At 49.4% G+C, this 57671-nt stretch carries 44 protein-coding genes (2 of these 44 running past the window's edge); 21 read left to right on the top strand and 23 right to left on the bottom strand.

The genetic code is table 11. The annotated features are described in order from the left end of the window. Both METBU_RS0115455 and METBU_RS0115460 read left to right on the top strand, forming a co-directional pair. Positions 1-1245: the 3' portion of a vWA domain-containing protein gene (locus METBU_RS0115455; RefSeq protein ID WP_017841489.1), read on the top strand. It extends 540 nt beyond the left edge of the window; the window shows 1245 of its 1785 coding nt (coding positions 541-1785); its start codon lies off the left edge, out of view; its stop codon occupies positions 1243-1245. Between the two features lie 53 nt (positions 1246-1298). Then, a complete protein-coding gene (locus METBU_RS0115460; RefSeq protein WP_017841490.1) occupies positions 1299-2966 on the top strand; it encodes a BatD family protein in 1668 nt (555 codons plus the stop codon). Between the two features lie 412 nt (positions 2967-3378). Here the strand turns inward: METBU_RS0115460 and METBU_RS0115465 are convergent, their stop codons facing one another. From METBU_RS0115465 to METBU_RS0115475, 3 genes are all read right to left on the bottom strand, one after another. Further along, the gene (locus METBU_RS0115465; protein WP_017841491.1) at positions 3379-3705 is read right to left on the bottom strand and encodes a hypothetical protein; all 327 of its coding nucleotides are present in this window, start codon (positions 3703-3705) and stop codon (positions 3379-3381) included. A 41-nt stretch (positions 3706-3746) separates the two neighbouring features. Continuing rightward, on the bottom strand, positions 3747-4118 hold the full coding sequence (locus METBU_RS0115470) for an ArsR/SmtB family transcription factor (protein WP_017841492.1): 372 nt from the start codon (positions 4116-4118) through the stop codon (positions 3747-3749). 595 nt (positions 4119-4713) lie between these two features. Next, positions 4714-5694, bottom strand: a complete 981-nt coding sequence (locus METBU_RS0115475) for a helix-turn-helix domain-containing protein (RefSeq protein ID WP_235726419.1) — start codon at positions 5692-5694, stop codon at positions 4714-4716. 539 nt (positions 5695-6233) lie between these two features. Here METBU_RS0115475 and METBU_RS0115480 point away from each other — a divergent pair. The 3 genes from METBU_RS0115480 (at position 6234) to pcp (ending at position 9139) form a co-directional block, all read left to right on the top strand. Then, positions 6234-6794, top strand: coding sequence for a thioredoxin family protein (locus tag METBU_RS0115480; RefSeq protein WP_017841494.1), 561 nt, complete (start codon positions 6234-6236; stop codon positions 6792-6794). Positions 6795-6883: 89 nt separating this feature from the next. Then, positions 6884-8353 (top strand): glucose-6-phosphate dehydrogenase, encoded by a 1470-nt coding sequence (gene zwf / locus METBU_RS0115485; RefSeq protein ID WP_017841495.1) that lies wholly within the window; start codon positions 6884-6886, stop codon positions 8351-8353. Between the two features lie 156 nt (positions 8354-8509). Then, positions 8510-9139: a pyroglutamyl-peptidase I gene (gene pcp, locus METBU_RS0115490; RefSeq protein ID WP_017841496.1), complete on the top strand. Its 630-nt coding sequence runs from the start codon at positions 8510-8512 to the stop codon at positions 9137-9139. 20 nt (positions 9140-9159) lie between these two features. Here pcp and METBU_RS28450 read toward each other — a convergent pair whose 3' ends face one another. The 5 genes from METBU_RS28450 to METBU_RS0115525 form a co-directional block, all read right to left on the bottom strand. Continuing rightward, on the bottom strand, positions 9160-11172 hold the full coding sequence (locus METBU_RS28450) for a dipeptide ABC transporter ATP-binding protein (protein ID WP_017841497.1): 2013 nt from the start codon (positions 11170-11172) through the stop codon (positions 9160-9162). After that, positions 11172-12500 (bottom strand): ABC transporter permease, encoded by a 1329-nt coding sequence (locus METBU_RS0115505; RefSeq protein ID WP_017841498.1) that lies wholly within the window; start codon positions 12498-12500, stop codon positions 11172-11174. The genes METBU_RS28450 and METBU_RS0115505 overlap by 1 nt, the downstream gene beginning before the upstream one ends. Then, a complete protein-coding gene (locus METBU_RS0115510; protein WP_017841499.1) occupies positions 12497-13615 on the bottom strand; it encodes an ABC transporter permease in 1119 nt (372 codons plus the stop codon). Before METBU_RS0115510 ends, METBU_RS0115505 begins: the two co-directional genes overlap by 4 nt. Beyond that, entirely contained in the window at positions 13612-16188 is a 2577-nt protein-coding gene (locus METBU_RS0115515) for an ABC transporter substrate-binding protein (protein WP_017841500.1), read from the bottom strand. Before METBU_RS0115515 ends, METBU_RS0115510 begins: the two co-directional genes overlap by 4 nt. A gap of 418 nt (positions 16189-16606) precedes the next feature. Then, complete coding sequence (locus METBU_RS0115525; RefSeq protein ID WP_017841502.1) at positions 16607-17497, bottom strand: carbohydrate kinase family protein; 891 nt, start codon at positions 17495-17497, stop codon at positions 16607-16609. A gap of 436 nt (positions 17498-17933) precedes the next feature. Here METBU_RS0115525 and METBU_RS0115535 point away from each other — a divergent pair, with 436 nt between their 5' ends. From METBU_RS0115535 to metG, 4 genes are all read left to right on the top strand, one after another. After that, entirely contained in the window at positions 17934-18656 is a 723-nt protein-coding gene (locus tag METBU_RS0115535; protein WP_017841504.1) for an ABC transporter ATP-binding protein, read from the top strand. After that, positions 18656-21022, top strand: coding sequence for an ABC transporter permease (locus tag METBU_RS0115540; RefSeq protein ID WP_017841505.1), 2367 nt, complete (start codon positions 18656-18658; stop codon positions 21020-21022). The genes METBU_RS0115535 and METBU_RS0115540 overlap by 1 nt, the downstream gene beginning before the upstream one ends. A 40-nt stretch (positions 21023-21062) precedes the next feature. Then, complete coding sequence (locus METBU_RS0115545; protein ID WP_017841506.1) at positions 21063-22226, top strand: efflux RND transporter periplasmic adaptor subunit; 1164 nt, start codon at positions 21063-21065, stop codon at positions 22224-22226. Positions 22227-22819: 593 nt separating this feature from the next. Then, positions 22820-24838, top strand: coding sequence for a methionine--tRNA ligase (metG, locus tag METBU_RS0115550; RefSeq protein WP_026130260.1), 2019 nt, complete (start codon positions 22820-22822; stop codon positions 24836-24838). 714 nt (positions 24839-25552) lie between these two features. On the opposite strand, the gene METBU_RS0115555 is transcribed toward metG, so the two are convergent. The 6 genes from METBU_RS0115555 to METBU_RS0115580 all read right to left on the bottom strand — a co-directional run bounded on the left by METBU_RS0115555 (position 25553) and on the right by METBU_RS0115580 (position 32506). Then, a complete protein-coding gene (locus tag METBU_RS0115555) occupies positions 25553-26464 on the bottom strand; it encodes a TIGR01777 family oxidoreductase (protein WP_017841508.1) in 912 nt (303 codons plus the stop codon). Positions 26465-26516: 52 nt separating this feature from the next. Then, positions 26517-26957 (bottom strand): hypothetical protein, encoded by a 441-nt coding sequence (locus tag METBU_RS0115560; protein ID WP_017841509.1) that lies wholly within the window; start codon positions 26955-26957, stop codon positions 26517-26519. Between the two features lie 76 nt (positions 26958-27033). Further along, positions 27034-28932 (bottom strand): ATP-dependent zinc metalloprotease FtsH, encoded by a 1899-nt coding sequence (ftsH, locus tag METBU_RS0115565; RefSeq protein WP_017841510.1) that lies wholly within the window; start codon positions 28930-28932, stop codon positions 27034-27036. Positions 28933-28967: 35 nt separating this feature from the next. Beyond that, entirely contained in the window at positions 28968-29834 is an 867-nt protein-coding gene (hflC, locus tag METBU_RS0115570) for a protease modulator HflC (RefSeq protein WP_017841511.1), read from the bottom strand. Next, positions 29831-30991, bottom strand: a complete 1161-nt coding sequence (gene hflK / locus METBU_RS0115575) for an FtsH protease activity modulator HflK (RefSeq protein WP_017841512.1) — start codon at positions 30989-30991, stop codon at positions 29831-29833. The genes hflC and hflK overlap by 4 nt, the downstream gene beginning before the upstream one ends. Positions 30992-31081: 90 nt before the next feature. Next, positions 31082-32506: a sigma-70 family RNA polymerase sigma factor gene (locus tag METBU_RS0115580; protein ID WP_175421718.1), complete on the bottom strand. Its 1425-nt coding sequence runs from the start codon at positions 32504-32506 to the stop codon at positions 31082-31084. Between the two features lie 158 nt (positions 32507-32664). On the opposite strand from METBU_RS0115580, the gene METBU_RS0115585 reads away from it, so the two are divergent. From METBU_RS0115585 to glgP, 3 genes are all read left to right on the top strand, one after another. Then, positions 32665-33579 carry a MerR family transcriptional regulator gene (locus METBU_RS0115585; protein WP_017841514.1) on the top strand — a complete coding sequence of 305 codons (915 nt, stop codon included), beginning with the start codon at positions 32665-32667 and terminating at the stop codon, positions 33577-33579. Positions 33580-34048: 469 nt separating this feature from the next. Next, the gene (gene mgtE, locus METBU_RS0115590) at positions 34049-35389 is read left to right on the top strand and encodes a magnesium transporter (protein ID WP_017841515.1); all 1341 of its coding nucleotides are present in this window, start codon (positions 34049-34051) and stop codon (positions 35387-35389) included. 693 nt (positions 35390-36082) lie between these two features. Continuing rightward, positions 36083-38614: an alpha-glucan family phosphorylase gene (glgP, locus tag METBU_RS0115600; protein ID WP_017841517.1), complete on the top strand. Its 2532-nt coding sequence runs from the start codon at positions 36083-36085 to the stop codon at positions 38612-38614. A gap of 47 nt (positions 38615-38661) precedes the next feature. Here glgP and rpe read toward each other — a convergent pair whose 3' ends face one another. Then, entirely contained in the window at positions 38662-39333 is a 672-nt protein-coding gene (gene rpe / locus METBU_RS0115605) for a ribulose-phosphate 3-epimerase (RefSeq protein WP_014150400.1), read from the bottom strand. Positions 39334-39713: 380 nt separating this feature from the next. On the opposite strand from rpe, the gene METBU_RS0115610 reads away from it, so the two are divergent. The 9 genes from METBU_RS0115610 (at position 39714) to METBU_RS0115650 (ending at position 47928) form a co-directional block, all read left to right on the top strand. Beyond that, positions 39714-40226, top strand: coding sequence for a PepSY domain-containing protein (locus METBU_RS0115610; protein ID WP_017841518.1), 513 nt, complete (start codon positions 39714-39716; stop codon positions 40224-40226). Between the two features lie 261 nt (positions 40227-40487). Next, positions 40488-41069: a DUF3450 domain-containing protein gene (locus METBU_RS24360; protein ID WP_083877856.1), complete on the top strand. Its 582-nt coding sequence runs from the start codon at positions 40488-40490 to the stop codon at positions 41067-41069. A 2-nt stretch (positions 41070-41071) separates the two neighbouring features. After that, positions 41072-42235: a MotA/TolQ/ExbB proton channel family protein gene (locus tag METBU_RS0115620; RefSeq protein ID WP_235726420.1), complete on the top strand. Its 1164-nt coding sequence runs from the start codon at positions 41072-41074 to the stop codon at positions 42233-42235. Between the two features lie 19 nt (positions 42236-42254). Beyond that, positions 42255-42782: a MotA/TolQ/ExbB proton channel family protein gene (locus METBU_RS0115625; RefSeq protein WP_017841521.1), complete on the top strand. Its 528-nt coding sequence runs from the start codon at positions 42255-42257 to the stop codon at positions 42780-42782. 167 nt (positions 42783-42949) lie between these two features. Further along, complete coding sequence (locus tag METBU_RS0115630; protein WP_040575763.1) at positions 42950-43384, top strand: ExbD/TolR family protein; 435 nt, start codon at positions 42950-42952, stop codon at positions 43382-43384. Continuing rightward, positions 43381-44157 (top strand): energy transducer TonB, encoded by a 777-nt coding sequence (locus METBU_RS0115635; RefSeq protein WP_017841523.1) that lies wholly within the window; start codon positions 43381-43383, stop codon positions 44155-44157. Before METBU_RS0115630 ends, METBU_RS0115635 begins: the two co-directional genes overlap by 4 nt. A gap of 364 nt (positions 44158-44521) precedes the next feature. Then, positions 44522-44716: a hypothetical protein gene (locus tag METBU_RS24365; RefSeq protein ID WP_017841524.1), complete on the top strand. Its 195-nt coding sequence runs from the start codon at positions 44522-44524 to the stop codon at positions 44714-44716. A 178-nt stretch (positions 44717-44894) separates the two neighbouring features. Beyond that, a complete protein-coding gene (locus tag METBU_RS0115645; protein WP_017841525.1) occupies positions 44895-47177 on the top strand; it encodes a 2OG-Fe(II) oxygenase in 2283 nt (760 codons plus the stop codon). A 130-nt stretch (positions 47178-47307) separates the two neighbouring features. Further along, positions 47308-47928, top strand: coding sequence for a hypothetical protein (locus tag METBU_RS0115650; protein WP_017841526.1), 621 nt, complete (start codon positions 47308-47310; stop codon positions 47926-47928). A gap of 405 nt (positions 47929-48333) precedes the next feature. On the opposite strand, the gene METBU_RS0115655 is transcribed toward METBU_RS0115650, so the two are convergent. From METBU_RS0115655 to METBU_RS0115690, 8 genes are all read right to left on the bottom strand, one after another. Beyond that, positions 48334-51543 (bottom strand): type I restriction endonuclease subunit R, encoded by a 3210-nt coding sequence (locus tag METBU_RS0115655; RefSeq protein WP_017841527.1) that lies wholly within the window; start codon positions 51541-51543, stop codon positions 48334-48336. 773 nt (positions 51544-52316) lie between these two features. Then, positions 52317-52625: a hypothetical protein gene (locus METBU_RS0115660; protein ID WP_017841528.1), complete on the bottom strand. Its 309-nt coding sequence runs from the start codon at positions 52623-52625 to the stop codon at positions 52317-52319. Continuing rightward, positions 52612-53079 (bottom strand): type II toxin-antitoxin system HicB family antitoxin, encoded by a 468-nt coding sequence (locus METBU_RS0115665; protein WP_017841529.1) that lies wholly within the window; start codon positions 53077-53079, stop codon positions 52612-52614. Before METBU_RS0115665 ends, METBU_RS0115660 begins: the two co-directional genes overlap by 14 nt. Next, positions 53076-53339, bottom strand: a complete 264-nt coding sequence (locus METBU_RS0115670) for a type II toxin-antitoxin system HicA family toxin (RefSeq protein WP_017841530.1) — start codon at positions 53337-53339, stop codon at positions 53076-53078. Before METBU_RS0115670 ends, METBU_RS0115665 begins: the two co-directional genes overlap by 4 nt. 647 nt (positions 53340-53986) lie before the next feature. Next, positions 53987-54202, bottom strand: a complete 216-nt coding sequence (locus METBU_RS26585; RefSeq protein ID WP_175421716.1) for a type II toxin-antitoxin system VapC family toxin — start codon at positions 54200-54202, stop codon at positions 53987-53989. A gap of 357 nt (positions 54203-54559) precedes the next feature. Beyond that, complete coding sequence (locus tag METBU_RS0115680) at positions 54560-54760, bottom strand: hypothetical protein (protein WP_017841532.1); 201 nt, start codon at positions 54758-54760, stop codon at positions 54560-54562. Between the two features lie 35 nt (positions 54761-54795). Beyond that, entirely contained in the window at positions 54796-56103 is a 1308-nt protein-coding gene (locus METBU_RS24375; protein ID WP_017841533.1) for a restriction endonuclease subunit S, read from the bottom strand. Beyond that, a protein-coding gene (locus METBU_RS0115690) for an N-6 DNA methylase (protein WP_017841534.1) crosses the window boundary here: on the bottom strand, positions 56100-57671 show its 3' portion. Its footprint extends 420 nt past the window's final position; the window shows 1572 of its 1992 coding nt (coding positions 421-1992); its start codon lies off the right edge, out of view — the gene reads right to left on this strand; it ends in the stop codon at positions 56100-56102. Before METBU_RS0115690 ends, METBU_RS24375 begins: the two co-directional genes overlap by 4 nt.

The raw sequence follows: 57671 nt of genomic DNA on the forward strand, positions 1-57671 counted from the left end.
AATCATGCGATCGATTTGCTGAAACAAGCCGGCATGCAAAAAGGCCATATTCTCTTGGTAACCGATGGCGCCGATATCGATAAAACTGAGGCCACGGTAAAAAATCTGGGCGCTTATTCCTTATCGATACTCGGAGTCGGCACGGCCGAAGGCGCTCCAATCGGTGCGCCGGGCGGCGGTTTCGTCAAGGACGGACAAGGCAACATTGTCGTTCCGAAATTGAATGCCGGCGAATTGAAAAAATTAGCTGCGCTCGGTAATGGTATTTACCGGACGATCAGCCCGAACGACAGCGATATAGAACCTTTGTTGAGCGTCTTCGAAAACCGGCAAGTTCAAAGCGATGCCGGGAATGATGACTTATTACTGGAATTATGGGCGGAACGCGGTCCTTGGCTCCTGTTACTGATTTTGCCGTTGGCGGCATTGAGTTTCCGAAAAGGCGTATTATCGATTGCGATGCTGTTGATTTTGCCTTTTCCGAACCGGGCCGAGGCGCAGGACTGGCAAAGTTTGTGGAAAACGCCGAATCAACAAGCGCAACAGGCTTTCGAGGCCGGAGACTACGAACGAGCGGCCGGTTTGTTTAATGATCCGGAATGGAAGGCCGCCGCCGAATACAAGGCCGGGTTGTACGAACAAGTTCTTGAATCACTCAAAGATAGCCATAGCGCGCGCGCTCATTACAACCGTGGCAATGCAATGGCGCAATCGGGACGTTTGGCCGAGGCCGTCATGGCTTACGAGGAAGCGTTGAAGATCGATCCTGATCACGAAGACGCGGCATTCAACAAATCCGTTGTCGAAAAAGAATTGGAAAAACAACAGCAAGAACAGCAACAAGGCCAAGACCAAAACGATAAGAATCATCAGCAAGATTCCGAACAAAACGATCAAGGCGAGCCTTCGGAAGAGTCCGGCGACGACGAAGCGCAAGATCAAAACGAACAAACGGACGATCAAGATCGGCAACGCTCATCGCCCGAACCTCAAGACATTGAAGAAGGACAAGACGATCCGGAACAAGATGAAGGTCAAGTTCAAGAGCAAAACGACGAAACGCCTGATGATCAAGAAAAAGAAGAAGCGGCAACCCAAGAAACCGAACCGGCCGATGAAGCCAAACAAGCCAGCGAACAATGGCTGAAACGCATCCCGGACGATCCTGCCGGTTTGTTGAAACGTAAATTCCAATATCAATACGGCCGCCGCGGCCGGCAGCAACAACAAGACGAAGCTTGGTGACGACGACGATGAGGATAACGACAAAAAAAAGACTCTCGATAGAGAGCTTCTTGATGCTGATAGTGTTTAGTCTATTCGCGGCTTTCAAGGCACAGGCCGCAAACATCGATGTAACGGTCGATCGTAGCCCGGTCGGCTTGAACGAATCGTTCCAGATTACTTTTATTGCCGATGAAACGCCGGACGATCAGCCCGACTTCGCACCGCTCGAAAAAGATTTCGAGATACTCGGCCGGAGTCAAAGCAGTAGTACATCGATCATAAACGGTCAATACAGTAAGACGCAGCAATGGAAATTGTCGGTTATGGCCAAACACGCGGGCGAATTGACGATACCGGCTATTGCTTTCGGCAAAGATCGTAGCAATGAGGTTTCCTTGATGGTGACCGAAGCCGGTAGCCGTGAGATTCAGGCCGTCGATGACGAGTTGTTTTTGGAAGTCGAAGCCACGCCGGAAAATCCTTATGTCCAATCCCAAGTTCTCTATACCTTGCGTTTCTATCGCCGAGTGTCGATCACGCAAGCCCGGTTATCCGAACCGGAACTAGACAATGCCGTCATCGAAAAGCTTGGTGAGGACAGCAATTATACAACTCAAATCGGCGGTATCGGTTATCAAGTCACTGAGCGTAAATACGCGATTTTTCCGCAGCAAAGCGGAACGCTAACAATAGCGCCGTTGCAGCTCGATGCCGAAGTGATTACGGTAGGTCAACCCCGGTTCAACGGCTTTTTTAATCGGCAAAATAGCCAGTTGAAGCGGATTACTTCGAAAGCCGTTACGCTCAACGTGAAACCGATTCCGGAAACGTTTGCCGGCGGTCATTGGTTGGCGGCTGAAGGCTTGAGCCTCAGCCAGGAATGGTCGGGCGATATCGCTCGAATGAGAGTTGGCGAGCCGTTAACCCGAACTTTGCGTATTGCTGCCATAGGCACGACAGTCGGCCAACTACCCGAGATACATCGCACCCTACCGGTTGATGAAGTGAAAACTTATCCGGATCAGCCGGTTTTGAACGAAAATAAGGGAGCCGAAGGTGTCAAGGCGTTACGCGAGGAAAAAATCGCTTTCATACCCTCTAAAGCCGGTCGTTACACTCTTCCGGCAATCGAGATACCGTGGTTCAACACACGCTCAGGACAAGTCGAGATCGCCAAAATTCCGGAAGTAAACCTGATTACCGAAGGAGCAGCCACACCAACAGAAATAGAAATGCCGCATGCGGCAACCGGCGACGAGGTAAAAAACCAAGTTCAAACTGCAACTAAGCGAGAGGAAGTCGTAGCACCGCAAGAGGATTATTGGAGGTGGGCGGCGCTTTTTTTTGCGGTAGGTTGGTTGACCACCGGGCTTTATTTCGGTCTACGTCGTTCGGCAAAGCCGGAAGAAAAAACGCAAGACCCGATCAAAGAGTCCCTGTCCGGCTATGTCAAATCCTTGAAAAAAGCCTGTGCCGAAAACGATCCGCAAGCAGCCAAAAATGCCTTGGTCGCTTGGGGGCGGGAAAAATACAAGGTCGCCAGTCTAGGCGCGTTGGCCGATCATTGCGAGGCCAGACTGAGAGACGAGATCATGTATCTGAATGCGTGCCTTTACAGTGCCGATCGGGAAGACTGGCAAGGTAAAAAGTTATTTCAGGCATTTTCCGAGCATAAAGCTAGGGAGCAATTCGGCGATAAGTCGGTAGACAACGAATTGGAACCTTTGTATCGCTTGTAAAAATCGAACCTTAACTACTCGGCACCTAAACTTGAAGTTATTCAATTATACCTTTCGCACTTCAAATTTAGGCGATGCTTAAGGAGGCGCCGGGGTGCTAGGTCGATTTTTGCTCCTCGGCAATTGCTGAGTTACATGGATGTAATGAATGCAGAAAATGCAGGAGCATTTTTCTGCCCTGCATTGACCTAATACACGCCATCCGTGGCGTAATGCAAAATCGACATTCACGCCATCCATGGCGCTCGCAAAGGCTCTATGCCAGCATGGATGCTGGCATAGAGCCTACATGTACGTATTCACGGCGTTTTTTTACGATCACCCCGGTGCCGAATTTAGATACACGATGGGTATATCTAAGTGCCGGGTTTGATTGGCGTGAACTTAAAAACTCGACAAAATTTCCGTATCGTCAATTAATTATCGTCACGGGTCCGTGATCGTCGCAGTGATCCCCGTGAGGGTGATGTAAGCGTCCATTGACGATGTAATCGATGTGGTCGCCATGCGGAACGGCCGCATGTCCGCATCCTTCATGACCGCAAGCGCAGTCTAACGGCGCACAAACTGCCGGATTGGTTTCTGTTACAGCAATGACGTGTTCGTCGTAATGGTCTTTATGTGCATGATGCAAATGGCCGTCATGTAAATAATCCACATGACCGTCATGCTCAATACGCAAATGGCCGCAATGTTCGTTGTGAACGTGCTTGTGTTCGGTGTGAATGTGATGTTTCATGGAGGAATCTCCTAAATTTAAAGGGCGATAACGCCTTGATTTTAACAATCCAAATGTTCTCGACTGCGTTGAAACAAGTCTCGAACATGGTCGTCAACCAGTCGATAGAAAGCATGTTTTCCGGATCGACGGAACTGTACCAGATGCAGATTACGCAGCAATCGCAGCTGGTGTGAAATAGCCGATTGGCTCATATCCAATAAATTGGCCAAATCGTCCACACATAACTCGGTGTGCAGTAGTGCGGCAATGATCCTTACCCGCGTAGGGTCGGCTAAAGCTTTAAACAAGTCGGCCAAGCGACCGGCTTCGTACTCGTCAGGTAAGTCCGGTATGGCCTTGGCCAATAAATCGGGATGCGTTTCTTGCTCATCGCAGCAGTCCTTGGCGGCTAGTTCAGGTGAAATAATCATATCAATATCTACTCATATGTTCATCTATTAATCTTTAAGATAAGCATTTTAGTTAAATGTTCAAAATATTCTTGTTTATCCTCTTTACGAGTTTATACCTTTTGCACTTGAAATTTCGGCGATGCTTAAGGAGGCTACGGGGTGTTAGGTCGATTTGCTCCTCGGCAATTGCTGCTTTTATTCTTAGACGGTTTTTCAATCAAATGGGAGTAGAAAGGGATATTGCTGAGGAGCAAATGTCGACCGACAAAATGGTTAATAATTGATCCATATCAATAAGCGATTATGTAATAATGCAATAATGAGTTTACCCATAAGGGTTGTTAAATTTTATTGTTCGATCAATTCGATTGAGCAATGGAACAATACGTTTTAACTCACAATTGAGAAAAGTTTATTATGAAAATTATTAGCCATTTGTTTTTAGCCATTATTGCAGTTTCAGCCTTAGCCGCTTGCAGCGAATCCGGTCAAGGTCCTAGCAGGCCAGCCGACTCAGCAAATTCAGCGCAAATGATGTTGAAATAAGCACTCTCCGTTGCGAGTTGAGCCGGGGTTGCTGTTGCGCTTTAGCGTGTTACGAGGTAGCTTCGGTTCAATAACAATCTTCGACGAGAACTTTTAAAGCGTTCATGTTGTTAATTTTGATGTTGCGTCGATTGATTGCAATTATTCCTTGTTGATGTAGTTCAGTAAGTAAGCGGCTAACGGTTTCGTTAGTGATTCCTAAAAAATTGGCGATATCCTGCCGTTTCATTGTCAAATTAAATTCGGTTTTCGAAAATCCTAAGGCATTGTATCGATGCGATAGCTTTAATAAAAAGATCGCCATTTTTTCCTTGGCGGAACGATGACCTAATAACAAAATCTGATTATGATCGGATTCGATTTCCTTGCCTAAAACGCGTAGCATTTGAGTTTGCAAACTAGGAATCAACCGGCATAATTCATTAAGTTGAGATAATGGCAGTTCGCATACTTTGCTCGTTTCAAGCGCTATGCTTGAGCTTGTGAAGCGCCCATGTTGAAAAGCGTCAAACCCCATTAATTCCCCGGGTAAATAAAATCCAATTGTTTGTTCGGCGCCATCCGTGCTGGATATAAAACCTCTGAAAGACCCCGTTTTAACAACGTATAAGCTACGGCCTTCGTCGTCCTGTCGATAGAGATATTGATCGGATAATATTGGCGGTTTACTTTTTACCATCGTCGCGAACTGTTTCAACTCATTTTTCGCTAATCCGTAAGGAAGACATGACTCGACTAGCCTGCAGTCATGGCATAATGTTTCGTATGGGTCATAGTCTATAGTCGATGTCATTTTTTCTGATAGGGATAAAATTGTCGTCTGCCAAGATAACTCAAAAAAACAGTTATCCATTGACAAGCATACTTCGCAGCTAGCAAAGTTAAACGATCCTTCATTACAGCAATTCCCAATTTGGAGATCAAAAAGGGTGTGGGGTATGCTTGGCGAGGATGTCGGCAGCAGGGCAGATTTTTGCTCCTCGGCAATTGCTGAGTTACATGGATGTAATGAATGCAGAAAATGCAGGAGCATTTTTCTGCCCTGCATCGCCTAAAGCGCCTACTGGTGATGCCCTAATACACGCCATCCATGGCGTAGTGCGAAATCTGCATTCATGCCATCCATGGCAATCAGTCGCCGCCGTCAAGCCTACACGGACGTATTTACGGCGACCTGCCTAGCGAGTGACCGAACCCTCAACAGAGCTCATAGTTCCAGGACATTATTTATCACGAAATCCTGAGAAGGTGTTAAAAAATCAATTGGACCGGATATTTTATAGACAATTCAACTATACCGACTAACAGGTATTTAAAGTATACCCATCGCACTTCAAATTTCGGCATTGACGCATGGAGGCGCTGGGGTGTTCGGCAAAGGCTTTGACAGCCGGGATGCTGTCACAGAGCCTACATGGACGTTTCACGGCGTTCTTTGACGGACCCCCGGCGCCGAAATTTGACCAGCAAAGGGTATAAAACCCTTCATTTGCAAAGAGGCCTAACTATCCATGCTTGAACTAAGGCTTTATAATTCGGCTTTCGATATGGTTTAAGATTATCCAAGCAAGACATAGGAGAGTATAGATGGCAGCGACCGAGTCTAATATGATGCCTTTAGGAACCCGTGCGCCGGATTTCGAATTACCCGATACCGTGACCGGAACGACCAAAACGCTTCAAGAGTTAAAAGGAGAAAAAGGTACGGTGATTCTCTTTATGTGTAATCACTGCCCCTATGTGCTGCATGTCAAAGGGCAATTGATATCGATTGCCGAGCAATATGCTCAACAAGGTATTAGTACGATTGCAATCAGTGCTAATGACATTATCAATTATCCGCAGGACGCGCCGGATAAAATGCAAGCGATGATGCGAGAATGGGGCAATCCTTTCGCCGCTTATCTTTACGATGAAAGCCAGTCTGTTGCAAAAGCTTATCAAGCCGCTTGTACGCCGGATATATACGTATTCGATGCAGCCCTATCTTGTGTTTACCGCGGACGCTTGGACGGATCGACCCCAAAAAACGATGTTCCGCCGACCGGTAGCGATTTACGCACGGCTTTGGATAACTTACTGGCCGGAAAGTCCATCGATCCGCGGCAAATTCCAAGCATCGGTTGCAATATAAAATGGAAAGATTAATTTAACGATACGGAAGCACCCCGTTTTTCTTTCATTTTTTCAAATCTAACTTAAGTAGCCGAAAATCGGTTTATTGTTCTTCAAATTCAATGAAATCAAATCAAAAATTTAAACCTTGCGACCTGGTCATATATGGCGCGTTAGGCGATTTATCGACGCGCAAATTATTAATTTCGTTATATCGGCTCGAAAAATCAGAATTGATCGAGCCCGAGACTCGTATCATCGGTATTGACCGGCATGCTCTCGAAGAGGGCGGCTTCGTTAAAGTCGCTAGGAAAAGTCTACAGTCTTATCTTAATGAGACGATCGACGATGAAGTCTGGCAGCGTTACTCGGCTCGAATGCAATATCTCATGATCGACCTAACTCAACTCGATCAATATAAACAATTGAATTCGGTCATCGATTCCAAATCCAGAGTGTTGGTCAATTATTTAGCCGTCGCGCCGTTTTTGTTCAAAAATATTTGCCAGGGTCTCGATAAAGCAAAAATTTTGACTCGAGAATCGCGTGTGGTGATGGAAAAACCGATCGGCAACGATCTGAAATCCAATCGGGAAATCAACGATGCCGTTGCTGAAGTGTTTAACGAGGATCAGGTATTCCGTATCGATCATTATTTAGGCAAGGAAACGGTTCTGAATCTGTTGGCCTTACGATTTGCCAATTCGATTTTTACGACCAATTGGAATCACAATACCATCGATCACATTCAAATTACCGTTGGCGAGGAAGTCGGAATCGAGGGCCGTTGGGAGTATTTCGATAAAACCGGGCAACTACGGGATATGCTGCAAAATCATTTATTGCAGATCCTGACCTTTATCACAATGGAGCCTCCCGCGTCGCTGGAAGCCGAAAGCATTCATAGCGAAAAAATCAAGGTGTTGAAAGCCTTGCGTCCGATTACCGCCGACAATGTCGAAGAAGTGACCGTGCGAGGGCAATACACCGCCGGTTACATGAAAGGACAAGCCGTGCCGGGCTATACCGAGGAGGAAGGCGCCAATAAGGAGAGTACCACCGAAAGCTTCGTCGCGGTGCGCGTCGATATCGATAATTGGCGCTGGGCCGGCGTACCGATATATTTGCGTACCGGAAAGCGCATGCAAAATAAGCGCACCGAAATCGTCGTTTATTTCAAGCGCTTGCCGCACAATATCTTTAAGGACAGTTACCGCGAATTGCCGCCGAATAAGTTGATCATTCATTTACAGCCGAAGGAAGGCGTCGAAATTGAAATGCTCAATAAGGTACCCGGAATCGGCGGTAGTATCACGTTACAGCAGAATAAACTGGATTTGAGCTTTTCTGAAACGTTCAAAAACAGCCCGTTTTTCGGCGGTTACGAGCGGCTGATTTTGGAAGCAATGCGGGGCGATCCGACCTTGTTCCTGAGTCGGCAGGAAATCGAACAGGCTTGGGCATGGGTCGATTCGATACAAGATGCTTGGGCGCGTAGAAAAATTGCGCCAAAACCCTATTCCGCAGGAAGCTGGGGGCCGGTCGCGTCGGTGGCATTGTTGGCGCGTGACGGACGGGCTTGGGAAGAGTAAGCTCAATCTTGTAGGGTGCGCATCGCGCACCATTTGTCTCCATTGGCCGGGATGATCGGCTTAGGCTATGACAGCATGGATGCTGTCATAGAGCCTACAGGGACGTATTTACGGCGTCCTTTGACGCGGGCCCCCGGCGCTGAATTTTGATCTGTGATGGCTAAGTTATTAATAACAGGCTTCGATCCTTTTGCAGGAGAGATCGTTAATCCTTCATGGAAAGCCGTTCGCCATTTAAATAATACGATCATCGGTGGCTTTGAAGTGATTGCCCACGAAATTCCGACCGTGTTCGGTAAAGCGTCGGCGATCGTGCAAAGTCAAATTGAGCACCATCAACCCGCTGTCGTGATCGGTGTTGGTCAAGCGGGCGGTAGCAATGCCATTCGTATGGAATGTTTGGCCAAAAATCGGATTAACGCCAGAAAACAGGATAATGAAGGTAATCAACCTAAGAATACATTGATTGCCATTGAAGGTTCTGCCTCCTACCCGGCTTCGATTCCTGTTGAAAACATGGTCGAGCAGATCAAAACAGAGGGTATTTCAGCGTATCTTTCCAATTCAGCGGGAGCTTTTGTCTGTAACGAGCTTTTTTATTCGACACTCCATTATGTCGAATGCCAAAACCTGCCGATACGAGTTGGTTTTATTCATGTCCCTTATTTGCCGGAACAAGTCGCCAATACAAAACGAGCCGGACTGCTGCCAAGCATGACCGAAGAAACGGTCGTTCGAGCGCTGACTGTTGCAATCGAGGCTATTGGTGACCGTTTGAGCAATTAAACTCAAACAGCATTTCACCATTATGTATCCTTATGCAACCAACACGCCGAATAGTGAACGGCGCGCGGTTCGAACTCCGGTGGTTCTTCTACATCGCACAGCCCTTTGATGGCATACGGACAGCGCGGATGAAAGTGGCAACCAGGCGGCGGGTGCAACAGACTGGGCGGTTCGCCGTCCGGTAGTTCGCGTTCTTGAGCGGCATTCTTGGCATCGGGGTCGGCGGTGGCCGCTAGCAAGGCTTGCGTATAGGGATGCTGAGGAAAGTCGAGCAGGTCGTCAACAGTGGCTGCTTCGACGATGCGGCCTCCGTACATCACGAAAATGCGGTCGGCAAAATGCCGCACGGTCGATAAATCGTGCGTGATGAAGGCCAGCGTCAGCTCGCGCTTGCTTTGTATCGTACGGAGCAGGCGCAGGATCTCGACTCGTACCGAGGCGTCCAGCATCGAGACCGGTTCGTCCGCGATGATCATCGCCGGTTGTAAAATCAACGACCGGGCAATGACGACCCGCTGTTGCTGACCGCCGCTGAGCATATGCGGAAACTTAGGCAAATAATCGTCGGCTGGCGACAGGCGCACCTCTTCCAGTGCAGCCCGTATCCGCGTTTCACGTTCCTTGCGGTCTTTGACGCCGTGAATGATCAGCGGCTCGCTCAAGGCGCGGCGGATCGTCATGAAGGGCGGCAGCGCGCCGAAAGGGTCTTGCTGCACATAGCCGACACGCGCCCGGTATTGCTTGAGTTCATGCTTATTCAAGGCATGCATGTGTCGGCCTTCGAAGACGACTTCGCCTCGAGTCGGCGCATGCAGACCGAGTAATGTGCGCGCCAAGGAGCTTTTTCCGCAACCGCTTTCGCCGACGAAGGCAACCGCCTCGCCACGATAGAGGTGGAAATTGACGCCATTTACCGCACGCACATAGCCCGCCCGGATAAATCCCCATTGCTTTAATTCGAACCAGGTATGCAGGTCTTGTGCAGTAACCAAAACCTCTTTACTTAACGGCCGTGTTTCCAAAACGGGAATCGGAGTGTTATGCAATCCTTGCGGTTTGCCGGTTTCGATGCGGTCCGTATAAAGCCAGCAACGGACTTCGTTTCGTTTCGACAAGGCTATCGGCATAGGGTCTTCATCGCAGCGGTCGAATCGGGCGGGGCAACGATCGGCGAAACGGCAGCCCGAAGGCAGCAGCATCAGATTCGGCGGTTGACCTGGAATGTGATCGGGTTGCCGGGTCTGGTGCAGGCGCGGTACGCTGTCCATCAACAGCTTTCCGTAAGGATGGGCCGGTTTTGCAAAAAACTGCGCGGCACTGCTAAGTTCCACGAATTGCCCCGCATACATCAGCGCGACACGATCGGCGATTTCGCTGGATGTGGCGACGTCGTGGGTAATCAGCATGAAGCTGGTGCCCAGTTCCCGCTTGATGCGTTTCAATCGATTCATGATGCCGGCCTGCGTCAGCACGTCCAGCGCCGAAGTCGGCTCGTCCATGATCACCAGTTCCGGTTCCGCGACCAAGGCCATCGCCAGCACTACCCGTTGGCGCATGCCGCCGGAAAGTTCGAAAGGATAACGCCTTAAAAAATCGCCGGACACACCAACCAGTTCGAACACTTCCCCGGCGCGGGCCATGGCTTTGTGCGGGGACCAGCCGCGATGCACACACAAGGGTTCGGCCACTTGCTCGCCGACTCGCATGACCGGATTCAAAGCGTTCATCGAAGCCTGCATCACCAGCGAAATACGCAGCCATTGGATTTCACGGCGAAAGCGCTCGGGACTCAGGGGCATGATGTCGACGCCGTCGAGCAGTACCCGGCCCGAATGGTGTTTGACATTGCGCGGCAGTACCCGCAACAGGGCCTTGGCCAACGAGCTTTTGCCGCAACCCGACTCGCCCAGCACCACCAGTGCTTCGTTGCGCTGGATTTCGAAGTTCAGGCCGTCTACGGCTGTGACGATGCCGCGTTCGGTTTGATAAGCAAGCCGCAGATCTTCGACTTTGAGCAGGGGTTCTGTCATCATTAGATCCGCCGTAGCCTGGGGTTGAACACGCGATCCAGCGCAAAACCGAGCAAGGCAAAACCGAGACCTGTCAGCATCAGCAGCAAAGCCGGAGCCAGCACCCAATAATAATAGTGATTGTACAGAGCACTTTCGTTTTGCGCGTCATTGAGCACCTTGCCCCAAGTCGGCAGCACCGGATCGCCGAGCCCCAGCACCGCCAACGAGGCCTCCAGAAAAACGAATGCCGGGATCAGCGTCACGAAGGTCGGAATCAGCACCGGCAGGATGCGCGGGACCAAGTAATGCAAGATGATGCGGCTATCGCTGGCGCCGTAGGCTTGCGCGGCCTGAATGTAGGGTGACTCGCGTATCGGCAGCAGCATCCCCCGGTACATTTTGGCGCTGGCGCTGAATATGCCGAGTAGCACCACGACGCCCAGCATCAGCCAAATGCTGGTCGAATAGAGTGTTCCGACCATGACCAGTATCGGCAGCAGCGGTAAAATCATGTTGATTTCGGTGAGCCGTTGAATGGCGGCATCGAGCCGCCCGCCGAACCAAACCCCGGTTGCTGCGATTACTAAGGTCGTTAGCGTCGTGCCGACTGCCGCCAACAGGCCGAAAGCCAGCGCGATCGGCGTACCCCACAGCAGCGCGAGCAGCAAATCGCGGCGCTGATGATCGGTACCGGCGAGGCCGTGAACACGTCCATAAACAACCAATTCGGCGGTGATTTCGGCCGTTTCATCGAATAACACCGCATCCAAGACCAGCGTGTAGCGTCCGGGTAAAACTTCAGGCGAATCGGTGCCGGGCCGCGCCAGCAAACCCACATGGGGGAGTAGGCCAAGGCGGCGTTCCAATGCCCAATCCTGGGATATCGAAAAACGGTCGCTGGACGTGATACGGCGTCCTCCTAAGGGTATCTCGCGTCCGTCGGGGGTATGCCAAGTCAGTCGGGCAAAGGGTTCCCGGGTGTGCTTTCCCGACTTCAGAAACAAGTTGATTTCACTCGGAAACTCCGAAAAATTATAATCGAAGTGCAAGGGTATCTTTAGGCGCTTACCACCTGTGAAAGCTACCGATTCCGTTTCGGCAGCAAGGCTTGAAATTATCAATGTTTTAGGCTTGTTGCCGCCTTGCAAGCGATCAAGCCATGCCGGTTCGGCATTTCGGGGATGCATGCGCCAATAGTCGCCTCCGCGCCAACGATCGATGGCCTCGTCATAGGGTATTGCGCTAACCGTAACAATCGATAAACCGACTAAACAGAAAATGATAGCCATGCCGAGTAACGCGGAAGGATAACGGCGCAATTCCCACAGTCGTTCGCTCCAATATTTCATCGTTTTGCTCCGATGCGTACGCGCGGATCGACGATGCCGTACACGATGTCCAGCACCAGGATAGAGAAGGCCAGCAAATAAGCGAAAATCACCACCGAACCGATGATGACCGGCGTATCATGATGGCCGATGGCTTGAAAAATCAGCGTACCGAGGCCGGGCCAGCTGAAGGTTCGTTCTAAAATGATTGCGCCGCTCCACATACTGATCAGCATCAGCATGAAACTGGTAATGACCGGCGCTAGTGTCGGCCGTAAAATATAGCGCCGTTCGATCATGCGGGAAGGCAAACCCTTGGCTCTGGCCATTTCTACGTAATCCTCGCTGGAGTGAATCAAAAAGAAGGTTCTCCAGGAATAGATCGAAATGAAAATTTGCGACAGCAGCATGGCTAGCACCGGCAAGGCCATGTGCTTCAGGACGCTGAGTGCGTAATCTCGGCGGCCGAGCGGTGGCGGCGCCTCCACCATGCCGCCGGCAGGCAGTATCGGCAAAAGGAAAGCGAAGAATAGAATCAAAAAAATACCATAGAACCAAGCCGGTGCCGCTGAAGTCGGTGCCAAAACGATGACGATACGATCTATGAGACTGCCGTAGTGTCTAGACAGCCATAAGGCGATATAGACGGACAAGAAAAAAATCAGCAGATTGGCCGTGCCGAATAGCAACAAGGTGGCCGGCAAGCGCTCGAGGATGATTGCATGGACTTCCCGCGAACCCTGGTCGCTATGCATTTGCTCGGCGCGCCCCAAATCCAGCAGCATTGCACGGTAAAGATAATTAAAACTACGCAGCAGGAAAGGCCGGTCCAGATTCAGCCTTTGAACTTCCAAGTCGACGCGGCGTTGTATCAGTCGATTGCGCTCGTCGCTGTTGAGTTCGCGGAAAGACAAGTCGCCGCGCACGGCTTCGGAAATTTCGCTACGGATTTGCACCAGCCGCAATTCGTCTACGCGCCCCCCCATGTTGGCAATCAATATGGTGAGATAGACACCGATCAAAACCATCAGCGCCAGCGCAATGATGCGTTTGCCGGTAAATAACAGCATCAGTTTGAGATCGCGGACCAATCCTTCCGCATTTTTCGGAATACTTGGGTTTTGGCTAGGGTTCATGGTTCGATACCTTCGGGAATCGATTCGTCGGCGGGTAAGGTTGCGAAGCCGTGAGAGGCGAACGAAGGCAGCGCGACGCGGTTGGATTTGACCGCCAGTTCCAGACTATTGGCTCCGGAGCCGAGCCGATTAATTTGCCGCGCGGCCAAAATCACTCGCCAAATACCGTTCTCGAATGGTTCAGCCTTGCCTTTAAACGAAAGTTTGCCATCGCCGTCAAACAATAAAAACATGACCTCGTCGATGGCGTCCAGCGGATAAGGCTTTCCTTGAAATGTGATCTGCAATTCGAATGTTGCAGTTTGACCGGCTTTGACGAGGATCGGACCGTCCATGACCAACTCGGGAATTTCCGGTTGAACAAAGCGCAGCCATTTGTCGGCAGGGTCCGGGAAATCCTCGTTGCGGCGCAGTACAATGCTGCCTTCGAGCGGATGCACCGAATGCAGATAAAAAGGCCCGTTGCCAACCCAAAAATGACCGCGTTCGGCATACCAGTCTGTCAATGCTTGATAACGTTCTTCCGCTTCGCCGGAGCTTAAATAGTGTTTCAGCAGCGAGGCAAAAGGAATAAAGCCTTCGCGACCGGCCGATTCGAGCAATTGTTGCAAGATCGGCAAGCTGGGACCGGACACCAGGCTCAACCAGTCGACTTGCAACCGGTCGGCCTTGTGCGAGGAAAAGGTTAGACGCTCGTTTTGTTCGGCCAAGATGCCTAACGCCAAGCTATGCCAGGGCAAGACGCTCGGGCTCTTGTCGGCAACCGTGACCTCGGCGTCGGGATGAATTTGATCGCTATAGATGTCGATGATCAGCGGTTGTTTGGAGACGATACGCCAACCTCGGAAATGGCGCTGAAAGGATTCGAAATTGGGCACATGCGCGATGTCGTACAACGGACTGTTTGGATCGGCCCGCTCGAAGCTAAGAATCCACGGCAACAACAGGTCGGCTAGGGATAACGTGCTTCCGTCGTGCCAGCGCCGTTGCCAATAATCGTCCTTGTAACGAATACGAATGCGGCCGCGTGCTTCAAGGCCTTCGGGGTGTTTTTCGGCGACCGTGATAAAGCGCTTGTCATCGCTATTCCAGTCAATCCAGGCATTGCCGGGAACATTTATGGTTTCGGCCCGGTGTATAGTCAGCCAATCATGACTGATAATCAAAGGCACGCCATATTGGACTTTGACGTCGGCCGACTGGATTTGCTGCGGCCAATACAGGCCGGTGAATGGGTCCGCAAGCAGCGGCGGATCTTGCAGGGCGCGGATGATTTTTAGGTCGAAGATCCAATTACTGCCGGCGATCGGATTCCAGGGTTCCGTCAACAAGCCGGGCGAGCCGATGACCATGGTTCCGCCGATTTGATCGTCGAAGCGCAGAGTATAGGGCCACAGCGCCGAGGCGGAAACGCCGCCGGCCAAATCGACCGCCAGCCTTGCGTTATGCGCGCGGGGCCAGGCATTGATTTGATCCACTAGCCATACGCGAACCGAATCCTCCATCGCCAACTCCAATGCGCGGCTCATCAAAGCCCGACGTTCCGGCCAAGTGCGATAGTCACGGCGCTGCAAACGGTCGGCAATCTCGTCGAATTCGGCCGAGGGCCGGTAAGCCTGCCATAAAGGGTCGGCGCGGCCCTTGGGCGTGTAATAGTAACTGAAATTATCGGCCAGATCGCGCTCGATTCGACTGGCAATCCAGCCGCCCGTGTACATATGCCAAGCGCCGGTGCCTGGATCGCCGGCGAGCCAAATGCGCGAAGCTTCGGCGGCGGTGCGATAGAGGTAGCTGATTTCGAATCCGAGATTCTCGAGTAGCGTGCCGATATATTCGCCGATGTGCTTGCGCGCATCTTCGGTGCGGATCAACAGACGCAGACGTACCGGCCGGTCATGATAGCGCCAACGACCTTGCTCCAAGCGAGCGCCCAATGCCAGCATTTCCCTATTGATGATTTTTTTGGCTGCATTGGGATCGTGTTGATAACGCAGCTCTAATGCTCTGGCAACGTCAGCCAAATGCGCATAATCGGGAAACGCGGTGCTCAGCGGTAGAAACCGTGGGACAGCCAGGCCGCCGTAGATCTCTTCGGCAATATAGCGGCGGTTGATCAGTTGATTGAGAGCTTCGCGTAGCGCTGGAACATGGAAGGGATTGAGTTCGCCGTTGGCGAAATGAGGGCCGGCTGGATTGAGGGTTAGTTCCACCGAACTACCGTAGGAAAAATCGTAGTCCGCGCTTTTCGAATCGCGCAGGCGCTGAAAAACTGTGGTGCTGGTGATGCCTTGCGAGAAAATATGATGGCTACCACTTTCGATCAGGCTGACCACCTGTCCGATATCGCCCTGCTGGGTGAAGACGATTTGATCGACCAAGGCACCGCGGCGAGTACTGTCAAGTTGTTTCGTCGAAGGATGTTCAGTGCCGATCAAATTGGTGGTTGAGTCCTCGTTTTTGGGGAACGAAAAAAAAATGAGTGCTGCAAGACCCAAGATAAGGATCATGGGAAGAACGATTTTCATCATAACGCTCATGAAGGCTCGGCGATCGCCCCGGCAAATGAAAGTCATCGGCGTTTTGTCGTTAGTAACAAGATTGGTTGCTGCGTGACTTTCACAGTAATACCGCTAGGCTTTCTGCGTCGGTTCCGGAGGCGATGGCACACAGAATCCATCATATACTTCGCGCGGTCGCATTTGCTGGTAAGCTAACGCACTCTTTTGTCCGATAGCGGCCAGACCTACAAGGATGTAGGTAAGGGGCGTGAGCAGGAACGGAAGCTTTGCGAAAACAGTTACATAGTTTGCTATGCGCTTGTTTTCGCGTCTTGCTACCGAACAAAATAGCATTGCCATAAAATCCGCAAACATGACCGCGCGAAGTATAATGCTTAACCGGCATGCTATGGCTTAAAAAAGGCGTTGTCAAACTATTGAAGAAAAGGATGTGCTTCTCGGGCTCGTTCTTCGATTGATAAATCGGCCAATTCTAACGTAAAAGATCCTGCATTTCTTCACAGGTCGGTAATCCGGGTCTGGCGCCGGTTTTGGTACAACATAGCGCACCGGCAGCGCTGGCGTAATTCAAAATATCCAACCAGTCTTGGCCGGCGGCCAATGCAGCGGCGAAAGCACCGTGAAAAGCGTCGCCGGCACCAGTGCTATCGATAGCGATCACAGGATAGGCCGGCAGCTCGCCTTGTTCATTACCGCGTTGCCAAATCAAGCCGTTTTCGCCCAAGGTGATCACGGCAGCAGGTGCGGTTTCCGCCAGTCGCCTCAATGCCGTGTGTATGTCTCCGGCGTATTGCAGCGCAAATTTTTCCGAAGCAACCAAATAATCCGATAAGTCCAATAAGCCGATGCTGCCCTCGTGAACCGAGCCGGCATCGAGCACGGTCGGAATACCGTTGTATCTTGCATAGCGTGCCAGTTGTAAGGAAATATTCGGTTCGTGACCGTCGAACAGCATGACCTTGGCTTCGAGGTTCGAATAATCGACCGCACCGGCGTTCAAGGGGCGGGTTGCGCCTTTGTAATTGATCAGCGCGCGCCGGCCGTCGGGTTTGACCAGTATTGCAGAGAGGGGTGTCGGTGCCTTGCCTCTAACGATAAAACGGGTGTCGACGCCATCATCGAGCAATTCTTGCCAATGTTTGCTACCGAATAAGTCATCGCCTAAATAACCGGCAAAAGCCGCCTTGAAACCGAGCCGGGCAACCGTTATCGCGGCATTAGCGGCAGGCCCTCCGCCGCAACCGGCAAAGCGGTCGGCAAACACTTTCTCATCGGTGCCGGGGTGGGCCGGTACCGAAAAAATAAGATCATAAGTGGCTTGTCCTACGCAAAGGACATCGATACAAGTAGTAGGTTGATTCATAAGCGGAATAAATGCTAGTTATTACTGAGGTACAAGTGTAATGCAGTTTATACTTATCGTAGATCAATAGAGAAATTCAGCATAGATTACTCCTTTTATATAATCTCTATTTAAACACTTTAATGCGATAATATTTGACAAATAAACATGCAATCTATTTTCGACGATGAAAAAAAGCCTATCTTTTCGATCCTTTTCGAACGAAGTCGTTAAAAAAGGATCGATCGGTAAAGATGTATACCTTTCGCACTTCAAATTTCGGCAGTGCCCGAGGAGGCGCCGGGGTGTCCGGTCGGTTTTCGCTCCTGCAAAATCGACATTCACGCCATCCATGGCGTTCACAAAGGCTTTGCCAGCATGGAACTGGCATAGAGCCTACATGGACGTATTCACGGCGTCCTTTGACGGACACCCCGGTGCCGAATTTTGATCTACGATGGGTATAGTCAAACAATCGTCAATTGTTTTTCAGGCTCGCGGACTCACCAAAATTTATCGCATGGGAGAAGTTGAAGTTGTCGCATTGCGCAATGTCGATCTTGATCTGTATAGAGGCCAATTTGCCGTATTACTCGGCGCCTCGGGCAGTGGCAAATCTACGCTCTTGAATATTCTAGGCGGTTTGGATACCGCGACTTCCGGCCATGTGCTATACAGTGATAAAGATCTTACCGTCGTCAATGAGAGAGAGTTGACCGCATTTCGTCGAGACCATGTCGGCTTTGTATTTCAGTTTTACAATTTAATCCCGAGCCTACCCGCGCGTGAAAACGTTGCCGCGGTCACCGAAATTGCTTCGCAACCGATGACACCGGAAGATGCGCTCGAGCTTGTCGGCATGGGTAAACGGTTGGATCATTTCCCGGCCCAACTTTCCGGCGGAGAACAACAGCGGGTTGCAATCGCTCGGGCCATTGCTAAAAATCCGTCTGTATTATTGTGCGACGAGCCGACCGGCGCGCTCGACTCATCGACCGGAATCGTCGTTTTGGAAGCGCTCGAGCGCGCAAATCGTGAACTCGGCACCACCACAGTGGTTATCACCCACAACATAGTCATTGCAGAAATGGCGCATCATGTGATTCGGTTAGCCGATGGTCAAATTATAGGATCCGACTTTAATCAAGCGCGAAAATCGCCGTCGGAACTGAGCTGGTAATGCGGGCGCTCAACCGCAAATTACTACGCGATCTCTGGCTAATGCGCGGTATGACCTTGGCGATATCTCTGGTCATCATCGGAGGTATTTCGACTTTTATAATGTCGCGGGTTACCTACGAATCGCTAAAATTAACTCAAACGAGTTACTACATTAATCAGCGTTTCGCCGAAGTATTCGTAAGTTTGGTACGGGCTCCCGAAGCAGCGGCGGAGCGTTTTGCGGAATTGCCGGGCATCAACCAAGTCGAAACTCGCGTCGTGGCGGCTATCAATATCCAGGTAGAAGGTTTCGACGATCCCATTACCGGCCGCATCGTTTCATTACCCGATTTTGGTGCGCCTCGGCTCAATGTGCCATATGTGCGGCGCGGACGATTGCCGGTGGCGGGTGCCGGAAACGAAGTGGCGATTAGCGAAGCCTTTGCCGATGCGCATCGTTTAAAGCCGGGTGATCGTATCGCGGTAATTATCCGAGGACATCGCAAACGTCTTAATATTGTCGGCATTGTTTTAACGCCTGAGTATATGTATGCGATTCCACCGGGAGGACTATTTCCGGATTATCAACGTTACGGCATTTTATGGATGAACCGTAAGGCGCTTGCTACAGCCTACAATATGGATGGCGCTTTCAACAATGTAGTTTTTTCGCTTCAGTCGGGTGCATTCGAGCGCGATGTTATTGATGGAATCGATCTTATTCTTGCTCGTTATGGCGGGTTAGGCGCTTACAGTCGTAAAGATCAGTTCAGCCATCGATTCATTACCGATGAATTGCATGCCCTTGAAATCATGGCAACCATTTTTCCAGTGATTTTTTTGAGCGTGGCGACGTTTCTATTGAATATCGTCATCAGTCGATTGGTGTCCACAGAGCGTGAACAAATTGCGACACTGAAGGCATTCGGTTATGCAACGTCGCAAATTGCCATGCACTATGTCAAATTGATTATAAGCATAACATCTTTTGGGATAGTGTTAGGAGTCGCACTCGGGCTTTGGTTTGCAGACGCCTTATGCAGCATGTATCAACAGCTTTATAGTTTTCCCTATCTTCATTTCATATTGAATCCTGCCGTCATGTCGCAAGCCGTGCTCGTCACTCTATTTGCAGCGCTGGCAGGTACGGCCTTTGCCGTTCGGCGAGCCGCTCAACTTCCACCCGCAGAAGGTATGCGACCGGAACCGCCTCTAAACTATCGAGCTACGCTTATCGAGCGTATCGGTTTACAAAAGCATCTTGACGAACCGTCGCGTATGATAATTCGCCACATCGCGCGGCAGCCCGTCAAGGCAGGATTAACGATATTGGGTATCGCAGCCGCATGCGGTATTTTGATGATGACTAATTTTCAACGGGATGCAATCAATTGGATTATCGAAGTGCAGTATGGCTTGAGTAGCCGTGAAGATTTAACCGTCATGTTCAATGATCCGACACCGTACCGTGCGCTCTATTCGTTAGGAGCATTAGAGGGAGTAAATAATATTGAAGGTTTCCGCTCCGTTTCCGCTCGTTTGGTACATGGTCATCGCAGCTACCGTTTTAAAGTCGACGGCATAGAACCCGGCGGGAAACTCCATAGGATATTGAACCCATCGCTTGAGGCTATCGATATTCCCCAGGAAGGAATTATATTGTCCGACTACCTGGCAACGGAGATTCTCCAAATCGCACCCGGTCAATTACTGACGATTGAAGTTCTCGAGGGCAATAGGTCTGTATTTAAGGTCCCTGTCGTAGGTACTTCGCGGCAATATCTTGGTGTCAACGCATATATGAATCGCTCGACACTCAACCGTTTGATGCATGAAGGCCCCGCGATTTCCGGTGTGCAATTGTCTGTGGATCCCGAATATCAAATCAACCTCTATCACCAACTCCGAGACATGCCGCGCGTTGCTGGAACCATCGTTCGCGATACGGCAATCGAACAGTTCAATGAAATGATGGAAAAAACGATTCTATGGTTTTCCTTTATCACTGCCCTGCTGGGCGCCTTTGTCGCTTTTGGCGTCGTGTATAATTCGGCCCGTATCGCATTTTCGGAACGAAGTCGGGAGCTAGCCTCGTTACGAGTATTGGGTTTTACCCGCGCCGAAGTCGGTTACATCTTGCTGGGTGAAATAGGCTTGCTGACCCTAGCGGCCATTCCTCCCGGTTTTCTGGTTGGAATCGGTCTGTCGAGTTACATTGCAAAGTCATTTTCATCGGATCTTTACCGCATTCCGATGATCGTAGTTCCGTCGACTTATGCTTTAGCGGCTTCCATCGTTTTGATTTCTTTTGCAGTGACTGCTGCGTTGATTTGGCGGCAGTTGAGTCGTCTCGATCTTATCGAAGTATTAAAAACACGGGAGTAAACTAATGCCGTCAGGACGTTTTGTAGGGATATCGGCACTAATGGCGCTTGTTATACTGGCGATTGCATGGGGTTTCTGGCCTAGACCGGTATTGGTCGAAACGAGCATCGTTGCGCGCAGGCCGTTGCGGATTACTATAGAAGAAGAAGGCAAAACACGAGTTAAAGACCGTTACATGCTTTATGCGCCAGTGGCGGGTTACCTTAGACGCATCGATCTGGAAGTTGGCGATGTTGTCGAGCTAGGTCAACCGCTGGCCTTGATTGATCCCTTGCCGCCGACAGTATTGGACCCCCGCAGCCGAGCGGAAGCGGAAGCACGAGTTGCCGCGGCACGCTCAGCCTTAGCGCGTGTCAAGGCTTCAGCCAGACAAGCCCGTGCCGAGGCCGAACATGCCTCGGTAGAATTTCGCCGCCGCGAAGAATTGATGACGCGTAGTTTAATATCGCGTTCGGAATTCGACCAAGCACGCAGTCGTATGTTGGCTTTGAAAGCCGCAGCGCAAGCGGCTAATTCGGCAATCGAGGTGGCCCGTTTCGACTTAGAGGCTGCGCAAGCGGCGCTTCGTTATTCGGCTGTAGCGGATACTTCAAAGCCGGTTGAAACCGTACAAGTGCGCTCGCCTATCGGTGGACGCGTTTTAAACATCGAACAGAAAAGCGCTGGCGTAGTGCCTGCCGGACACTTGTTGTTGGAAGTCGGCGATACGCATAATCTGGAAATCGAAGTTGAGGTGTTATCTCATGATGCGATACGCATCGAACCCGGTGGGCGTGTATTATTGGAGCGTTGGGGAGGCAATGACATACTCGAAGGCATCGTGCGGATCATTAAGCCGACGGGCTTTACTAAAGTCAGTGCGCTAGGAGTCGAAGAGCAGCGTGTAGTGGTCGTCGCGGACATTCGTTCTGCCGCTGAAATCTGGCGGCGCTTAGGCGACGGTTACCGAGTGGAAGCAAAATTCATCGTTTGGGAACAACCAGAAGCACTGACCGTTGCCAGTAATGCATTATTCCGTCACAACGACGGCAGGGCCGTATTTGTTGTTGAAAATGGGCGTGCTCGATTGCGATCGGTACGGACAGGCCAGAGTAATGGCTTATTAACCGAAATTTTAGAAGGGCTCGTACTCGGCGAGAAGGTAATCGACCATCCCGATGATGCGATAGACGAAGGCACGCGCGTTGCGTCATTTGGTTCTTAAGGCAGCGTGTTTCAAAATAACGTTCATGAAGGTCTAGCCATCGCCCCGGCAAATGAAAGTTCTCTGGTGGGGAGGGTACGGTCACTCGCCCGACAGGACGCCGTAAATACGTCCCTGTAGGCTCGACGGCGGCTGTCCTTGCCGCCGACGCCTGCCGATCGAGCAACCGCACCCTCTTCGGAACCATAGGTATCTACACAAGTTTTCAGCTTTATAGAACAATTAGTTAAGTTAATTTTTCTGTTATCTAGGATAAAAAAGTAGACTAAAAACTTCAATTTTTAGTCCCTATCTTCATAAAAAACCAGAAGAAACTTTATAACAGCATGATATTAAAAGATAAAGATGTGTAGATACTTATGCTTCGGAACCGACATTGTTTTTCATATTTCTTATTCCTACGCTCTGCTTCACCAGAGGAATTGCGAACTTTCACAGTAAAAGCCTGCCCTTCTCCGTTTTTCATCCATCCAGGATCTTGAAAGTCAATACATGGGTAAGAATCGGTTATCGTTGTTTAGCGAGTCCCAATAAAATGTGGTTTTATGCCATAATAGCGCGTTTGTTTCCATCATATTTTCGCCGGTTAAGCCATGTCAGACAGAAAAATTCTTGTTACCAGTGCCCTGCCTTATGCCAATGGTCCGATTCATTTAGGACACATGGTCGAATATATTCAAACCGATATTTGGGTACGGTTTCAGAAACAACGGCATCAGCAATGCTATTTCGTTTGTGCCGACGATACGCACGGTACGCCGATCATGCTTAGGGCCGACAGCGAAGGCATTACGCCTGAACAATTAATCGCCCGCTCCGCCGAAGAGCATTTGGCCGACTTTACCGAGTTCGGCGTCGAGTTCGACAATTTTCATAGTACGCACTCTGAAGAAAACAAGTCGCTCGCCGAGTTGATCTATAGACGTTTGCGCGAGGGTGGGCATATCTCATCGCGTAACATCACGCAGGCATTCGATCCGGTCAAAAACATGTTTTTACCAGACCGATTCATTAAGGGCGATTGTCCGAAATGCGGCGCAAAGGACCAGTACGGTGACAGCTGTGAGGCGTGCGGCGCGACCTATTCGCCGACCGAATTGAAAAATGCCGTGTCGGTCGTTTCCGGCGAAAAACCGATTGAAAAAGAATCGCTGCATTATTTCTTCAAATTACCGGATTTCGAGAACATGTTGCGGGAATGGATAGCCGAAGGCCATTTGCAGCCTGAAGTTAGCAACAAAATGAACGAATGGCTCGAAAACGGTCTGCAGGAATGGGATATCTCGCGTGACGCGCCGTATTTCGGCTTCGAAATCCCGGACGCGCCGGGCAAATATTTTTATGTCTGGCTCGATGCGCCGATTGGATACATGGCTAGTTTCAAAAATCTGTGCGGGCGCGAGGAAGACTTGAATTTCGACGATTTCTGGGCCGAGGAAAGCGATGCCGAACTTTATCATTTCATCGGCAAGGACATCATCTATTTTCATGCACTGTTCTGGCCGGCAATGTTGAAGGGGTCAGGCTTTAGGATGCCGAGCGCAATCTTCGCGCATGGCTTTTTGACCGTGAACGGCGAGAAGATGTCCAAATCGCGCGGCACTTTCATTAAAGCGCGCACCTATCTCGACCACCTGAACCCGGAATATCTGCGTTATTATTTTGCCGCGAAACTCGGTTCCGGCGTCGACGATATCGATTTAAACTTCGACGATTTTACCCAGCGCGTCAATTCCGACCTAGTCGGTAAAGTCGTCAATATCGCCAGCCGTTGCGCCGGTTTTATTCATAAACGTTTCGACGGTATGCTCTCGAAACATTGTTCGGAGCCGGACCTGTTCGATTATTTCATCGAGGCTAATGAAGGCATTGCACGTTGTTATGAAACGCGCGAATTCGGTAAGGCAATGCGTGAAATCATGGCGCTCGCAGATCGCGCCAATCAGTATATCGACGAGAAAAAACCCTGGCTGATCGCGAAGGAGGAAGGTCGCGACGTGGAGCTGCATGAGGTCTGCTCGATGGGCATCAACTTGTTTAGATTACTGATCGTCTATTTAAAACCGGTCGTGCCGGCGATGGCGCATCAAGCCGAGATTTTTTTGAACCTGGAACCGGAGGCCTGGCCGGATAAAGCCGAGCCGTTGCTCGATCATCAGATTGACGTGTTTCGGCCGTTGATGACTCGGGTCGATCCGGACAAGATCGCTGCGGTGGTCGAAGCCTCAAAGGAAAACCTGCAAAAAACCGAGGAGCCGAAACCGAAGCGCTTCGAGCCGATCGCCGAGGCTATCGAGTTCGATGATTTCGCAAAACTGGATCTTCGCATCGCGCGCATCGTTAAAGCCGAACATGTCGAAGGCGCGGACAAGTTGTTGCAACTGACCGTCGATATCGGCGATGAAACACGCAATATCTTTGCCGGTATTAAATCGGCCTACGCGCCGGAAGATTTGGTCGGCAAATTGACACTGGTCGTCGCCAATTTAAAACCGAGGAAAATGCGTTTCGGCCTATCCGAAGGCATGGTGCTTGCGGCCGGGCCCGGTGGTAAAGACATTTGGTTGCTGAGTCCGGATCAAGGAGCCCTGCCCGGCATGCGCGTCAAGTGACAGAGTTCAAAGAATGCGGGCAAGCCCACCATTTCTGATAGCGAACAATCACTTGGCTTGAAAGCCCGGTATAGTCAGGCAAAAAAATTGCCCGACACACAGCAGTGGATGGATATACCCGTCGCAGATCAAATTTCGGCGCCTGGGTGTCCGCTAAAGGACGCCGTGAATACGTCCATGTAGTCTCTATGCCAGCTCCATGCTGGCAAAGCCTTTATCGGGGACCCCGACGCCGAAATTTGACTAGTAAAGGGTATAATTGTGCAAAAAGTAGCGACCGAGCGCTAAATTGTTGTGTTGTCCGGAAAGGCTATTGGTGTTTGAGCGTTACTGGCTTCGATAGTCGCGACGAAGGCGTCGCTCCCACAGAGAGCGGCGGACGCTCTGTGGGAGCGATCCCCTGATCGCGATCTCGAGGCCGAAAGTGTTAAGTCGCAATAAATGGTATCGAGGTCTCATTGGTTAAGGTTGCAAAAGGGTAATTTTTGACTTATGTATAACGATGAGCGCTGGAGCTTGGGAAAGAGCGTGGTGCGGGTTGGCCGTTATTAGCTTGATGCCCATGGGTTGTAACCCCGTCCTGCTTAGTAGTGATTTGCGTAGGAATAATGAGCCATTTAAATAACTTCTTATACCTTTCGCACTTCAAATTTCAGCCGAATTTTCATCTACGATTAGTAATTCTTAGACGGCTTCTCGATAAAAAGGGAGTCATCAATCACTGTGTGATGACAAGGCCTCGGTTAGCGCCGATTGCAAGTCGTTATATTCAAAACTGAAGCCAAGTTCATTAATGAGTCTTAATGGCATAACGCGTTGGCTGCCAAGTACTAGTTCCGACATTTCACCGAGCAGTAGCTTCAAAGCCCAAGCGGGAATCGGCAGTAAGGCAGGACGTTTCAAACAGGCGGCTAACGTTTCGGTGAACTCGCGATTGGTGACGGGGTTTGGTGCGGTAGCATTGTAAGGGCCGCGCATTGAGTCGTCGTTCAACATGGCGCAGGCGACGTTGATCCAATCTTGCCTATGTATCCAAGACATCCATTGGGTGCCGGCGCCGATTCGACCGCCCAGGCCAAGCTTGAAGGGTAAGAGCATACGTTGTAGCAGTCCCCCTTCGTGACCTATAACCAAACCGGTTCGTATTAAACAAACTCGGATATCGAGTTGTTCGGCTTGCAGCGCGCTGTTTTCCCAGGCCAAACATAATCGATGTGAAAAATCGTCTTTGGCGGGCGTCTCTTCATCGAGAACCGTGTCGCCTTGATTGCCGTAATAGCCAATCGCCGAACCGCTTATCAAGACTTCCGGTTTTACGGCCAATCCTTCCAGCGTTTCAAACAAACGATCCGTCAACAAGACGCGGCTATCCCAGATAATACGTTTTTGCGCTTCGGTCCATCGTTTATCGAATATGGGCGCGCCGGCCAGATTAATGACCGCGTCGAATCGTTGGTCCGGTGTGATGTCGTCGAGGCTGCCCAGGCTTTTTGTGTCGGGTCCGCAAATTGACTGAACACGTTCGGGATTCCGGCTAAGTACCGTCAGCTGGTGACCTTGACCGCTTAACTGTCTGGTCAAAAGGGTGCCGATAAAACCGGTGCCGCCTGTTAGTAATATGTTCATGACTCGGGCTCCGTAGTGAGAGTGGCAACAACAGATTTAGCGGGTTTGCTTATCAGGATTCCTCGACATGTTGACCGTCGTGTTCCTGTTTTACGGGTAGGAATGATAGTAAACCATAAGCAATGTGTGAAAGACCGGCATAGAGAAAAAACAGTCGATAAGTATGATCGATCGGAATTTGATTGACGCGACCATAAAATTCGAGAGCTCCACTTAACAAAATCAAAAAAAGACCGGCGGCTGTCAATTCTTTATAGCTTTGCTTCATGAAACAATAGGCGAACATCGATAATTCCGCTAGTACAATATAAATCATCATGATTTTGATGTTGTTGCTCAAAGGACCGTAAAGATCGCTATTGAGCTCGAAAAACGTTTGGTCATTCGTAAAGGATAGGGTTGCTGCTGCGACACTGACGGCCAGCGAGACATAATAATTAGCTTCCAAGGCATATTTGAAGCTAGTTAAGCCTTTTATTGCAAAACTATTCATGAAATTATCCTGAAAAAGAAGTCCTCCTGAAAGAACCGAAACAGGAGGACTTTATAGAGGAGGACGTTGACAGCGGCTAGGTTGCCAGACCGCTTTGACCGATGTTACCGCCGCTCGTTGTGTCAGGTGTTACGACGACGGGGGGCTGTTCGTCCTTATCATCATCTTCCGGTACCGGCGGGGCAATTTTTTTGCCTTTCATCAGTTCATCGATTTGAAACTTATCGATGGTTTCCCACTGCATTAATGCTTCCGCCATGTTATGTAAGATTTCCATGCGCTCGGTAAGAATCTGTTTGGCGCGCTCATAGTTTTTGTCGACCAGCGAGCGAATCTCATCGTCGATCAATCGAGCCATTTGCTCGGACATCGCTTTATTTTGCGGTCCGAAATAGCCTTGATTCTGATCCGGGCCGTAATCCATAGGGCCGAGGCGATCGGAGAGTCCCCATTTAGTCACCATGTTGCGGGCCAATTGTGTGGCGCGCTCGATGTCATTGGAAGCGCCGGTTGTCACTTTGTTTTTGCCGTATATGATTTCCTCGGCAACCCGACCGCCGAATAAGCTGGCGATTTGGCTTTCCAGTTTATCCCGGCTGGCGCTGTAGGAATCCCGTTCCGGTAGGAACATCGTGATGCCTAATGCACCACCACGGGGCATGATACTGACTTTGTAGACCGGATCGTGTTCCGGTACGATGCGACCGACGATGGCATGACCGGCTTCATGATAGGCGGTCATCAACTTATCTTCTTCGCGCATCATCATGCTTCTTCTTTCGGCGCCCATAAGCATTTTGTCGCGGGCTTTATCGAGATCTTCCATGTTCACTTCGCGTTTGTTTTTACGCGCCGCGAATAAAGCCGCTTCGTTGATCAGATTCGCGAGTTCCGCACCGGAAAAGCCGGGCGTGCCTCGGGCCAGATCGTTGATGTTGACATCGGCGGCTTGCGGTACTTTTTTGATATGGACGCTGAGTATTTGTTCGCGACCTTTGATATCGGGTAAGCCGACAGTGACTTGACGGTCGAATCGGCCCGGTCTCAGCAAGGCTTTATCGAGCACATCAGCACGGTTGGTCGCAGCGATGACGATGATGCCTTCGTTGCCGTTGAAGCCGTCCATTTCGACAAGCAATTGGTTTAGGGTTTGTTCGCGCTCGTCATTACCGCCGCCCATTCCGTTGCCGCGATGACGGCCGACCGCATCGATTTCGTCGATGAAGATGATGCACGGCGCGCGTTTCTTGGCTTGTTCGAACATATCGCGAACGCGAGAAGCACCGACGCCGACGAACATTTCGACGAAATCCGAACCGGATATCGAGAAGAACGGTACACCCGCTTCGCCTGCAATGGCCCGAGCCAGCAGCGTTTTACCGGTTCCCGGAGGACCGACCATCAATACGCCCCGCGGTATCTGGCCGCCGAGGAATTCGTATTTGGCGGGGTCTCTCAGAAAATCGACCATTTCGACGACGTCTTCCTTGGCTTCTTCGACGCCGGCGACATCGGTGAATTTAACCTTGATTTGGTTTTCCTCGAGCAATTTGGCCTTGCTTTTACCGAAATTCATCTGGCCGCCCATGCCGCCGCCTTGCTGTTTGCGGAAGAAATAAACCCAGACTGCGATCAGCAGTAACATCGGTGCCCATGAGATAAAGATCTGCATCAGCATCGATTGTTTCGGCGGCGAAGCAACTTTGATTTTGACGCCGTATTCCAATAATTCGTCGATCATTTTGGCATCATTTGGGTTATAGGTCATGAACCTTTCCCCATTACGACGACGACCATTGATTTCCTCGCCGTTGATCGTGACTTCAGCAACCACGCCGGCGCGTATGTCTTCAATAAAGTCAGAGTATGACAAGGCATAGTTACTGTCGTTTTGCGGGCCCATTCGGCTAAATGCCGTGAATAGCGTAAGCCCCACCGCTATCCAGATGACGATTTTAAGTGCATTTGATTTCATTTAAATTTTCTCCTCTTTAGAGATGTATGAGGATATCATTCTTCTTTCGAAAAATACCTGAAGAAATCCGATTTCGGTTCCAGTAACAGAGTATCCTGGGTATTTTCGAACGATTTTTGATAGGCGTTCAAGCTTCGGTGGAATGCATAAAACTCTTCATTTTTGCCATGGCTGACCGCATAGATCTCGGCCGACTTGGCATCGCCGCGTCCTCGTATTTGTTCGGCTTCTCGATACGCATTAGCCAAAATAATATCGCGCTCCTTATCGGCCTGCGCGCTAATTTGTTCTGCAAGTTCCGCGCCTTGTGAGCGGAATTCCCGGGCAACTCTTTCACGCTCGGCTTCCATTCTCCGGAATACCGAGCTGCTGACTTCGTCCGGCAGATCGATGCGCTTGATGCGGATATCGACTAATTCGATGCCGTATTGTTCAGCGACCGGGCTTAATTTTTCCATCAACACCTTGCGTAAATTGCCTCTATCCTCGGAAACCAAGTCTTTGATCGTTCTTAAGCCGAATTCGCCGCGCATCGCATCTTTCATAATTTGATCGAGTCGAAGGTTGGCTTGATAAGAATCGCCGCTGACTGTTGTATAAAACAGGCCGACATCGCCAATTTTCCATTTGGCAAAAGAATCGACAATCACATTTTTCTTTTCCGAAGTCAGGAAACGTTCCGATTTGGCATTAAGGGTTTGGATTCGCGCATCGAACGCGCTGGTATTATTGATCAAGGGCATTTTGAAATGAAGGCCCGGCCGATAATCGGATTCGACAATTTCGCCCAAGCGAAATTTGATCGCTTTTTCACTTTCGCCAACATAAAACACCGACATATAACCAAGAATAAGCACCGATAAACCGATGGGAACTAATAATTGTTTAGGTAACGAATTCATAGTCTGCTCCTGCTGGAACGGATTGTTGAAGCATGCACGGGTTTTCGGGCATCGGTTTGTGCGGCCTTTTCGATTTGCGCAATCGAATTTAGGTTAGGAGTACCGACATTTTGATCGCCATTTTTGTGCATCGAATCGATCGGCATGTAGAACATATTATTCCCGTTTTCAACCGCTACAATCACTTTATTGGTATTGCTGTATAACTTTTCTTTAGCTTCAAGATACAAACGTTTGCGGGTTATTCTGGGCGCTTTCTCGTATTCGACCAGTAATTGATCGAAGCGTTGCGTCTCGCCGGTTGCTCTAGCGACCACTTGAGCTTCATAGGCTTCAGCCTCCTGAATCAATCTTGCCGCTGCACCTCGAGCTTTAGGAATCACTTCGTTGGCATAAGCTTCGGCTTCGTTAATTAGCCTTTGTTTATCCTCTCGTGCCCGGATTGCATCCTCGAAGGCATTTTGAACTTCCTCGGGAGGCTGGGCATCCTGTAAGTTGACGCTGGCGATGCGAAGACCGGTTTGATATTGATCCATCGCTTCCTGCACCTGATCTTTGATTGCCGTGGCAATTTGACTGCGGCCTTCGGTTAGGATGAAGTCCATATTATTCTTGCCGATTACGCCCCGCTCGATACTTTCGGTCACTTGCTTAAGCGTGGCTTCGGCATTTTTGACGTTGAATAAATAATCCCTGGCATCTTTGATTTGATATTGAATGGCTAACCTAACGCTGATAATGTTTTCATCCCTGGTTAGCATCAGCGATTCGGGTAAGTCCGATCCGCTTCCGAGTTGACGGCCTCCGGTTTTATAGCCGATTTCAATGAAGCGTTGTTGTTCGACGTTGACGATAGACACATCTTCTATTGGAAAGGGCAAATGCCAATGCGGGCCAGGCATCGTAGTGGCTTGATAGGCGCCGAATCGGGTTTCCACGCCTCGATTGCCTTGGTCTACGATGTAAACGCCACTGCCAGCCCAGGCAATTAACAGCGCGGCGCTAGAGTAAGCAAAGATCGGTTTGGAGTGGCGGTTAAGAAAATTTTTGGGCTTTTTATTGATGCCGCGCCATATATTTTCGAATTGAGCTTCCCAATCGGATTTGGGATTTTCACCTAATTCCTTCGGGTCATTATTTTTATTGTTCCAGGTCATAGCGGACTCCTGATACTCGTGCGTTAAGGCCGGTTTATTTTTTATCCGACCTTTTTATTGTTCGGTGCAATGTCGAATTAATCGCTTGTTTTAGCCGGGTTCGAGAAAATCGACTAAATCGCTGCTGAATTTATTTTTTAATTTCAATAGTGCGCTGTTCTGAATTTGCCTGACCCGTTCACGTGTTAACGACATACGGTCGGCAATGTCTTGCAGCGTCATTTCGGTATCGCTATCGAGCCCGAAACGGCAATTGATAATGTCGGCTTCTCGCTCAGGTAGGGTTTCGATAGCCTTCCTCAAGCAGTTTTTCAATGCCGAATTAGCCAATATACTGATCGGTTGCGGAAAATGGTTCTGCTCCATCGAATCGACGATTGCCGGTAAATCCTCATCATCATTAATATTGTTATCAAGCGAAATGGTCGGTTGATAATTATTGACGATGGCTTTGATTTCCTCTTCAGGCAAGGCGCAGATTTCGGCAAGTGTTTTATTGGTCGGCCATTGGTTGTGTTTGACCAGATAATCGTTCATCGTTTCGAACACCGCGGCCGCTTTTGCCGCAATGTTGTAAGGCAAGCGGACCATTTTTTCCTGTCTGACCATGCCCCGAGTGATGCTTTGTTTGATCCAATAAATCGCATAAGTGGAAAAGCGCACCGATCGCCGCCAATCGTAACGGTCAACCGCCTTGATCAAACCCACAGTCCCGTCTTGAATTAAATCGGTAAATGGTAGCGAAGAATGGTGATATTGACGTGCAATGAAAGTGACTAGCCTAAGGTTGCCGCTGATCATCGCACGTCTTGCGGAAATCATTCGTTGTTGCTCGATCGACGCGGATTTCAACAACTCTAAGTCATCATCGTTGAGTGCTCGATCCTTGAGCCGGCAAGTTAAGACTTTGACGATTTGTTGCAGGAAATTAGGTAAAAGATGAAGATCTTCCAGTAACTGTTTGCATTCGGTAAATGCGGTGCTTGAATGCGGGTTGTCTTTGGCGTTGATCACTTGCTGAAAACACTCTAGTAACTTGCTTGCAAGCTGTTTAGCGGTATCCTGTGCAGCATTGTCCTTTTGTACAGGTTCGAGATTGTTTTTTCTGATAAGCTCGGACAAGTCGGTGCCATCGCCGATAGCGCGAACAAATTCGCCGGCTATAACAGACAGTCCCGAATTCGAATAAATCATCAAACGCGATAAGTTTAAGCGACTTTGTTCCATCTGTTGGGCTAGCGAGGTTAATTCCTCTGCAGTCAAAACCGATGCATTTTGCTGATGTATCAACAACTCGTCGCCTCCGCTTTGCATGAATGTCATTGCGTTATTCGATGAGGATAACTCTTCGGTTTCCGCAAATAAGTCGGCATCTACAGGTTCCGATTCGATTTCATCGGAATCGTTGTTTAGAGTGTCGATTTGCGGCCGGCACGAATCCATAAAATCCGTATCGAGGGAGGCTTCCTTGTATAAACCTCGAAAACTGCCGGAACGGTACTGATTGTTTAGCATTGAATGGTTCATTTGGGTCATAGTGGATTGCCCCTTACCAGGTAACTGGTTATATACCCTGAGTAAATACTTAGTTGAATCAACTAAAGCTTGGATTAAACATTACTCCTGAGTACAATGTTTGTCAAACATTAATCATAAACAAAACCTGTGCATAAATGTATACAATAAAAACCGTGACTTCACTCACAGGCATAAACACCGAAACACTCAGAGCTTGGGAAAGGCGCTACGGAACCGTTAACCCCGTTAGGGATAGCAAGGGCCGGCGTCTTTACACGCAGCAAGATGTCGAGCGTTTGACGCTGCTGTTGGCGGCAACTCAGCAAGGTTTTACGATCAGCAAAATCGCGGATTTAAGTAACGACGAACTGCAGGAGTTGTTGAGCGCCAACCCTAATCCGCCAAATGCCAATCAAGAATTGTTTTTTCTGCGTATCGTCGATGCCTTGCTGCAATTTCGCATGGATACCTGCGAAGACTTGCTAAGGCGGGCGCTGATTGCAATGGATCCCCTGAGTTATGCCCGAGAGGTTCTGTTGCCGACCCTCGAAAAGGTCGGTAATCTTTGGCATGAGGGTAGATTGACCATTGCTCAAGAGCATCTGTTTTCCGCCTGTGTTAAACGTATCGTATTAAGTATGGTAAATCACGAACAGCCATTTTCCGGAACCAATCCCGGTGTGATGTTCGCGACCATGACCGGAGAGCATCACGAATTCGGAATATTGCTGAGTTGCTGGTTGGCCGCTAGTCAACGTTGTAAATGCTATTACATCGGCCCCGATTTGCCATGGGAAGACTTGTTAAACGCCGGAAACCGGCTCAAGCCTTCTGTTATCGTTCTGAGCCTCGCTAATACACCGCCTGAACAAGCCATGGTTCAAAACTTAAACAATCTGGCCGAGGCGTTGCCGAAAGATATCCAGTTATGGGTCGGCGGTACCGGTGCACAGTATTTGTTCAAGTCGAATCAACTGCCGGAACGGTCGGTTTTTACCGCTAGTCTCGACGACTTTTACCATCGAATCGGTCGCTTGATTCAAAGTCGTCCGCTCTCGCGGCCGTTTTAGCGATTCTCGATCGATTGATTTAAGGTCTGACTTTTCAATGCATGAAAAGTTCTTAATTTCTTATCAATACGGTAGGTTTTTTTAATCCAGTCGTTCAAATGACATGAAGACGAGGTTTTTATTGCATTCGCGGCAAATGGCTTTCATAATTCTAGGCTTATTTAACACAGGACTATTGCCTGTTATTGTTGATTCGATGCTCAGATTCTTTTTTACTTTCTCAAATCCAATGCATGGTTGTTTTGGCCGAATATCGTCCGAGCGGATGGTTTATCGCTTGAGGCTGTGCGTGGTTATTTCGGAGTGTAGGGTTAGTTTTATGAAATACATGGCATTAAATATATTTAATAATCAACGATATGCTTAAAATGGGTTGCCGAATAATAATATGAAAAGGGCCCGGATGGGCCCTTTTTTTTGGTTTAACGTTTACACAGTCCCGTTTAAGGGACCCAATTAGGGGGCAGCAATGAACGAAGAAATCAGTCATTTGGTCGAGCGGCTTAACGATGCTGAAAATGAAGATCAAAAAACTGTTTTTGAACAAGCCATAGAAGAACTGGAAAGTACCGAGTTGGCATTATTGTTGGAATCCCTGCCCTTGCACCAACGTTTGGAGCGTTGGCAGCAGGTTCCTGTCGAAGATCGTGTCGATGTTTTGGTTGCCATGCGTGCCGAACCTAGGCAGACCATTATCGAAAGCTTCGAAGAATCGGAATTGCAGAGTTTGTTAAGCGGCTTACATGCCGAGGATTTGATCGAGCTGGCGGAAACATTGCCGGAATCGGTGATAGATACCGCGCTTGGCAATATGGATGCTAGTCAGCGTAAACATTATCAGTTATCGGCGCAATATGACGATGAACGAATCGGCCGCTATGTCGATCACGAGTTATTGATTTTACCAAGGACAGCAAGGGTTAGACAGGCGATGCGCTTGATCCGCAAAAACCTGCCCGAGTATACCGATTGCATTTATCTGATTCAGCGTAATGGTGCTTTCGTCGGCACCGTTCTCGTTCATAAATTGTACGCCGCGGATCCTCTTACGCCATTGGTCGAATTATGTATAGACGATCCCGTTACTGTTTCAGCGGATAGTTATTTAACCGATGCAGCGGAAAAGATGGAGCATTCGGGGCTAACCGCATTACCGGTCATCGATGCCAATCAACTGTTATTAGGCAGAATTACGTTACGCTTGGCTTTGGAAATTACCCGCGAAGAATATGAAAGCCAATTGATGGCAACCGCTGGTATGGATGAAGACGAAGACTTGTTCGCTCCTGTGATTCGTAGTTCCAAACGCCGGGCCACCTGGTTAGGAATTAATTTGATTACGGCTTTTTTGGCTTCTTGGTCAATCGGCTTATTTGAAGGTACATTACAGCAAATCGTTGCATTAGCGGTGTTGATGCCGATTGTCGCATCGATGGGCGGAATAGCCGGTAGTCAGACCTTGACTTTGATAATTAGAGGCATTGCATTGGGTCAAATCAGCAAAGGAAATTTTAAGCCGCTTTTAATTAAAGAGGTCAGCGTCGGCATACTCAATGGCTTGTTATGGGCTTTAGTGATCGGTGTAATTGCAGGCATTTGGTTCGGTAGTCTGTCTATCGGTTCGGTGATTGCGGCCGCGATTGTCGTCAATATTATCATTGCAGCTTTCGCAGGCGTCGTAATTCCATTGGTCTTGGATAAGCTCGATATCGACCCGGCCTTATCCGGTTCGGTCATCCTAACTACTGTGACCGATGTTGTCGGTTTTGTTGCTTTTTTGGGATTGGGGACCGTTTTTTTGTTGCGATAATCAATAGGCTCTTTGCTATACCCGTCATAGATCAAAATTCGGCGCCTGGGTGTCCGCTAAAGGACGCCGTGTCTAGCTAGCTCCATGCCGGCAAAGCCTTTATGAACGCCATGGATGGCGTGAATGTCGATTTTGCAGGAGCGAAAATCGACCGGACACCCAGGCGCCTCCTCAGGCACTGCCGGAAATTGAAGTGCGAAAGGTATAATCAAATGGTAGAGCCCCTCGAATCAACGACGAAATTTGAATTTAGATTGGTATAGAGCCGTCTCAATGCTGTCATAATTCAAAGCGACAATACTCATTATCCTAGAAAAAGCATTTCACCATAAAGATTCACAGCAATTCCCAATTTGGGGATCAAAAAGGGTGTGGAGCGTGCTTGGCGAGGATGTCGGCAGCGGGACAGGTTTTTGCTCCTCGGCAATTGCTCCCGCATTGCCCTACTAGACGCCATCCTTGGCGCTTAGGTGCTGCCAAGTCTCCATGGATGGGTTTACGGCGTTCCTCGACAGGCAACCCCACACCCTAAGATTGGCGAACCTGCTTAGGTAATCTCCTGAAATACTTCATGAACTTCATGGTTGACCTGCCGAGTTTAAGATTATATATATTGTGCCGCTGCTTTATGCTCATCGCATTACGAAACTCGGTTTGCTAAGGGCATAGTCGTATTTTTACAGGAGAAGGCTGATGACCGCACCTCGTTTTTTTACGCCCGAATTGAGTCAAAAACTGGATGGCTTATCCGAATTGGCGCTGGATTGTAATTTTTCCTGGAGTCACCGGGCCGACGAAATCTGGCATCGATTGAATAGCTCCTTATGGGAGCAATCCCGTAATCCATGGCTAGTGTTGCAAGCCTGTTCGGCAAACTTGTTGCAAGAGCTCGCCGATAATGAAGAATTTTGCCGAAAACTGCAAAGCATCGTGGCCGAGCATCGTGCCTCGCTGGCCGAACCCCGTTGGTACCAGAACGAACTCGAACAAAGCACTAAGCTAGCGCAAATTGCCTATTTCAGTATGGAGTTCGGCCTTAGCGAAGCTTTGCCGATTTATTCCGGCGGCCTGGGTTTATTGGCCGGCGATCATCTAAAAGCCGCCAATGATTTGGGCATCCCCCTCGTGGGCGTTGGCTTGTTGTATCAAAACGGCTATTTTCGTCAGGCTTTCGACGATGACGGCAATCAGATCGCGCTCTATCCCAACGCCGATACCGGCGATTTACCGATTTGCCCTGTACGAAAGGATAACGGCGAATGGCTCCGGATAAAACTCAATACCCCGTCGAAATTGTGGATCAGAGTGTGGCAAGCGCAAATCGGTCGAATTACGCTTTATCTATTGGATAGTAACGATCCGGTCAATCATCCGGTCGATCGTTGCATTACCAGCGAGTTGTACGGCGGCGGACTCGAAATCCGTTTGGCTCAAGAAATTTTATTGGGCATCGGTGGCTGGCGAGTGTTGAGAGCTTTAGGCATCAAGCCTGAAGTTTGTCATTTGAATGAGGGTCACGCGGCATTTTTAGTGCTGGAGCGAGCCCGCGATTTAATGAAAGAAACCGGGCTGGACTTTAAAACCGCGCTGAACATTACGCGGGCCGGTAATCTGTTTACCACGCATACGCCGGTCGAAGCCGGCTTCGATCGTTTCAGTCCGGAATTGATTGGAAAACGGCTCGGCAATTATGCGCAAAAACTCGATATCGATATCGAAACTTTATTGAATCTCGGCCGCAATCCGGATTTAAAAACCTACGATAAATCGTTCAACATGGCTTATCTGGCTATTCACGGAAGCGCCGCGGTTAACGGCGTGAGCCGATTGCATGGCGAGGTCAGTCGGCGTATTTTCAGCCCTTTGTTTCCGAATTGGCCGGCGGAAGAAATACCGATCGACCATATCACCAATGGCGTCTATGTTCCGGCATGGGATTCGCAGGAAGCCGACGAATTATGGACCGGTTTGTGCGGTAAAAACCGCTGGGTTTGCGAATACGGCGATTTGCCGGATCAATTCAAGCGGGTCACCAATGAACAGTTATGGAATCTGCGTGCGCAAAACCGAAAATGCTTGGTCGAGTTCGTCCGGGCTGAGTACAGTCGGGAACTCGATGTTCAGGGTAATATCTCGAAAACCGAGCGTAAAGATCAGGTGCTTCGCTTATTCGATCCTAATGTCATGACTATCGGTTTTGCCCGCCGGTTTGCAACCTATAAGCGCCCTAACCTGCTGTTAACCGACCCCGATCGTTTGGCCGCGATACTAACCAATCCCAATCGGCCGGTGCAATTGGTTATCTCGGGTAAAGCTCACCCGGCCGATTTGCCCGGTCAAGTGTTAATCCGAGCTTGGCATGAATTTATCCGTCGGCCTGAAATCAGGGAGCGTGCAATTTTTTTGAGCGACTACGATATGATTACCGCCGAATATTTGGTTCAAGGTGTCGACCTTTGGATCAACACGCCTAGACGTCCTTGGGAGGCTTGCGGGACCAGCGGCATGAAAATTCTGGTCAACGGCGGTTTGAATCTATCCGAACTCGACGGCTGGTGGGCGGAAGCGTACCGCCCCGAAGTCGGCTGGTCATTGAACGGGCAAGAGGTCGAGCAAGCCGATCATGAACAAGCCGAGATACTTTACCGCCTGCTCGAACAGGAAATCGTTCCGATGTTTTATGAGCGTGATCAACAGGGCTTGCCGCGCCGCTGGCTAGCTATCATGCGGGAAAGCATGGCGACGCTGACGCCTTATTTTTCGGCCAATCGCATGGTCAGGGAGTATACGTCCAAGTTTTATTTACCTCTAGCCGAAAGCTATTGCAAAAGGTTGGACGGAAATATGCAGCCGGGTAAGCAGCTGATCGAATGGTTGAAACGCATCGAAGACCTTTGGGCTAAAATTCATGTCGATAATGTGGTGACGGAAATCCGGGAGAAGGACTACGCGTTCAGCATGCAGGTTTATCTTGGGGAGCTTAACGAGGAAGATGTTTGTGTGGAATTGTTCGCGGAATCTTCAGGCGAAGGACGATTTGAGATTCATTCGATGGCGATAGAACAAGAGTTGGCCGGCGCGATAAACGGTTATATCTACAGTGCGACGATACCGAAAACCAGGCCGATAAGCGATTATACGCCCAGAATTAGACCCGGCAATCCGGATTGCAGTTTGCCGTTGGAAGCCAATCAGATTTACTGGGTGCAAGCGCGACAAGGGTAAATTAAATCTTGCCTCGCTTGCAGTAGAGATTTACAAAAAAGTCGTTTTTACTCGGCTTTTGCAATTTCCGCGCGCATTTGGTCGATGACTGCTTTGTAGTCCGGTTTGCCGAAAATCGCCGAACCGGCAACGAAGGTATCGGCGCCTGCCGCTTTGATTTCACGAATATTGTCGACTTTGACGCCGCCGTCGATTTCCAAACGAATATCGAAACCGCTTTCATCGATTCGTTTTCTTGCATCGCGCAGTTTGGTTAATGCCGATGGCAGAAACGACTGTCCGCCGAAGCCCGGATTGACCGACATCAACAAAATCATGTCGAGTTTATCCATCACATGATCGAGATAATGCAGAGAAGTCGACGGGTTGAATACCAAGCCGGCTTTACAACCTTGGTCTTTGATCAATTGCAAGGTTCTATCCAGATGAACCGAAGCCTCAGGATGGAAGGTAATATAGCTGGCGCCGGCTTTAGCGAAGTCCGGGATGATTCGATCGACCGGATCGATCATCAAATGCACGTCGATTGGAGCGGTAACGCCATGATTTCTTAATGCTTCGCAAACCAATGGGCCGATCGTTAAATTGGGTACGAAATGATTGTCCATGACGTCAAAATGGACAACATCGGCACCGGCCGCTAAAACGTTATCGACTTCTTCGCCTAAGCGGGCAAAATCGGCAGAGAGAATGGAAGGAGCTATCCAGTTTTGGGCCATTTTTTTATCCTCGATTAAAACAAAACAAGCAATTATAGTCTTTTTTTATTAATTGATCCCGCATTGATTTATAAGTGTATTCAGTGAGGCAAGCGATATCAAGTTTAAGTTCAAAAAACAACTCTGGAGCTATTGTAGAGTCGGATAGACGAGGACTATAATCGAGTCGTAGTTCTGTTCGTTTATACTCCTTTTAGATTGAAAACCGTCTAAGAATAAAAGGTATGGGATGTGTCATCGAGGAACGCCGTGAACCCCTCCATGGGGGCTTGACGGCAGCTCTGCCGACATCCTCGCTAGCCACACCCCATATCTTCATAAAGTTACCATTTTTGAGTATAAAGTGAGTAGAACTCGTCCATATAGCAAGGAGAATGATTATGAACAAGAAAATGATAATTGCGTTGTTGGCACCGTTGTTTTTTGCTCCGGCTGCTTATGCGCAATTCGAACATCACAAAGGACCTGTCGATAGTTGCGTGAAATCGGCGCTCGATGCTCATCCTGGGGATATAGTATCAATGCGGGCCGAAATCGAAGACGGTAAGCCTCAGTATGAATTGGATATCCACGGCAAGGATGGTAAGCATTGGGAAGTCGAATGCGATGCCGCAAGCGGTAAAATATCCGAAACCGAGCGCGAAGTCGCGGCCGACGATCCGGAATTTACGTCGAAGGCTAAAGTCAGATTGGATGCGGCGTTAAAAACGGCATTGGACAAGTATCCGGGCAGCGTCATGAAAATCGAATATGAAATCGAAGCGGACGGCGGCGTTGCCTATGAGTTCGATATCAAAACCGCCGACGGCAAGCTGCTTGAAGTTGAAGTCGATGCAATCAACGGCAAGCTCAGCGACCCGGAAGAAGTGGTCTATCAAATCGGCTTGGATTGATAAGGCGAGTCGTAATTACGGATGCTATTGTCGCTACAATAGCATCCGATTTTTTGGCACGGACCAGGACATTGCCAACCATACGGTAGATTGGCCATTTAACAGGGGTGTTTTTTGGGAGTTTTTCCCATTGCCTTGATCGACCTTCACCTGCTAGAGTCTTCGACCAGCATATCTCTCTTTCTTCAGTTGTTTCTCGAAAATTTCGCAGTGCCATATTTCCCCCTCCGATTGATTTCAATCACCGTTTTCATTTCACTGATGCCGTTCGTTGATGCGGCCGAGCCAGTCGAAAAGGAAGCGCAAGCCTCGGCACAAACGAAAATAAGTCCGTCTGGCGAGCCCGAAGATAAGGCCGTTTTGCTTGATGTATTGTCACGGTTCGAGTCCGAGTTACGAGAACAGCTCAAAAACGCCCTTGCCGAATTGAAACAGCGTATCGAACAGGGTCCGCCCTTCCAACTCGAAGAGCGTCAAAAGCGTATAGTCCGGCTGGAAATCTTGCTGAACGATCCCGATGCCGATTTGCCGGAACAATATCGGCGCGTCGTCGAAGCGTACCGGGTCGAGCTCGATTATGCGAAGACCATCGATGCCTATCGAGCTCTGCTGAAAACCGACGGAAACGAGCGCTTGGTGGACTTCCTCAGCATCGGGCGCTTGGCTTTGTATTACCAAACCCTCAATGGCCGCGAATCGGGCATTTGGCTTAACGATAGTCGCCGTTGGCAGCGTTTGTCCGGGGAAGGCAATGAAGCGATTACTCAAGGGCTGCGCACCGCGCGGAAATTGGAGCCGCCGCAATTGATCGAACTGCCGCTGCCGGGACCTAGGAAGCCATGAATATGAAATTTTGGTTTGTCTTATGCCTCGCGCTTGCTTTGGCCCCATTCGCCCAAGCCGAAACCGAAGCCGTATTGACGCCGCCGGAATTGGAAACCCGTTTGGACGAAGAGCTGGCGGCCAAGGCCGCATTGTTTCTGGCGATTCGAGAAAGCGCTTCGGACCTCAAGCCCTTATACCAGCAGCTTTTTTTAGCCGGCGATGCTGCCCGGCAGAGGGCCTTGCTCGAACAATTGGCCGACTCTAAACAGATACCGGCGACAGAAGATCTAAAGGAATTATTTACCAGTTTACAGCAGCAACTCGATGCCTTAGGGAGTGTGTCTATTATTCAGGCGCCGGTTTATGAACCTAGCGGTCAGGCCGTCGACAAGGAAGTACTAAGGCTCGGCGGTTTCAGCTTCATCGCCGATGGGCGTTATCTGGCGTATTCGCCCGAGATCGACCGATTGGTCGAATTGCCGCGCCAACCGGCGTCGAGCCTGCTCAATTCGGCGCGCCGATTTCAGCAAGTGAATGCCGATACGCTGGCGCCGGTCGCGATCGACCCGTCAGGCGGGCAGACCTTGCAGTTATTGGTGCAAATTCCGAATTTGCAAGAACGCATCGCCCAAGGCGGCATCGTCGGTTGTTTGATTCTGATCTTGGCTGGTTTCGCTTACGCGCTCAGCGGATACCGTTTCGTTGATCTGACCCTGGTCGGTAAACGCATCAAACAGCAACTGCAAACGACCGATTTGAGGCTCGACAACCCCTTAGGCAGGGTTCTCGCCAAGCTGGAACAGGAGACCGCATGCGATGAAGAGGCTTTGTATTTGACCGTCGAGGAAGCCTTAACCGGCGAGCGGATCAAACTGGAGCGCGCCCTGGCCTTTTTGAAATTAGTGGCGGCGATTGCTCCGATGTTGGGTTTGCTCGGTACCGTCACCGGCATGATTGAAACCTTTCAAGCCATTGCACTGCATGGCTCGGGCGATCCGAAATTGATGTCGGGGGGGATTTCGCAGGCGCTGGTTACAACCGTGCTGGGGCTGGTAGCCGCGATTCCGATTTTGTTGTTCCATAGCTTGTTGCTTGGCAGATGCCAAAATTTGGGCAATTTATTGGAAGCCCATGTCGCGGCGGCTCTGGCTTTACGTCTCGAGCAACGGCATGCCGCCGAATAAAACCTAACGGTAAACAGCGATGAACGGCGATATTATCGAAAGCCTGATCATTTCGCTGCAGCGCGCCGAACAGCACATCGAGGATTTGATCGCGATGGGCGGGCCTGTCATGTGGCCGCTGCTGGCCGTTTCGCTCGTATTGTGGACATTGGTTTTGGAGCGTTATTGGTATTTGCTGCTTGTCTTTCCCGCCTATATCGAAAACAATCTTCCGGTTTTGCGCTCGCGTGTCGTGCTGATCATCGAGACCGCTGAAGTCACTTTTTTACTGCGCCGCCATCTGCGGCTCATCAAAACATTGTCCGGTATTCTGCCGATGCTGGGTTTATTGGGCACCGTGACCGGCATCGTCGAAACCTTCGATTTGATTCGCGTGTTCGGTAGTGCCGAGCCGCGCATCGTCGCGCGCGGGGTCTCTCAGGCATTGATCACGACAATGGCCGGTTTGGTGTTGGGTTTATTCGGCGTGGCGGTCGGTTACGATCTCACTCGGCGGGCGCGCACAGGCGAGCGCCGGTTTCGCAGTCAAATCGGTCGTTATGAATAGATTGCCATGAATCGAAAAAAATTATACTTCGCGCGGCCACATTTACGGTTTTCTAACTCGCTCTTTTGTTCGATAGCTGCGTTGCGAAAACAGTTACATAGCTTGCTATGCGTCTGTTTTCGCGCCTTGCTCTCGAACAAAATAGCATTGCCATAAAAGCCGCAAACATGACCGCACGAAGTATATTCAAAAGCCGTAACGACAACAACGAGGATCATTCCGATACGATCAACATGACACCGTTGATCGACATGGTCTTCATTTTGTTGATTTTCTTTCTGGTGACCAGCTCGTTCATCCGCGAATCGACGGTTGCGGTTCAGCGCCCGAGAGCCGCGACGGCCACACCTCAGCAAAATACCGATTTGATCGTAACGATCGGCTCGGATGAACAAATCTGGCTGAACAACGACTCGGTGGATATACGCATGCTGCGTGCCCGGATCGAACAACAAGGACTCTCGGGACCGAGCCGGTCCGTGGTTATTTTGGCCGATCAAAAGACCAGCACAGGGCTGTTGATCAAGGTCATGGACCAACTGCGCTTAGCCGGCTTGGCCACAATCTCGGTGGCGGCCAGTACGGAGCCGGACCCTTCATGAAACCGGCGCATTCGGGCCGGGTGTTGTCGGCGTCGTTTGTCGCGGCCTTGATCATTAACCTAGCTTTGCTGCTCTTGATCGGCGCATTGATCAGCCGGCGAGAAGCCGCATTGATTTCGGAAGCGAAACCGCAAGCGATCGAATTCATTCGCATGCCGCCGAAGGTCGAAGAGCCGAAACCGAAGTCCAAACCGATCGAGCCTCCCGAACCGGAGCCGAAAGCCGAGCCCGAACCGGTAAGGCCCAAGCCCAAAGCCGTCACGCCGAAACCGGTCAAGCGTGCCGCTCCAAGGAAATCGGCCCCCAAAAAAACGCCATCGCCAAGCGTTCCGGCCCCCCGCATCGATATTCCCAAACAAGGAGACGGACCTGAATTGGCACCCGTGCCGGGCACCGACTCACGCGTGACCGCGCCGCCGTCGGATTGGTCGACCGACAAGACCGAAGCGGCGGCAAGCGGTGACGGCACCGGTGCGGGAAACAGCGGCGCGGGCGATCGAGCCTTGGTGGTGTTATCGCGCACGATGCCGCGTTACCCGCGTCGGGCGCGCGAACGCGCTATCGAAGGCTGGGTTCGCCTGGAAATCGTCGTGAAGCCGAATGGGACGGTCGGCGATGCCCGAGTCATCGATGCCAATCCGAAGCAAATTTTCGATCAGGCGGCTCTCGAAGCGATCCGGCGCTGGCGATTCAAACCGACACACAAGGACGGCCGCGCCGTCGAACAGCGAGTGGTTCAAGAAATCAGCTTTCGGCTCGATAGGCGGCGTTAGTCGAGCTTTCGATTCGCTGAGGAACAAGCTGAAATAACTTCTTTAAATGGTTCCCACGCTCTGCGGTTCGTATCGGTAACTTGCTAGACAGGTTATCGCTCCCAGGGCCGAATGCTCTGTGGGAGCGATCCCCAGATCGCGATGTCGAAGCCGCAAACGTCAGGTAGCAATAAATGCTATCGAGGTCGTATTGGCTAAGATGGCAATACACAATTTATGTATAACGACGAGTGCAGAGCGTGAGAACGATAAGTACCCCTCTTCATCTGAAAAAGGGCTGGTGTGAGAGCATCAACAGTCTGAGTTATCTTGTGCTCATTCTTAATCGGAATATCAATATCCATGGCACCAAGACATTGCACACATGAAAGCCAAATTAAAACTAATCGCGGGCTTCGTTTTGTTGGAAACGATCGATATCATTCCGTTGCCGATTACGACACTGGTTGCGGTCTATATCGTTTGGAAAAAGCCGCTTTGGTTTAAAAACCTGGTGCTGGAGCTTTATCAAGTGGACGAGCCGAAGGCTAAGGAACGGGATGACAAGTCATTGAATTAGCACCGGTGAAATAGAGCAATTTATCCAAAAAAGCGATTTCTACAAAATCCGCGGCAATATTTCGACGGCCCATTAGGTAAATGGCTTGGGAAGTATAACTAATCGAATCTTTTCGCGATTTTTGAGCGTTTCGTGGACAATATGCTTTTATTACCCGATTTCAAGAGAACCTCCCACGATGCCAGCGATTACAGAACAACTATTCGAATGTCTGTCCGATATTCAGACGCCTGGAAATTTTTATGCCACCGGTTCCATCGATGCTTTTCCTCCAAGTTTGGAAGTCGACGGCGTCGGGCGGATCGCGTTGCCCATACTGCCGGAACAGGCCGAACTGTTGATTGCGGCCGCCGAGCGCGCGCCATACGGCAAAGGCCGCGAAACATTGGTCGATACCGAGGTTCGGCGCACTTGGCAAATCGATGCCGGACAAATCAAACTCAGCGGCAAGCACTGGCGGGCGCAGCTCGATGCCATTGTCGGCCAGGCCGCAGCAGGTTTGGGCGTGGCCGGCGAAGTGCGAGCGGAACTTTACAAATTGCTGGTCTACGATGCCGGCAGTTTCTTTGTCGGTCATCGCGATACCGAGAAAACCGCCGGCATGTTCGCGACTTTGGTGATTGTCCTACCCTCTTTGTACCGGGGCGGCGAATTGCGTATCAGTCATCGTCAGGAAGAAGTCACGCTCGATTTGTATCGAGAAGATCCGTCCGAAATCGCTTTCGCGGCGTTTTATGCCGATTGCAGGCATGAAGTGTTGCCGGTTTCCGAAGGTTGCCGGTTGACCTTAATCTATAACCTGGTACGACCGGACACCAAAGCGCCATTGCCTCAACCGCCCGATTATCGCCGGCAACAAACACAAGCTGCTTCATTACTGCGCGATTGGGCGGCGTCGCTGGCAAATATTAGCGATCGCGAACTTCCGGAAAAACTGATTTATCCACTGGAGCATGCTTATACGCAGGCCGAATTAGGATTTGACGCGCTTAAAAATGCCGATGCCGCACTTGCCGAAGTATTGACCGAGGCCGCCGGGAAAGCCGATTGCGAGATTTATTTGGCGTTGGTGACGATGGCGGAAAGCGGCAGTGCGGAACCCATCTACACCGGAAGCGGCCGGCGCCGTTATTGGGACGACGATGATTTCGAATACGAAATCGGTGAGGTTTTCGATCGTTTCGAAACCGTTTCCGAATGGCGAAGTATCGACGGTAGTCAACCGCAATTACCCGTATTGCCGTTTAGCGCGGATGAATTTTGTCCGCCGGAGGCTTTCGAACAAATGGAAGCCTGCGATATCGAATTTCAAGAAGCGACCGGTAATGCGGGCGCATCCTTCGAACGCACCTATCGAAGCGCCGCACTGGTCATTTGGCCGCGCGCCGGTCATTTGGCGATCATCAATCAAGCGGGAGCGAAAGCCGCGCTAAACCAATTGATCGAATTGTGCGGACAATGGGAAAATGAAGGCAAGCCGCACGACTCCGATATTCGCCGAAATGCGCGTACCCTGGCGGGTTTCATGCTGCGCGATTGGTTACCGGATTCCTTCCAGCCGCAAGGCTACGCAAGCACTACCGTAGTGCGCGATTTCTTGAATCTATTGCTGCGTTTGCAGGATAGCGAACACATTGACCGGCTTTGGTCGATCATTGCCGAACGAGGATTTTACAACAAGGAAGACTGCTCCGAGCTGGTAAGGGCTTCCGAGCTATTGCCGTGGAACTCGGTGGTCCGCAGACTGGAAAGTGCAATCAAAATCGGCGGCTATAAAGCACTGGAAGCCGGCACCGCGCTGCTGGCCGCCTTTTGCTGGAGCAAACCCGAACAGGCGCCGGCATTGATCGCGGCCGCCGAAATTTTATACCAAGCATTGCCCGGCGACGCCAAGCGCTTTCCACAACTACAGCCTTGGGAGATCGAAAGGCTTAAAATCACTCCCGAGATGGCGGCGGATGTATTGGAAAGTTTCAGCGCGATCGAGCCCGTTTTGGCCGAAAAAACGCTGGAGTATATGCTTAAATGGCCTAATCGCTACAATATCGAGACGACTCTGACGCCTGCCTTGTTGCTGTTGACGGGCCACCCATTGCCGGTAGTGACACGGCTTCGCGCTGTTATCACAAGCTACCTACAGACCCGCATAGCCGACGAACCGGTACAACCGAAGGATTGGCGAAGACATAGTGCCTTGACTTGTAAGTGCAAGGACTGCGCGGAGTTAAGCGCATTTCTCGACAATCCTGAACAGTCTCAATGGACTTTGAAGGCACCCGAGGCGCGGCGTTCGCATGTCGAGGAAATCATCCGGCGAAGCAAGAGCGATGTCGATTGCGCGACCGACCGTAGTCATAGGCCTTATAGTCTGGTTTGTACAAAAAACCAGGCAAGTTATCGGCGGCATGCCGAGCAACATCAAAAATACCGGGATACGCTTGCGCAAATTACGGTTGACTAACTCATCCGGTTAATTTAAGAGTATTTAACACTTGCTAGACAAAGTTCAGCAAGCTGTGCTGGAATAATGAAATCAGAGATATGGCGAACAACATCCGCCATTTTTGACCGATTTATTTAAGGAGACCGCGATGCCTAAAAAAGCCGCGAAGAAGCAAAAAAACGATGAAAACCAAGAAACGCTGCGGGATTTGCAACGCCGCGCCGATGAATTTATCAATGAAGGGTTCATATCCGGTGAAATGGACGAGTTGTCCGAAGCATTGAATAAAAAGTTTATGGACTATATCGATGCGTACGAGGATACGAAATGGGTAGCGACCTTCGACTTACTGTTGCAATGCGGCATGACCTTACCGAGCCCGGAAGAGTTGGACGATACGCAACTCAGCGCCAAATTGTGGGAGGTCATTAATGGTCTAGCGATGCTGCGCATGTTTCTTTACAGCACGGATCACCTTAACGACCGCGAACTCTACGAAATACTTTGGCATGACGTGTTGCGCGAGGAAGGCCCGGTTATGCCGTTAGATAACGATTCGGCCTTCCATATCGATATATTGGGCAGCGGCAGCGAGACAGATATGATGCTTTACCTTCGCTTTTATGCGGATAAAGAAGAACGTCGCAACTGGGCGAAAGATTGGCCGGAAGATCTCATCCCTCCTCATGTCGAACCTCCTTACGATCGAGACCGGCACTTGCCGAGCCGCGATCAAACGCAATGGCGTATTGACGGCAAACCGTCTTAAAACAAAACTGTACTGCAACTTCGGATTTCGTTGTCTCGTTCCCAAGCTCCAGCTCTTATCGTTATACACAAATATCGGTAAAATTGCTAAACAAAGGTCATCGTATACCCGGCAACGGTGCTGTTTGAAAAAACTGCGGATATTGAACATCAGTGGCTCCGAAATCGCGATCTGGGGATCGCTCCCACAGAGCATCCTGCCCCTTGTGGGAGCGACGCCTTCGTCGCGATTTCGAAGCCGGGTACGTTAAGCAACAATAAAAGGTATCGAGGTCTTATTCGCCAAGATGGCAAGACGGTATCTACGACTTATGTATAACGGCGAGAGCTCCAGCTTGTGAATGCCTACCGTCAAGCTCTACTTGTATACACGCCAAGCTGCTAGAGCTTGGGAGCGAGAGAGCTTTCAAAAATGGCCGTAGCGACTCTCGCCTGCGCCTTGATAATTAGCGTAGATATGCTGGTAAACCAGCAAACTTTTCATATCCACTTCCTCATCCGGGTAGGTCTCTTGCGGCAACCACTGTAGACTGTGATCGATCAGGGTTTTCACTTGCGCGGCGACTTGAGTGCTTTCGCGCCAACGCTCGATTTTCAATTTTTCCGCTTTTAAGGTCGCCAACGTCGTTTTAGCAACTTCTTTAACTTTTTGGTCTTCCGCTTTGGTCAACTCCGGTTTTTTCAGTAAATCGAAAATCGCCAAAGTTTCTTCATCCAAACCCTCGCGCATCGCTCTTTCCGTTTCCGGCATCAGCCCGTTTTGCATGAAATCATTCAGATCGTCGAATGCTTTTTGAACGGCTTGAATGTCCTTGCCTTGGTTATATTCGGCAATGATGGCTTTATATTTTTCGTAAAACTCCAGACGAAGCGGGTTCTGCTGAACCATTTGCTCCAGTTTTTTTTGAATCGCTGCTTGCAGATCGAACACCACCGCGTTTTTTTGCTTCGATTTGGCAAACGCCGCCCGAAGCTTATCGAAATCCAAGCAGCTCAAATCGACAAAATCGTTATCGCGGATTTCGTTGTCTCGAACGTTGACGCTAATATCGACTTCTTGTTGCAGCCTGCGGATGACATCGGAAATATCGGCCAGCTTGGTTTTCTGATTCAACTGCTCGTAGATCGCTTCAATCGCGTTAAAAGCCTGAATAAAAGGTTTGACTTCGGGTTCCGGATACAACGCCTTGTATTTTCTGAAAACATCGCGCGCCGCAACTTCGAATCGAGTCCGCATGGTTGCATTCAAACACACGGCATTGGTTGCTTGTTTTAATTGGCTCAACCTCTCCAAGGCGGTTCCGGCAAGCAATAATTTATCCAAGTCGAACGCTACGTTCTGCAAGAATTGACGTACCGTTAAAATAGCATCGGCCAACTCGTCGGCCATTGCAACCAGCATTTCCAAGGGCCGGCCCGAGTCATTTTCCTCATCGCCGTTTTTGCGTTTACCCCTATCGCCGCCTTCGCCATAGATTGAATAGGCTTTTTCCAGTTGTTTGTATACATTGCCGTAATCGACAATCAAACCGTTTTCCTTTTCATCGTCATAGACTCGATTGGCGCGCGTGATGGTTTGCATCAGCGTATGCCCTTTGATCGGCTTGTCCAGATACACCGTTGAGACACTCGGCACATCAAAACCCGTAATCCACATCGCGCAAACTATCACTAAACGAAAAGGATTATCGTCATCCTTGAATTCGGTTTCCAAATCGCGCTCGACCATTTTTTTGCGGTGCGGCTCAATATCCAGGCCCAATTTGGCGAATTTCCGAACTTCATTTTGTTCGGGGCTAACCACCACGCACACTTCGGTCGCTTCAACCCGTTTCAAATGATGCTTGAGTTTCAGCTCTTCTTGCTGATCGTCGGCATCGTGAATGCGCTGTTTCAGTTCGGCGACATATTCCGGCCAATATTTCATAACCAAGTCGTGCATCCGGACGGCAGTCGGTTTATCCAACGCCACAAACATCGCTTTGCCTTGATAGCCGCGGTCATTGAAATGCCATACCAAATCCCTGGCGATCGCATCCAATCGTCGCTCGGACGTTAAAATCGGATAATCCCGTTTAAACTCCCGTTCCAGTTTTCGCCGCTGATCGTCATTCAACTCGGCATCATCGATGATATCGGACATGCGTTCGTCCAGATCGGGGTTTTCGATACCCAGCTTTTCGCCGCGATTCAAATAACGCAGCGGTAACGTTGCACCATCGACGATCGCCCGCTTAAAGTCATACACCGAAACATACTCGCCGAAAATATTCCGGGTCAGTTCCAGTTCGTTTTTAATGATCGGCGTACCGGTAAAGCCCAGATAAGAGGCGTTGGGAATTCCTTTGAAACGCATATTGCCGGCAAAAGCGCCGCCTTGAGTCCGGTGCGCCTCGTCGGAAATCACAATGATATTGGGGCGATCGGTAATCAGAGGGTAGTCCGTTTCCTTCTTGGGATCGATCGAGAACTTGTGAATCAACGTGAACACATAACGATGATTTTCGGTCAATAATTCACGTAAATGGTCGCGGCTCTTGGCGCGTACATTATCCTCGGTCACCGCGCCCACGCTGCTGAAAGTGTCGTAAAGCTGATTTTCCAGCTCGGTTCTATCGACAACCAACAAAAACGTGTAACTGCCGCCCAACTTACGCAGAATTTTTTGACACAGAAACACCATCGAATAGGACTTGCCGGAACCCTGAGTATGCCAAAACACGCCCAGCTTGCCTTTTAGCGCTTCAATATGGGCCGATCGATCGATGACCTTGTTGACGCCGATGAACTGATGGTTTTTGGCCATGATCTTGGTGACTTCGGACCCTTCGCCATCGAATAATAAAAAATTCTCGAACAAATCCAGCAAACGATGCGGCGCACAAGTGCCGCGTAGCAATGTATCGAGGCTCACCACGCCTTCGTCCTCCTCCTCGATGCGCTTCCATTCCATAAAAAATTTATACGGGCTGGTCAACGTACCGACCCGGCTATCGGCGCCATTGCTCAGAATGATAAACGCGTTGCAATGCAGAATTTCGGGGATGGTGTCTTTATAGTCGGAGAGATTATTGTCAAACGCATGGCGTAAATCGGTGTGATGGGCTTTCAACTCAAAAAACACCAGTGGAATGCCGTTCACAAACCCCACGACATCGGGGCGGCGGTTATATAATTTACCCACTACCTCAAATTGCCTGACGGCTAGAAAATGATTGTTCGCCGGGACGTCAAAATCAAAGACCTTCAAGCGTTTTTTCTGCAATACTCCTTTCTCGTCCTGATAACTGATCGGAACGCCTTTGACCAGCAGATCATGTTTATCCTTATTAATCGCAGCCGGATGCTTGTCCGCCGCTGATTCCTTCAGCACATTCACTGCTTGTTGATAAGCGGCTTCCGGCACATCGGGATTCGATGTCCGTAGCGCCTGTAACAGATAGCGCTCCAGAATCACTTCGGATTTATTCAGCCGCCCCAGCAAACCGTCGCTACGGTCGGCCTGAGTTGCCAGGGATTCCTTTTGCCAGGCCGTAACCACCGTCCAGCCTAGATCCTCCAGCACCTCTTGTGTCGCGGTCTCAATCAGGCCGTCTTCCGAATATTCGTAGCTCATTGCAGAAAATAGTTATGCCTTTAAAAAATATAAGATTAGCTAAGTTTTTTGAGTCTTGGTTAATTGTGTTAAGCGATGAGTTTTAAGGCTATTACGCCGCCTTGACTTCCAAATTTAACAGATAAATAGCAAGTGTCTGATTTTTAATAACTATTGCCGAATTTCCGAATTACAGTTAAATAAAAATGCAATGGCCGAACGCTCTACGGTTGTATCAGGATTAGCCATGAGCTGAAAAAATTCAGAACAGGTTGCCCGGTAGTATGGCCCATTTAGCCGATCCGGAGTGGCGTTGATTGGGTTAACCATCTTGGAAATTGTTGGTGATTATAGCTTATAAAGCGCCAGGCGTAGGGTGCGCATCGCGCACCTGGGTCGGGGCCTCGTCGGTTCGGAACCGTGGAAAGGTGCGCGATGCGCACCCTACGGCGCTATCGAAATTTAGATTTCAGCATGAGGGAATGGAGGGGCCGGGCTTAAAATCTCTCCATGAACGCTTCGTCCAGGACCAAAGCAATTCAAAACGTTCCGGTCGGATTGAATAACCGACCCGTGCTAGTACTCATCTTTAAACCTAAAAAGAGCAGTTGAGAGCTTCAAACTACCTTTCGCCCTGAGCCCTTCGGCTACGCTCAGGAGAGCCCTGTCGAAGGGTGAACGGTAGTTTGAGGCTTCATCAGGCCGGTGAAAGTGCAGTAGACCCTTCATGCTTCGACTTGGCTCAGCACGAACGGTCTTCTGCACATGCCAACTGCTCTTTCAGGTTAAAACGCTTAATCTTCGACCTTTTTCTTCCTCGTTTTTTTCGGCTTACAAGGATTAACGATAGCTGCATCGACTGTTGTAGCTGATTCAACGCGGGTAGGCATCAGACCAATTTTAGAAATCCCTACTAAGGCGCTCGGTAACGTAGCCTCAGGCGTAGGGCCAAACATACCGGTCCCAATCTGAAATTCCATCAATAAATCGTATTTTCCTTCGTGAATTCCATAATGTTTAACTAATAATTCGGTTAAGTCGCGGAGCGACAATACGGGAGCTACAGCCTTTGGTGATTGAATAATTTCGTTAGTGTCTTGCATAAGGAGCATCGGCAGGGTTGATAGGCATGTTAAACCACTGGGGTTCCGAAGATGGAATCGAGTTGATCACTGGGTTTTGTTGGCCAGCTATCGATATATTGAAGGGGTTGGTCACATCATGGCTTGCATACAGATAAGCCTCTAATGCGCGTTTAACAATTTCATTCAAAGATACGTCGTCATTGTACGATCTTAGAATGGCCTCTTTATGCAATTCCGGCGTAACCCTGACATTGAATTGGCCCTTCAAAGGCTTTTTAGCTTCGATCCCAAGCTCTGCACAGGTTTCAATATAGTCGTCCACCGCCGCTTCAAACTCTTGCCTCAACTGTTTTGGTGCCTCGGCTTCGTAGGTAATTAGATCATCAATAAACAACAACTTTCCGTAACAAATTTCTTCTTCGGCATCTATTTCGCAAGTTCCTTCGTAATCTTTGTACTTTAGTGTTTTCATTTCTTATCTATCAGCCCCTTTGATGTTAGGTGGTCAATGACTTGTCCAATGTAGATCTTTTTAACAATGTTGCCTGGATGTGGCTTGTGAAGATTGATCACCGCTTCTAATTCTTTGTTAAAAAACTTTCGTCTTGACCCATCGTTTTTTAGTTCTTTATAGCCAAATCCTTCTAGAACCTTTTTTAACTCATCCCATGTGATGTCGGAAGGAGTTGGTTGTGTGGTCAATCTTTCTAGCGCTTTCTGCTGCTTCGACATAACTTTAGACTAGAAAGTTCTTTTTGTAACTAAAAAACGGTTACACATTATCATTTGTAATGTTCTTATCGTCAATTTCACATTCAAAACTTAAAGATCATCACTAGTGTATGATGGCAAGAGTCTTTTATACCTCTTCGCCCAGGTTGAAGTACGGTCAGCGGCTTTTTGCAGAAATCCATGTCCTAAGGCATTGGTTTGCGTGAGCTCAAGGCAGCGGCATACTGACGCCCCGCAACGGATAAAGCTTTATTCAATGGTTTATGCGCCAAGTGAACCGACTTTACCGCACTCTCCTTGATATATACCTTTCGCACTTCAAATTTCGGCAGTGCCGGAGGAGGCCTCGGGGTGTTCGGTAAAGGCTTTGCCAGCATGGAGCTGGCATAGAGCCTACATGGACGTATTTACCCAGCACCTAAATAAGCCATGATTTTGAATCATTGCCAAAGACCTATGGAATTTAGGTGCTGGGTTTACGGCGTCCTTTGACGGGCACCCCGAGGCCGAATTTTCATCTACGATGAGTATAATTATGCTCCAGCCCTTTCTTATTTGCTATTAAAGCGCGTAGCCCGTATGCAGCGTAGCGGAATACGGGAATGGCGTGGCTCCGAGCTCTAAATAAAGACTATCAATTGATACCATCATTTAGCGCTTGGAATAACCTGTACATTGCCTATCAAAAAAGCTTTGTCATAAATAATGATCGGAACAGACTCTAGCTCGTCTTGAGCCATTAACATTCGATCAAACGGGTCTCGATGCGCAATCGCCAAGCTTCCTGCTTTTAGTGCATGACGCGACGTAATAGCCAATTCCGCAAAGCCCATTTTCCGAAGAAAACCCTGATAATCAGACAATAACGGCTTGGCTTCGGGTAGTTTGCCTATCCGGTATTTCGTTGCAATTTCCCAGGCCGATGCGCTGCTTAGAATTTGGTCATAAATAACTTCCCTATTTTAGTGGGTTCGGTAACTCGATTGGCAGGTGTCGGCGGCAGGGAAAGCCGCCGTCAAGCCTACAAGGAAGTATTCACGGCGTCCTGCCAGGCGAGTTACCGAACCCTCAACAAAGCTCATAACTCCAGAAAGTTATTTTTAGCGAAATCCTTACCAAAATTCTATGCGCGGGGTCGCTGATAATATCGCGGCTCACGGCACAAAGCTTGGGGTCGTTAAATACCCACCACAGCAAAACATGGGTATCGATAAAATAGCTCATTCCCATGCGTCCAATTCGGCATCAGGCAGCGGCTCAAAAAAGGCATCGCCTAGTTTTCCGGGCAATAATCCCGGTTGGCGCCTTTGCGGGGGCTCTTTCTTCAAACCCAACCTGAAGTAATGAATCAAATCATAAATCTCCGCTAACTTGTCTTCAGGAATATCCTGCAATTCCTTCATGATTTGTTCTTGTAGCATGGCTGTATCTCCGAACTAAGTGATAAATAAAACGCTCATGCGGCTTGCGGCTCTTGTGTCAGATTTGATGACAATTCACCTAATGGCTCAGGCAAATCCAACTGCTCGACATCGATCATGCCGGTCATCAGACGCGGCAGCAGGATGTCTCGGGCTTCTTTTAGGAGTTGGTTTTGAGATCGATATATTGAAATGGATTCATAAAGAGGTGATGAAAATTCATCATATTTTATTAGTAGATCTTTTGTTGGGACTACTATCTTAACGATTTCTGCCAAATCAGTTCTGGATAACTCTTGTTGATTCGTTGCCCCTTTGCCAAGATTTGCGATAAAAGAATCAATATGTTCTAAAGCCCTTCCTAAATACAATGCTGATATAGTAAAGCTAGCCCTAACAATAGTGACATGAGTGTCTACAGTAGAAGGGCTTGGTGATTCGAATACTTGAGCAACTCTACCTAATGTTCCTGTTCCTGTAGAGTTAATTAGAATATCAAATTTTTTTATTAATTTTTCATCAGGTATTTTTCTTTCTTTTGAAGTGAATCTTGCTTCGTCAAAATTAACAAAATGCTCCCTAATACATTTTTGATTTATTACATACGACCCATCGCTTTCAACGTAATCAGGAGATATTCCTCTATTTATGTATGATGCCAAATTACCAAGTTTTCCCCGAGACCATCCTACCGGCAATTCAGTTTCCGAATCCATCGGCGTGGTTTCGTGGCCGGGGAATTTCATGCGTACAAACCATTCTTCATAGGTGATTTGCGCCATTTCTTCCAGTAGCTTGATGCGTTTTAAGTTGTTTTCAATCAGGTCGTCATAGGCGGACAGAATGGCAGCGATTTTTTGTTGTATTGTTAGCGGAGGATAGCGAATTTTAACGTTTCTTAAATCACTACCTCTGATTCCTTTTACGGTTACACCGGAACTTAAAGCAGTAATTGATGGCTTACCAACCGGAGAAGAAAAATAGTAATAATAAAAAAGAGGGTACGCTTTTTCTAAATTTAGTCGGACTCGAATGATTGAAGATTCGAAGGTCAACTCCCCTGTTAGTCCTTTAATAAGAGATATTTTTCCAGATCCTTCCTCTACAATTGATCTTCTAGCAAATAACAAATCACCATTTTTTAAAAGAAACCTTTCTTTTTCATCGTTGGAAAGCTCTATTTTTCTCATTTTTTGATTGCCAATGAATTCATATCCAAAGAGCTCTTTCATATTGACAATCTGCATTCCACTGCCTTGGAATTCAGCGGCTTTATAAACCCCATTTCTGACAGGTTCAGCAAAAACTTCCCCAAAGTTAACAAAACTCCAATTGTTACTCACAATCCTAACCTCAGAATCTGCTCCATCATTGCATTTGTGTTTTCATTGAGGGCGAATAACTCAGCATTAATTTCTGTCATACGCTTTTGATAATCAAAATCCTCGTCCACTTCGATGCTATACCCTACATACCGCCCCGGCGTCAGGCTGTAGTCGTTTTCCGCCACTTCGGCCAAATCGACGATCTTGCATAAGCCTTCGATATCGGCGTAACGGTCGTCGGGAAAGTATTGGGTCAAATGATGCCAGTCTTTCAAGGCTTGCTTGTAATCGTGCAACGGTTCGCCGACCTGGCTTTTGCAATACCGGTTTTGATAGGCGTTGATCGCGGCGTTCAATTCGCGCAGCAGTTTGCCTTGCTCATCCAATCGTTTTTTGCCGGTGCTGTCTTTTTTATCCAGCGCTTTTTTGTCCGTATCCAGTTGGGTTTTGTAGCTTTCCAGCAAAGCCGCCAGCCGTGGCACAGGATTTTCAAAGGTTTGCAATAGGGCATGGCAAGCGGCGTAATCGGCATCCTTAGCCAGGATGACGCATTGCGCCAATTCAAGTTGTGCGGCCTTAAAGTTCAACGCAGTGTTGTTAAACATAATGCCGGCACACTGTTGCCGTAACTCGTTGACGGCCTCTATCAAATCAGCGGCTTGTTCAATCGCCTGGGCTTGCAATTGCATGACTGCGTTACTTATTGCATCTGAATCGCCGCGATAGGCGTTCATGATCGCGGCAAAGGTCAGCAATTGCCCGGGCGAATAATCGTTGATCGTAGTCGTGACTTTGCGGAAGGTGTTGCGCGCATCGATCATCAGGATTTTGTCGCGGTTTTTTTCGCGTTTGCCGCGATCCAGAAACCAGACATGACAAGGCAGCGAGCGGGTGTAAAAGAAATTATTGCCCACCGAAACGATGCAATCCACCGCGCCGGTTGTTATCAGTTTTTGGCGGATGGCTTTTTCGGTGTTGCCGGCGTCGGTGGCCGAACTGGCCATGACGAAACCGGCGCGGCCCGTGGCGTTTAGATAGTGGTAAAAATACTGTATCCACAGATAGTTGCCGTTGTCGGCCTTTGGGATGCCGACCTCTTTAAACAGGCGAGGGTCGGTCTTGACGTAGTCCTTGTCTTTGTCGACCTTGTTGACGTTGAACGGCGGATTGGCCATCACGAAGTCGCATTGGCCGATCAGGTCGTGCGGGTCGGAGTAAAAGCTGTTGCTTTCGATGACCTTGCCTTCGATGCCGTGGATCGCCAAGTTCATTTTCGCCAATTTGGCATTGTTGGACTTTAACTCGGTGCCGTAGCATTTGATGGTTTCATTGACGCTTTTGCCGCCGTGCTCTTCGATAAAGTGGCCGGTTTGCACGAACATGCCGCCGGAACCGCAGGCCGGATCGTGAATGATGCCGTGGTCGGGTTGAATCAGGTTGACGATCAATTGCACCAACGACGGCGGGGTAAAGAATTCGCCGCCTTCCTGCGCGCCGGCCCCGCTCATCGAGAACTTCATCAAAAAATATTCGTAAATACGGCCGAATACGTCCCCGCTAAGGTTTTTGACCGAATCCTTGTTAAA

The organism is Methylotuvimicrobium buryatense 5G (genome assembly GCF_000341735.1).
In the GTDB taxonomy this organism is placed as follows: domain Bacteria; phylum Pseudomonadota; class Gammaproteobacteria; order Methylococcales; family Methylomonadaceae; genus Methylotuvimicrobium; species Methylotuvimicrobium buryatense.

Coding starts and splice junctions, on each gene's coding strand:
- METBU_RS0115560 (WP_017841509.1), bottom strand. CDS start 26,957: ATGAATAGTTTTGCAATAAAAGGCTTAACTAGCTTCAAATATGCCTTG.
- METBU_RS0115655 (WP_017841527.1), bottom strand. CDS start 51,543: ATGAGCTACGAATATTCGGAAGACGGCCTGATTGAGACCGCGACACAA.
- hflK (WP_017841512.1), bottom strand. CDS start 30,991: ATGACCTGGAACAATAAAAATAATGACCCGAAGGAATTAGGTGAAAAT.
- METBU_RS0115620 (WP_235726420.1), top strand. CDS start 41,072: ATGAAATTTTGGTTTGTCTTATGCCTCGCGCTTGCTTTGGCCCCATTC.
- METBU_RS0115515 (WP_017841500.1), bottom strand. CDS start 16,188: ATGACTTTCATTTGCCGGGGCGATCGCCGAGCCTTCATGAGCGTTATG.
- mgtE (WP_017841515.1), top strand. CDS start 34,049: ATGAACGAAGAAATCAGTCATTTGGTCGAGCGGCTTAACGATGCTGAA.
- METBU_RS0115650 (WP_017841526.1), top strand. CDS start 47,308: ATGCCTAAAAAAGCCGCGAAGAAGCAAAAAAACGATGAAAACCAAGAA.
- glgP (WP_017841517.1), top strand. CDS start 36,083: ATGACCGCACCTCGTTTTTTTACGCCCGAATTGAGTCAAAAACTGGAT.
- METBU_RS0115545 (WP_017841506.1), top strand. CDS start 21,063: ATGGCGCTTGTTATACTGGCGATTGCATGGGGTTTCTGGCCTAGACCG.
- METBU_RS0115625 (WP_017841521.1), top strand. CDS start 42,255: ATGAACGGCGATATTATCGAAAGCCTGATCATTTCGCTGCAGCGCGCC.
- METBU_RS0115480 (WP_017841494.1), top strand. CDS start 6,234: ATGGCAGCGACCGAGTCTAATATGATGCCTTTAGGAACCCGTGCGCCG.
- METBU_RS0115680 (WP_017841532.1), bottom strand. CDS start 54,760: ATGCTACAAGAACAAATCATGAAGGAATTGCAGGATATTCCTGAAGAC.
- METBU_RS28450 (WP_017841497.1), bottom strand. CDS start 11,172: ATGATGACAGAACCCCTGCTCAAAGTCGAAGATCTGCGGCTTGCTTAT.
- METBU_RS0115525 (WP_017841502.1), bottom strand. CDS start 17,497: ATGAATCAACCTACTACTTGTATCGATGTCCTTTGCGTAGGACAAGCC.
- METBU_RS0115540 (WP_017841505.1), top strand. CDS start 18,656: ATGCGGGCGCTCAACCGCAAATTACTACGCGATCTCTGGCTAATGCGC.
- METBU_RS0115630 (WP_040575763.1), top strand. CDS start 42,950: ATGACCGCACGAAGTATATTCAAAAGCCGTAACGACAACAACGAGGAT.
- METBU_RS0115585 (WP_017841514.1), top strand. CDS start 32,665: ATGTATACAATAAAAACCGTGACTTCACTCACAGGCATAAACACCGAA.
- METBU_RS0115645 (WP_017841525.1), top strand. CDS start 44,895: ATGCCAGCGATTACAGAACAACTATTCGAATGTCTGTCCGATATTCAG.
- hflC (WP_017841511.1), bottom strand. CDS start 29,834: ATGAATTCGTTACCTAAACAATTATTAGTTCCCATCGGTTTATCGGTG.
- METBU_RS0115635 (WP_017841523.1), top strand. CDS start 43,381: ATGAAACCGGCGCATTCGGGCCGGGTGTTGTCGGCGTCGTTTGTCGCG.
- rpe (WP_014150400.1), bottom strand. CDS start 39,333: ATGGCCCAAAACTGGATAGCTCCTTCCATTCTCTCTGCCGATTTTGCC.
- METBU_RS0115665 (WP_017841529.1), bottom strand. CDS start 53,079: ATGAAAACACTAAAGTACAAAGATTACGAAGGAACTTGCGAAATAGAT.
- METBU_RS24360 (WP_083877856.1), top strand. CDS start 40,488: ATGCCGTTCGTTGATGCGGCCGAGCCAGTCGAAAAGGAAGCGCAAGCC.
- zwf (WP_017841495.1), top strand. CDS start 6,884: ATGAAATCAAATCAAAAATTTAAACCTTGCGACCTGGTCATATATGGC.
- METBU_RS24365 (WP_017841524.1), top strand. CDS start 44,522: ATGAAAGCCAAATTAAAACTAATCGCGGGCTTCGTTTTGTTGGAAACG.
- pcp (WP_017841496.1), top strand. CDS start 8,510: ATGGCTAAGTTATTAATAACAGGCTTCGATCCTTTTGCAGGAGAGATC.
- METBU_RS0115555 (WP_017841508.1), bottom strand. CDS start 26,464: ATGAACATATTACTAACAGGCGGCACCGGTTTTATCGGCACCCTTTTG.
- METBU_RS0115660 (WP_017841528.1), bottom strand. CDS start 52,625: ATGCAAGACACTAACGAAATTATTCAATCACCAAAGGCTGTAGCTCCC.
- METBU_RS0115470 (WP_017841492.1), bottom strand. CDS start 4,118: ATGATTATTTCACCTGAACTAGCCGCCAAGGACTGCTGCGATGAGCAA.
- METBU_RS0115465 (WP_017841491.1), bottom strand. CDS start 3,705: ATGAAACATCACATTCACACCGAACACAAGCACGTTCACAACGAACAT.
- METBU_RS0115475 (WP_235726419.1), bottom strand. CDS start 5,694: ATGCAGGGCAGAAAAATGCTCCTGCATTTTCTGCATTCATTACATCCA.
- METBU_RS0115610 (WP_017841518.1), top strand. CDS start 39,714: ATGAACAAGAAAATGATAATTGCGTTGTTGGCACCGTTGTTTTTTGCT.
- metG (WP_026130260.1), top strand. CDS start 22,820: ATGTCAGACAGAAAAATTCTTGTTACCAGTGCCCTGCCTTATGCCAAT.
- METBU_RS0115460 (WP_017841490.1), top strand. CDS start 1,299: ATGCTGATAGTGTTTAGTCTATTCGCGGCTTTCAAGGCACAGGCCGCA.
- METBU_RS0115580 (WP_175421718.1), bottom strand. CDS start 32,506: ATGCTAAACAATCAGTACCGTTCCGGCAGTTTTCGAGGTTTATACAAG.
- ftsH (WP_017841510.1), bottom strand. CDS start 28,932: ATGAAATCAAATGCACTTAAAATCGTCATCTGGATAGCGGTGGGGCTT.
- METBU_RS0115670 (WP_017841530.1), bottom strand. CDS start 53,339: ATGTCGAAGCAGCAGAAAGCGCTAGAAAGATTGACCACACAACCAACT.
- METBU_RS0115535 (WP_017841504.1), top strand. CDS start 17,934: ATGGGTATAGTCAAACAATCGTCAATTGTTTTTCAGGCTCGCGGACTC.
- METBU_RS0115505 (WP_017841498.1), bottom strand. CDS start 12,500: ATGAAATATTGGAGCGAACGACTGTGGGAATTGCGCCGTTATCCTTCC.
- METBU_RS0115510 (WP_017841499.1), bottom strand. CDS start 13,615: ATGAACCCTAGCCAAAACCCAAGTATTCCGAAAAATGCGGAAGGATTG.